Below are 57,140 nucleotides of genomic sequence, written 5' to 3'. Positions count from 1 at the left end.
CCTCCGTGGTCGGGACCACGACGACGCGAGCGGAGCGATGTGCGATGCAAAGCGGGTGTGAGCAGTGAAGATGAGGCATAGTAAGACGGGTGAAACGCCGCTCGGGCAAGGGGTCCGGTTGCAGCGGCGTCGCGGAGAGTGAGTTTTGCGGTGAGTGTCAGCGGCAAGGTTGTGCATTACGACCCGAATCGTGGTTTCGGTTTCCTGTCGCCGGAGGGCGGCGGCGACGATGTGTTCCTGCACATCAACGACATCCAGGGCATCGACGAGAGCCAGTTGCGTCCCGGTGCGAAGGTGGACTTCGACGTCGAAGCCACCGATCGCGGCTCCAAGGCGACCAATGTGAAGGTCACCGAGGAGGCGCCCGCCGGTGAGTCGCCTGCCGCCGAGCGCGCCCAGCGTCGCGACGACAACCGCGGTCGGTTCGGCGACCGCGACGACCGCCGCGGCCACGACCGTGGGGACCGGGGCGACCGCCGCGGCCGCTTCGGCGACCGGGACGACCGCCGGGACGATCGCCGCGACCGTCGTGATCGCGACGACCGTCCGCAGCGTAAGACCTACTCCGGTCCGCTGTTCAACGAGCTCACCGAGCTGCTGCTGGAGTCCTCCCCGGACCTCACCGCTCGTCAGATCAACGCCGTGCGCGGCAAGCTGATGGAACTGGCGGAGGCCCGCGGCTGGCCGACCAGCTGACGACAGGCGTCATATTCTTGGCGTCACGTTCCCGACTTCGGCCGTCGGCGGGTTTCTCCCGTCGGCGGCCGAACGTCACCTCTGCGCCGCTGCGGCGGCGGAACCGAGTAGAGATCTTCGATGACTTCCCCGTCTGAACCGCTCCTGGCCTCCTACGACGCCGACGACGTGGAGCGGATGGCTCCCGAGTCGCTCAAGCAGGTGGAGCGGGAGCGGCCGGCCGCCGATCATCGCAGCGCCTTCGCGCGGGACCGGGCGCGCGTGCTGCACAGTGCGGCGCTGCGGCGCCTGGCCGACAAGACACAGGTGGTGGGCCCGCGGGAGGGCGACACGCCCCGCACGCGATTGACGCATTCGCTCGAGGTGGGGCAGATCGGCCGCGGCATCGCCGCCGAACTCGGCTGCGATCCGGACCTCGTGGAGTTGGCAGGCCTCGCGCACGACATCGGCCATCCGCCGTACGGGCACAACGGCGAGAGGGCCCTCGACGAGGTGGCCGCCGAGTACGGCGGTTTCGAGGGCAACGCCCAGAACCTGCGCATCCTTACTCTGCTCGAACCCAAGATCCTCGGGCCCGACGGGGCGAGCGCCGGGCTCAACCTGACCCGGGCGTCGTTGGACGCCACCCTGAAGTACCCGTGGACCCGGGAGGTGCCCGGCACCAAGTTCGGCGCGTACCTCGAGGACGCGCCCGCACTCGCCTGGATTCGACGCGGCTCACCGGAGGGACGTCGCTCTCTGGAAGCGCAGGTGATGGACTGGTCCGACGACGTCGCCTATTCGGTGCACGATCTGGAGGACGGCATCGTCAGCGGCCGCATCGACTTGCGGCAGTTGGGGTCGGCCGACGACCAGACCGAGCTCGCCGAACTGGGCGTGCGCTACTTCGACGGGCTCGATCCGGACTCGTTGGTGGTTGCGGCGCAACGACTCTCGGAGATGGAGATCTTCCGCGCGCTCGGTTCCTACGACGGTTCCCTGGATTCGCTGGTCGCCATGAAGCGGTTGACCTCCGAATTGATCGGTCGGTTCGCCGCCGCGGTGATCACCGCGACCCGAAAGGTGCAGGGGCCCAAGCCGTTGCGGCGCTACGACGCCGACCTGGAGATCCCCGCCGACGTCGCGGCCGAGGTGGCGATGCTCAAGACCGTCGCCCTGCGCTTCATCTTCTCCGACCGCAGTCATCGGGCCAAGCAGGATCGGCAACGCGAACGCATTCACCGGGTGGCGACGCTGCTGCTGAACACCGCTCCCGGCGGCCTCGACCCGATCCTGGTGCCGCGGTGGTCGCAGGCCGACGACGACGCGCAGCGCATGCGCGTGGTGGTGGATCAGATCGCGTCGATGACCGAGGGGCGGCTGGAACGGCTCGACAAGGGGAGTGCCGAGGTGCAGGCGCACCTGGGGTGAGCCCCGGTCGCCCGCTCCGTGCTGCCGGTTCTGGGGCGCCCAGCCCGGTGTCAGTGGCCGAGGCGGCGCAGGAAGTCGTCGATGGTCCAGGCGGGCTCGGCCTGCGCGATGCCCGGCAGCGGGATCGCTTCGCTGACGTCGAAGCCGAAGTCGAGGGGCCCCTCGTCGCGGGACTCCGAGGACAGCCAGGTCACGCAGATCTCGGCCGCCAGGTGGGCGTCGTCGACGTAGATCGCACCGGCCGTGCAATCGCCCGCCGGGTCGTCCTCGAACCACCGGTTCGGCGTCGCGGCACTCGCGTCGTGGGAGATGTAGCTGTTGGCCTCCATCACCACCCGGGAGCGGCGGACGAGGAAGCGGCCGTGCTGCAGCACCACGATCTGTGCGCAGAGCGCTTCGAGCGGGTCGTCCTCGAAGTCGTCGGCGTCGAGGACGTCGTCGAGCAGCATGTCCTTGGGGCCGAAGTCGATGGTCACCCCGACCGGGATCTCCGGGAGGGATTCGGCCAGCCAGGAGACCATCGCGGCCCACGTGTCGCAGCCGACGAAGTCGTCTTCGCGTTCTTCGGTCATGGTCGGTGCACCTCCTTGGCGTCGCCCCGTTCTCGACACGGAGTCATCGGGTTCAGTGTAGTGCCGAAACCGCGGCGAGGCCTCTCGGCGGAACTCAGCCGTCGGCGGGCGGCACCGCGTTCGCCGCCGCCTGCTCGGTGAACGCCTCCGGCGGCACCACGTAGGTGATCGTGACGTCCCACGGGGCCAGTCCCCAGCGGTGCACCGCGTCGATGGCGAGGGTGCCGGCGCCGCGCAGCGTGTCGTCGCTGACCGGTGCGCTGATGGTCTGGCCCGCGGTCTCGTCGGTGGCCGGCCATACTTCGCTGCCGGCGGGCACCGGGGAGGTCTCCAGCACGATCTGGTCCACCGCACCGTCGTGGAAGGCGCCGATCAGGCAGTAGCGTCCGTCGGAATCGTCCCAGCCGCCCGGTTCGACGACGATCAGTTCGCCCCGGTCGAAGGCTCGTGCGGCCGCGTGGAAGACGGCGGCGCTCAAGTCCTCCCAGGGGTCGCCGAAGACCTCGCTGGGCGGCTCGGCCTGGAAGACTCGGCCGCCGACCTGGTAGCCCTTGTCCGAAGCCTCCAAGAAGTGACGCTCCTGCAGCACGACCGTGCCGTTCTCGTCGTCGAACAGGCACACCTCGCGGTACCGGCCCGGTCCGATCTGCGTGCGCGCCACCGAGCCGATGCCGACGGCATCGGAGAATCCGCCGACGTCCACCAGACGCCAGACGGTGGGCTTGTCGGTCCACACCTGGACGAGGCCGCCGACCGGCACTCCGAAGACGGCGGTGGTGAGGGTGGTGCCTTCGCTGAGGGGGAAGTCGTCGGGCATGCTGCTCTCCTCCTGGGGGTCGACTGTGCGATAGCGGCCTTGCATCCACTATGACCGACCGGGCCGTCGCGCGCGGGGTTCGGCGGCGGGTCAGTGACCGTGTGCGCGGCCGAGGATGAGATCGGCCAGTTCGGACGCGTTGTGTTCGGGAATCCAGTGCCCGCCGTCGGGCAGCACCCGCAGGTCGAAGTCGGCGATCGCGAAGTCCGCCGCCAGTTCGGCGCCGCGCCGGGACAGCGCCGTGTCGTGCGCGCCCCACACGTGGGTCACCGGCACCGCGACGCGGCGGGCCAGAGCCTGCGGGGTGTTCAGCAGCATGGCCCGGTACCAGTTCAACGCGCTCGTCAACGCGCCCGCGTCGATCACGTCGCGGTGGACGTCGGCGAGCTGCTCGTCGTCCATGCCGGTGCGCCGCAACAGGTCGTCGAAGAGCGCGGGGAAGCGGTCGATGAGGAACTCCGGCACGAAGGGCGGCTGGAAGGCCGCCATGTACCACGAGCGCAGCAGCTGATCGCTGTGCAGAAACGACTTCACGAAGGCACCCGGATGCGGTGCCGACACCGACGTGAGCGTGCGGACCAGGTCCGGACGGCTCGCGGCCAGACCCCACGCCACGGCCGCGCCCCAGTCGTGCCCGACGAGGTGGACGGGACCGTCGCCCAGCGCGTTGATCAGCTCGGCGACATCGTCGACCAACTCGGAGGCGCGATAGGCGGTGCGGCCGTCCGGTCGTGCGCCGGGCGAGTAGCCGCGCTGGTCGGGTGCGACGGTGCGATAACCGGCCGTGTTCAGCAGCGGGGTGACCTGGCGCCAGGAATGCGAGGTCTGCGGAAAGCCGTGTAGCAGAACGACTGTGCCGTGCCGCTTGATACCGGAATCGGTGACGTCGAACGTCAGACCGGACCGTGCATACTGTTCCATTCCGCCCCCTGGTGAACTTTCCTCGAACGCTACCCAACGCTTCTCGAGTCCGGCCAGAGACCAAGGTCATAGTGCGCTCATCGCGGGGTCGACGGCGGCAGCGGAACGTCGAGCTCGGAGATCTGCAACGGGTGGTCGATCTCGTCGCGCCACAGGCGGGCCCACACGTAGAACAGGACCGCGGCCGGAACCGGGAGGAGACCGGCCAGGACGAAGGTGGCGGTGACGCCGAGGACTCCGCTGATCGGGGCGACGACGGCCATCGACACCGGCATCAGGGCGGCGGAGACGAAGAAGTCGAGTCCGGAGATCCGGCCTAGGAGAGGCGTGGGAACGCGCCGCTGCAGCAGCGTGCCCCACAGCACCATCGGACCGTCGAGCAGGAGGCCCAGGCCGAAGCCGGCGACCACGAACCAGAAGGTGCTGTGCGTGACGCCCATGACCACCAGCGGCAGCGCGGCCACGGCCCACAAGCCGAAGATCAACGAGAGGTAGCGCCGAGGCATCGGCCGCGATGCGAGGACGAACGCGCCGAGCGCGGCCCCGGCGCCGAAGGCCGCGAGGACCATCGCGTGGTCGGCGGCGCCGCCCGCGACGCGCTCGCGCAATGCGAACGGGACCAGGACTTCCAGCGGCCCCATCACCATCAGCAGCAGGAACGAGAAGTAGAAGAGCGACGCCCACAGCCACGGCGTGCGCCACATGTACGCGAATCCCTCGCCGAGGTCGGCGACGATCGAGGCGATCGGGTGGGGTGCCGGGTGTTCGGACTGTGCAACGGCGTCCGAGTCGGTGACGTCGTCGACGATCGGTCCCATCGCGACGTAGCACGCGGCGGCGAGCACGCAGGCGAGGGCGCCCACGAGGATCGCGGTGCCCGGGGAGGCGGCGCCGACGATCACCCCGGCGATCAACGGTCCGGCGGCCTGCAGCAGGACCGGCCGCAGGAAGCCCTCGACGCCGTTGGCCGCCAGCAGTTGTGCGGCGTCGACGACGCGCGGCAGCAGCGCGGAGTACGCGGGGTAGTACATCCCGGTGGTGATGCCGACGAGCAGGGCGGCGACGACGAGGTGCGGCAGGGTCAGGAGGTGGAGCAGCGCGGCGATCCCCACCGACGCGAACGCCAGGAGTTTGACCGTCTCCAGCCCGATGATGATGCTGCGCTGGGAGGCCCGGTCGGCGAGCACGCCGCCGAGCAGCGTGGACGCCACCATGCCGACCGCAGCGATCCCGGAGGCCAGCGAGACCGCGCCCGGACCGCCGCCGAGGGCGATCACCTGCCAGATGAGGGCGATCAGCCATACGCCGTCGCCGAACAGCGCGAGTGCCAGACCCGCCACCAGCCAGCGATACTGGCGCAGCGCGAACGGCTGCAGCACGCGGGGCAGCCGGGTGGTCGGAGTGGTCACCGTCAAATGGTGCCGGGTGGTGCGCCCCAAGCGCGAGTTCTTTTTCGCCGGGACCGTCGGTTACTCGTCGTCGGCGATCAGTCGGCGCACGTCGTCGGCGGACAGTTTGCCGCTGAACTGCTCGCCGTCGTCGATGAGGGCGTCGAACAGGGCGCGCTTGCGGTCTTGCAGTTCGATCACCCGTTCCTCGATGGTCTCGGCCGAGACGAGGCGATACACCGTGACCGGGCGTTCCTGCCCGATGCGGTGGGCGCGGTCTACGGCCTGGGCTTCGGCGGCCGGGTTCCACCACGGGTCGGCGACGAAGCAGTAGTCCGCCGCGGTGAGGTTGAGGCCGAAGCCGCCGGCCTTGAGGCTGATCAGAAAGACCTTGGTCTCGCCGCCGGTGAACTTGTCGATCTCGGCCTGTCGCTTGCGGGCCGACATGGAGCCGTCGAGGTAGCTGAATGTGATCCCGACGTCGGTCAGCGCCTGAGCGATCAGTTGCAGGAAGCCGGTGAAACTGCTGAAGACCAGGGCGCTGTGGCCCTCGTCGAGCAGGATCGGCAGGTGCTCGGCCAGGTAGTCGATCTTGCTGGCGGACACGGTGCGGAACTCCTCGTTCACCAGCCCGGGGTGCAGGCTCAACTGCCGCATCCGGGTGAGCGCCTGCAGGATCTGGACGCGGTTGTCCTGCCAGTTCTCCAGGAGTCCGAGGATGCGCTGGCGCTCCCGGTTGAGGACGAGGTCGTAGAGCTTGCGGTGCTTCGGGCTCAACTGCAGGGTCAGCACCGAATCCTGCTTGGGTGGCAGGTCGGCGGCGACCTGATCTTTGGTGCGGCGCAACATGATCGGCTTCAGACGTCGCCGGAGGACATCGAGCCGATCGGGTGCGGTGCCTGATTCGATCGGACCGGCGAAGTGCTCCCGGAACTTCTGCGGGCTCGCGTACAGGCCCGGCATCACCACCGAGACCAGTGACCACAGCTCCATCACGTTGTTCTCCATCGGGGTGCCGGTGATGGCGAGCTTGAACGGCGGCGAGAGCTTACGGGCGGCCTGATGGGTCTTGGAGTTGTGGTTCTTGATGAACTGCGCCTCGTCGAAAACCGCTCCGTCCCAAGCGATCTCGGTGAAGGCGTCGCTGTCGATGCGCAGCAGGGTGTACGACGTGATCACCACGTTCGCGTCGCCGATCTGCTCGGCCAACGGTCGGCCGGCCCGCTTCTGCGTCGCGGTCACCGTCGCCACGCGCAGGCCGGGCGCGAAGCGGGTGGTCTCGGCGGCCCAGTTGCCGATCACGCTGGTCGGGGCGACGACGAGGAAACGTGCCTGCGGATTCTCGGCGACCGCGCGGGTCATGAGGGCGAGGGTCTGCACCGTCTTGCCCAGACCCATGTCGTCGGCGAGGATCCCGCCGATCCCGTTGTCCCACAGGAAGCTCAGCCAGTCGAGACCGTCGCGCTGGTAGCCGCGCAGCTCGGCGTCCAGGCCGTCGGGCACCGGGACCGGCTCCGGCGGCCGGGCGTTGGTCAGTCGGCGGAGCTGCTGGCGCCACTCCTCCAGGCGGGTGTCGAGGCTGCCCAGGCTGAGCAGCTCGTCCCACAGCGTCGCGTTGGGGTGACCGGTGGCGATGCGGGCGCCCTGGAGGTCGCCCATCGCGCGGGCCTCGTCGAGCAGTTCCTTGAGGCGCAGCAGTTCCGGCGTGTCCAGCCGGAAGTAGGCGCCGTCGGTGAGGACGAGCGTGTCGTCGTCGCGGGCCAGGGCATCGATCACCGTCGCCAGCGGCACGGGCTCACCGTCGATCAGCACATCGATCGACAAGTCGAGCCACTCGAAGGCGCCGGAGGCTCGGAAGCCCATCTCCACCGTGTCGGCCGGACGGAAGTCCCTTGTCGCACCGGTGATCTCGACCTCAATCAGGCCGGGAGCGGTGATCCGGGCGACGGTCTCGGCGCACAGCACCGCGGTGTCGGCGAGATTCAGACCCATCGGAATCAGCAGGTCCCCGAGCGCGGCCTGATCGGGGGTCACCCGCTCGGCACGGAGGCGACCGCGGGTGCGCGCGGTCAGCGCATCGTTCCAGCGGCCGAGGCTGCCGCAGAACAGCTCCAGGTCGGGGCGGGCTCGCTGCCACATCTGTGCTTCCGCGTCCACGTCGCGCAGGCCGACCGTGCGTTCGGGGATCGACGGGTCGAAGTCGCGGCGATAGCCGTCGACCAGATAGCCGGTCCGCCATCGGACGCGGGAACCGGACTCCTCCACCTCGATGAGCAGCAGCGGGAACGGTGCCGACACCTCCGGCGGCAGCAGGCCGCGCTCGGGCACCTCGACGCTGCGACGGGCGGTCAGCTCGGGGAGGGCGGCACTGAACTCGGCGAAATCGGCGGTGGGGATCTCCAGCACGCCGCCGGAGAGCAGTTCGGCTTCGCCCGTGGTGAGCTGTGGGAGGGCGCCGACGTACAGGGTGTGGTCGCGCAGCAGTGCCGCCCCGTTCTTCGGGAGGCCCACGACGGCGGACGGGAAACCGTCGAGGTGGTCGCCGGCCAGGGTGAGCGACGCGGTGAGCGCGGCACCGTCGCTGTGCGGCTGGACGCGGTAGGCGACGGCGAACTCGTCGGTCAGCACCACGTCGTCGGCCAGGCCCGTCACCACCACCGGCAGCCCGCTCTCGACGGCGCCGCGCAGCGCTGTCCACAGGGCCGCCGGGGCAGTCCCGAGCGCGACGGCGGCCGGGAGTCGGGTGACGCCGCGGGTGCGGCGGCTGCCGGGGGAGAAGAACGCGGACGCGATGGCGGCGAGCGCGCGGAAGTCGGCGTCGTCGTAGCCGTCCCCGTTGCCGTCGAGGACGATGGCCCACGGCAGGTGCGGCGTCCACGTGCCGTCGGGCTGCTGGACCACCGGGCGCAGGGCCACCTGCAGACCGAGCGCGTCGGCCACCGAGACATGGAACTGCAGCGCCACCGCCCGTCGCGGGGTCGGTTCGGCGGGTTCGGCGCTCACTTCCCGGAGCAGGGCGCGCCACGGCGAGGAGGATTCGTCCGTGTCGACGGCGGCCAGGATCAGCGCGGCGCAGTGTTTGCAGTCGGCGGCCACCGGGCAGGAGCAGACGCCGAACACGTCGACGATCTGCCCCTGCGCCGTGTGCAGCGTGACCGTGCTCTGGTAGCGGTTCGCGCCGGACCCCCGGCAGATGCCGCGCAGCACGGTGGGTGACGTCCACTCGATCGCGCTGATCCGATCCTGCTTGGCGTAGCCGCGGCCCCGGAGCACGTCGGGGATCGGCAGGTGGCTCAACGCCTGCTCTGCCTGGACCGCGGACCAACTTCGGGTAACCATCGTCGCCAGATTAGTGGTTGGCCGCCGACGACGGCGTCAGCCGGCCAGCGGCCGTGGGACTCCGGTGAGCGGTTGTATGTACGACGCGTAGCCGTAGCCGTGGTCCCACGGGTAGCGCCCGTCGACATCCGGCCAGATCAGTTGCACCGCACTGACATCGGGGCCGTACAACAGGCGGGTCACGGTGAGCTCGTCGGTGTGGACCGCGGGCAGGAGTGCCAGCCGGTAGGGCGGTCGGAGGACCCGGTCGAGGTAGGGCTGCGCCAATACGTCGGCGTCGGCCACAACCAGCTCGGCGACCCGGTTGACGATCGGGAGGGCCTGCTCGGGTTCCAGGCCGTAGATCAGAAGCTCGGGGCGGCCGTGTTCCACCATTCCGGTGGTGTAGGCCAGCGGCGGGCCGGTCTCGTCGCTGTAGACGCCGGTGACGGCCCAGCGGCCGGCCATGATCTGGGCGAGCGCCTGGCCCACGAGGTCGTCGGTGCCCTGGCAGCGCGGATCGTGTTCACACATGGTCACTCCTTCGTCGAACCGGCGGAACGGGCCGGGTATCGATCATCTGTTCGATACGTGGTTCACGATAGGGCGGGGGTGTGACAAGAACGGTCCGCCGCGCTGAGCGGGCCGGACGTCGCGGAACCGTCAGGTGGCGGAGCCCCGGTCGGAATGCTGGCTAGACTGGCCCGGTGGCAGGCAGAATCCCCGATCGCGACATCACGGCTATCCGTGAGCAGACGCGCATCGAGGACATCGTCGGAGATTACGTCGCGTTGCGGCGGGCCGGCGCCGACAGCATGAAGGGCCTGTGTCCCTTCCACGACGAGAAGACGCCGTCGTTCCATGTGCGACCCAACCACGGGCACTATCACTGCTTCGGCTGCGGCGAGGGCGGCGACGTCTACTCGTTTCTGCAGAAGCAGGAGCACATCAGCTTCGTCGAGGCGGTGGAGCAGCTGGCCGACCGGATCGGCTACCGCATCAACTACGAGGGCGGCGGCACCGCGATCGTGCGTGATCGGGGCACGCGTGCGCGCCTGGTGGCGGCCAACGCGGCCGCGCAGCGGTACTACGCCGAACAGCTGCGGACCCCGGACGCCCAGACCGCCCGGGACTTCCTCACCGACCGGGGCTTCGACCAGGCCGCCGCCGAGACGTTCGGCTGCGGCTATGCGCCGGCCGGTTGGGACACGATGACCAAAGTGCTTCTGACGCAGGGCTTCTCGTTCAACGAGTTGGAGGCTGCCGGGCTGTCGAAGCAGGGACGAAAGGGGCCGATCGACCGGTTTCATCGCCGCTTGCTCTGGCCCATCCGCAACCTCGCCGGAGACGTGATCGGCTTCGGCGCGCGCAAACTGTTCGACGACGACAATCTCGGCAAGTACATGAATACGCCCGAGACCATGCTCTACAAGAAGTCGCAGGTGCTGTTCGGGCTGGACCTGGCCAAGCGCGACATCGCCAAGGGACACCAGGTGGTGATCGTCGAGGGCTACACCGACGTGATGGCGATGCACATGGCCGGCGTGCCGACCGCCGTCGCGTCCTGTGGCACGGCGTTCGGCGAGGACCATCTGGCGCTGATCCGGCGCCTCATGATGGACGACTCGTACTTCCGCGGCGAGGTGATCTACACCTTCGACGGCGACGAGGCGGGCAAGGCCGCCGCGCTCAAGGCGTTCGAGGGCGAACAGTCCGTGTCCGGACAGACCTTCGTGGCCGTCGCCCCCGACGGCATGGACCCGTGCGATCTGCGGCAGAACTCCGGCGACGCCGCACTGCGCGACCTCATCGCGCAGCGGATCCCGATGTTCGAGTTCGCCATCAAGGCGTTGCTGGCCAACCACGACCTGGACACCGCGGAGGGGCGGGTGGCCGCGCTGCGCGACACCGTGCCGGTGGTCGCGCAGATCCGCGACGTGGCCTTGCGTGACGAGTACGCGCGCCAGCTCGCCGGATGGGTCGGTTGGGAAGACGTGGCCCAGGTGCTCGGCCGCGTACGACAGCAAGCCGGCCGCGGCCGGGGGAGACAGCAACCCGGCCGGGGACGACGGCCCGGCCGTTACGAGGCGCCGGAGGCGGCCTCCCCGCCGCCGACCGCGCGCCCGCTGGCGAACGATCCGCGGCTGTGGCCGCAACGCGAGGCGCTCAAGGCCGCCATCCAGTATCCGGCGCTCGCCGGGACGGTGTTTGACTCGCTCCCGCCGGAGTGCTTCAGCGAGCCGGCGTATGCCCTGGTGCGTCAGGCGATCTCGAATATCGGAGGCACCGCGAGCGGAATGAGCGGTGCGTCGTGGGTCGACGCGATCAGTCAGTCCGTCGACAATCCGGCGCTCACCCCGCTGGTCACCGAACTGGCCGTGGAGGACCTGCCGGTGGAGGAGGGGCAGCTCCCGCGTTACATCGCCAGCGTGCTGGCGCGGTCGCAGGAAGTGTGGGTCGGCGCGCAGATCGGCGACCTCAAGTCCAAGCTGCGCCGCATGTCTCCGGGCGGCGACCCGGACGGCTACAACGCGCTGTTCGGCGACCTCGTCGCGCTCGAGTCGTACCGGCGCAGCCTGCTGGAGCAGGCCGTCGACGCCGGCGTCGATAGTCTCTGACTCGGTGCTAACCGCGCAGCGCGTCGATGTCGAGGCCGGCCTCGCGCAGCAGCGCCTTGCGTAGTCCGGAGGCGGTGGCGTACCCGGCGACGGCGGCTGCCGCATCCACCGACGATCCGCCGCGTAGTCGTTCGGCGGCGATGTTCAACCGGGCCTGCACCCGCCAGCGGCGGAAGGGCAGGCCGGTCTCGGCGACGAAGATGCGTTGGGCCTGCCGTGCGCTGAGGCCGTGCGCCGCGGCCAGTTGGACGAGGGGCTGCTCGGTGGTGACGCAGCTGCGGGCGAGCGCACCGGCGGCCGGATGTCGCGGGGGTGTGAGCGGGAACAGGGGGAGGGCCACCGAGTTCAGCAGGGTGTCGAGGCGGCCGCGGAACATCGCGATCTGGTCCTCGGTGCAGGACCCGATCCCGAGCAGGGCGGTCATCAGTTGCGATAACTCGGTCATCGGCGGCAGTCGGTGCACCCCCGCGCGCGGCACGGTGTTCGGTGACAGCAGCGGTCCCAGGACGAGGCTGCCGGGCTCGTAGCGGGCGGCGTGCGGCACACCGGGGGCGAGCCAGACAGCTTCCCGCGCGCGCAGCGTCATCGGTCGGCTGTTCACCCGTAGGTGGGCGACGCCGATGGCCACATAGATCAGGTGGGGCAGCCGATGGGTGTGCTCGGAGTGGCCGAGGACGCGAATGGCGTGGGGCGGCTCGACCGCCGTCGAAGGGCGCTGTGCAGCCTCCATCGGCTCGCTCCTCATGTGCTAGGTGGATTCGTCCGGTTGGGCGCGCGGTCGTGTCCGGTTGGGAACCGCCCCGCCTCGCGACGGTTCTAAGCTTAGTCTTACCTAATTAATGCGGAGGTGCCGTGGTGCCTCCTGGAGGCTGTGCAAGCCCGAGAGTCGAAGTGAGGCAAGAGATGCCGATGTGGGCACGAAGAATCCTGGCGTTGCTGTCCGTGGCAGCCTTGGCGACGGGGATCGTCGCCTGTTCGTCCTCGGAAGCCGCCGAGGGCGGGGCGGTGACGGTCCAGACCGATCAGGGCGAGGTGCAGGTGCCGAGCGATCCCCAGCGGGTGGTGCTGCTGAACTATGCCCTCGCCGGCTACCTGTACGACATGGACGTGCCGGTAGTCGCGATGACTCCCGAGTACACGGCCGCACCCGGTGTGTTCGCGCCGGCGTGGGCCGAGGCCGCTCGCACCCAGGGCACGCAGTGGCTGCCGTGGGACGTCGACGGCTTCGACACCGAGGCCATCCTGGCTCAGGAGCCGGATCTGATCATCGCCGGAGGCCTGGGCTTTCCGCTGCGGCACGCCACCGAGGCCTACGGAGAGCTCTCGGCGATCGCTCCCACGGTGGTGGTCAGCGGCGATCTGACGCAGTGGCAGCAGCAGTTCGAGTTCCTCGCCGTCGACGTCTTCGACGAGCCTCAGGTGTACCGGGATGCGATCGCCGAGTACGACGCGCGCGTCGTGGCGGTCCGCGATGGCATCAGCGTGCCGCCCGGGGAAGTGCTTTCCTGACGTTGACCGCCGACGGCTCGGTGTACGTGCTGATCGAGGATCGGGGGCTTCCGAAGGAGTTCGCGGCGCTCGGCTTCCGACCCGCCCCATTGTTCGCCAGCGGACGTTTCGAGCCGTACACGCCCGGCGGCGACATGTACGCACTGTCCACCGAGCAGGTGGGCCAGGTGTTGACCATGGACACCCTGTTCGTCATCCCCTTCACCGAAGGCGCCCCGACAGTGGCTGATCTACGCGGCAAACCGATCTTCGCGCAGCTCCCGGCCTTCGCCGCGAACCAGGCCTACGACCTGCCGTACTGGGTGCAGCGCGGCGACTTCCACGAGGCCATCGAGATGCTGAACATCGTCGAGAAGACCTTCGGGCGGGGGTGAGCGGGGTGGCGAGCGGACGATTCACCGCGCTGCCCTTGGTGGTGCGCGAACTCGAGGTGCTGAGGGTGACCGAGCGGGGTCCGCGGATGCGTCGAGTCACCGTCGGCGGCCCGGAACTCGGCGCCTTCGATCGGGATGGCCTGGCGTTGCCCGCGTTCACCAGTCTGGCCTTCGACGACCACGTCAAGTTTGTGCTCGCGCCCGACGGCGACATCGCCGAAGCGCTCCCGCTGCAACGGGAGAACGGGATCGAGTGGCCCACCTCACAGGTGCGGGTCACCCGGGACTACACACCGGTGCAGGTGGATCCGGTGGCCGGTGAGGTGAGCTTCGACTTCGTGTTGCACAGCGGTGACGGTGCACGCGGCGACGGTTCCGCGGCGGGGCCGGCCGAGCGTTGGGCGGCCGCGGCGCGACCGGGCCACACGCTGTGGGCGGTGGGGCCGAAGTCGTCGACCATCGTGCCGGATGACGCCGAGTGGACGCTGCTCGTCGGCGACGAGACGGGGATCCCGGCCATCGAGAGGTTCCTGCTGGAGCGTCCGGTCGACGGACCGGTGACGGTGGTGCTGGCGGTTGCGGAGGCTGCTGCGACGCCGGAACTGCCGCTGGCACAAGCGGATTCGCTCGTCACCGTGGTGGCCGAGCCCGGTGACCCGCACGCCTTGGGCGAGGCTGTGTGCGCGCTGCCGCGACCCGTCGGCACCGGTTACGTGTGGGCCGGAGCGGAGAGTCGTGCGCTGCTGCCGGTACGCAAGCGGGTGACGCGGGACTGGGGGATCGCCAAGTCGCATGTGAATATCACCGGCTACTGGCACCGGACGGCCGGGGCCGCGGAGCACGCAGGCGGGGTGGACCAAGACCGTCATCGCGCGGCGGGGCGCCTCCTGCCCGTGCTGGCCGGCGTGGTGCACTCGCCGGTGTCGTGGTTCGCGGTGCGGATCGCGCTGCGCAGCGGGCTGCTGCGCCGCTTGGAATCCGGACCGATCCGGATGCGTGCGCTCGCCGAGCGGCTGGGGGTCGGTATCGAACAGCTCGGACCGCTCATCGAGCTGCTCGCCGCCGCGGACGTCGTCGGCCTCGAGGACGGCGCGGTGTCGCTCACCCCCGACGGGGAACTGCTCATCGACGACGAGCACGTGGCGGAGCTGTTCGACGGCGCCCGGGCCGACCAGGTGATGCTGTTGGCGGATCTGGAGCAGGCGCTGGGTGCGGACACGTCGAACTGGGCGCGGCACCGCGGTGCGAGCTTCTGGGCTCAGGCCGCCGAGGACCCGGCCGAGTATCGCGAGCTGATGGAGGCGGCTGGACGCCTGGCGTTTCTGGTTCCGGCGCTCAAGACGGTGCCCGCGGTGGCCGGTTCCGGCCCGGTGACGGTGGTGGGACCGGGGGCGGCGGTGTTGGCCACGGCGCTGGCCGGCGAGGGCCGCGCGATACGTATCGTGGAACCCCGTTCGGTGCTCCCCGCGCTCGCTGCGGACGTGGCGGCGTCCGAGGTGGAGATCACCGACGTCTGGGCCCGGGGCCGCGACACCGTGGTGCTCGGGGGCCTGGCGCTGGCGGCCCGCGACGACGCCGAGGCCTTCGCTTACCTCTCCGAACTCCGCCACACCGCGTCGACCGTGGTCCTGGCGGAGTCGACCGGGACCGACGCGCTGGGCCCGGACGCCCTCGAACAGGCGCTGCTGCGGGTGGCCGTGTGCGGTGCGCGACCGCGGACGCGGGACGATCTTCGTCGCCTCGCCGCCCGGGCCGGCTGGTCGGTCGACGAGGTGTGGCCGCTGGGCTGGGGCGTCGAGGCGATCTCCCTGACACACGCCCCTCGGTGACGCTGCGCCGGGTCGCCTGGTTCGTCGTGGCCTGCCTGATTTTGGTGGCGGTGACCGTGGTCAGCGTCGCGGTCGGATCGGCGCCGCTGCCGCTGGGCACCGTGTGGTCGGCGTTGACCGCACCGGACGGCTCGATCGATCACAACACGATCCTCCAGCTGCGTCTGCCGCGGACGGTGCTCGGGCTGCTGGTAGGTGCGGCGTTGGGCGTCGGCGGGGCGCTGATGCAGGCGCTCACCCGCAATCCGTTGGCCGACCCGGGACTGTTGGGGGTCAATGCCGGAGCGGCGCTGGCGGTGGCCGCGGGGGTCGCATTCTTCGGTGTGACACAGATCGGGCAGTATCTGCCACTCAGCCTGGCGGGCGCGGTGCTCGGTGCGATTCTGGTGGCGGCGATCGCCGCACGGGCGCCCGGCGGCGCCACCGGACTGCGGCTGACGCTGGTGGGTGTGGCCGTGACCGCGGTGTTCAACGGCATCGCGATGGGTTTGTCGCTGCTGAGCCCGCTCTATTTCGACAGAATGCGGTTCTGGGGTGTGGGCAGCATCGCCGACCGGCCGGAAGGCACCGTGGCCGCGGTCGCGCCGCTCATCGTCGTGGGTCTGGTGTTGTCGCTGCTGAGCGGTCGTGCACTGAACACCTTGGCACTGGGCGAGGAGATGGCAGTGGCGATGGGCACGCGCGTGGCCGCCACGCGCCTGACCGGGGTGCTGGGACTGGTCTTGATGTGCGGGGCCGCCACGGCCGCGGCTGGACCGATCGCTTTCATCGGTCTGATGATTCCGCATGCGGTGCGCTTGGCGGCGGGCGTCGATCAGCGGTGGGTGATGGCCTTCGCGGTGGTGCTGGGGCCGGCGCTGCTGCTGACTGCCGACATTCTCGGGCGCCTGGTGATCTGGCCCGACGAGCTCTCCGTGGGGGTGATGACGCCGTTGCTGGGTGCTCCGGTGCTGATCTGGCTGGTGCGTCGTGTGGGGTCCGACCGGTGAGCGCCCAGCGCGTCCTGGCGATGGGCGCGGTCAGCGTACGCTACCGGCCCCGCGCGGTGGCGATGAACCTGTTGGTCGGTGTCGGGGCGGCGGTTTGCGTGCTGCTGGCGCTGCTGTTGGGCGAGCACGGTCTGTCGCTCGGCGACGTGGTTCACGGGCTCGTCGGCACCGGCGGCAAGCGAGTGGAGCCGACCTTCGACCGGCGGATCCGCCGGGCGCTGGCAGCGGTGGTATTCGGGGCGTGCCTCGGGATCAGCGGCATGATCTTCCAGTCGTTGACGCGTAATCCGTTGGGCAGCCCGGATGTGATCGGGCTGAACTCGGGCGCTTACACCGGCGTGGTCGCGGTGCTGGTGTTCGGCACTCCCGGCTATGCCGCGCTGGTCCTCGGTGCCGTCGGCGGTTCGCTGGCGGCCGCCGCCGTGGTCTTCGCGCTCTCCTATCGCGGCGGCGTGGACGGATTTCGCTTGATCATCGTCGGCATCGCGGTAAGCGCGGTCCTGACGTCACTCAATCAATGGTTCTCGGTGAAGGCCGACCTCGACGATGCGATGCACGCGGCGATCTGGGGCGCGGGGTCGTTGAACACGGTCGGATGGGCGCCGCTGGTGTGGGCCGTCGCAGCCGCTGTGGTGCTGCTGCCGACGTTGCCGGTGGCGAGTTTCCGGATCCGCCAGCTGGAGTTGGGTGACGACGCCGCGACGGCGCTCGGCGTGCGGGTCGATCGCACCCGGGTGCTGTTGATCGTCGTCGGTGCGGGCTACACCGCCGTGGTCACCGCGATCGCCGGACCGATCGCCTTCGTGGCGCTGGCGGCGCCGCAGATCGCACGGCGGCTGCAGGGGCCCGGGGCCCCGCTCACCGTCGCCGGGTCCGCGCTGATGGGTGCGCTGTTGCTGAGCGGGGCGGATCTGGTGGCGCAGTACATGTTTGCCGATGTGCGGCTGCCGGTCGGGGCGGTGACCGTGGTCCTGGGCGGCCTCTACTTGATCTGGCTGCTGATGCGGGAGAACGCGCGTCGGTGAGCGTCCCGGTGGGGGACTATTCTTGGCAGGCCGCAGATGCCGACCTCGTCGACTCTGCGACAGTGGGGTCGGCGCGGACCGTGCGACCGGTGTGGAGATGGAGAGTGCGATGACGACGACGGAGACCGCCTCTGGGCAACGGTCGGCGATGCGGGAGTTGACGATTCGGGCGGTGGTGCTCGGTGGTCTGATCACGCTGGTCTTCACCGCCGCCAACGTCTACCTCGGTCTGAAGGTGGGACTGACGTTCGCCACCGCCATCCCGGCCGCCGTGATCTCGATGTCGATCCTGCGGTACTTCGCGAACCACTCGATCGTCGAGAACAACATCGTTCAGACCATCGCGTCGGCGGCCGGCACGCTCTCGGCCATCATCTTCGTGCTGCCCGGCCTGATCATGATCGGTTGGTGGACCGGCTTCCCGTACTGGGAGACCGTCGCCGTCTGCGCGATCGGCGGCCTGCTCGGTGTCATGTATTCGATTCCGCTGCGTCGAACATTGGTGACCGGCTCGGACCTGCCCTATCCGGAGGGCGTGGCCGCCGCCGAGGTGCTCAAGGTGGGCGACAGCGAGACGGGCGCCGAAGAGAATCGCGGCGGCATGCGGATGATTATCACCGGTTCGCTCGTCGCGGCCGGCTTCTCGCTGCTGGCGTCGTTGAAGGTCCTCAGCAACTCGGTGGCCGGTGCGTTCAAGGTCGGCAGCGGCGCCACCATGTACGGTGCGAGCCTGTCGATGGCGCTGATCGGTGTGGGCCACCTGGTCGGTGTGAGCGTCGGCGTGGCGATGCTGGTGGGCCTGGTGATCTCCTACGGGATCCTGCTGCCGCAGCAGTCGTGGAACAACCTGGGCGACGGCGACCTGCTCGCAGGCGTCAGTGCGCTGTTCTCGTCCGACGTGCGCTTCATCGGGGCCGGCGCCATCGCGGTGGCCGCGGTCTGGACCCTGCTGACGCTGGTGCTGCCGATCGCTCGGGGCATCACCGAATCGCTGCGGAGCGCGCGCAAGCGCAAGAGCGGCGTCGACGTCGACATCACCGAGCGCGATATCCCGTTCCAGTGGGTGGTGATCTCGGTCTTCGTGGCGATGATCCCGATCGCGTGGCTGCTGTGGGACTTCCTGCGCGGAACCCCGCTCGCGGGCAACAGTGCCGGGATGATCGCGGTGAGTGTGATCTTCGTGCTGCTCATCGGACTCGTGGTGGCCGCGGTGTGTGGCTACATGGCCGGTCTGATCGGATCGTCGAATAGCCCGATCTCCGGCGTCGGCATCGTCGTCGTGCTGCTGGCCGCACTCCTGCTGAAGCTGACCCACGGCTCCGAGGATGCGCTGGCGATGACCGCGTACACACTGTTCACCGCCGCCGTGGTGTTCGGCGTCGCGACCATCTCCAACGACAACCTGCAGGACCTCAAGACCGGCCAGCTGGTCGGTGCGACGCCGTGGAAGCAGCAGGTGGCCCTTATCATCGGCGTGTGCTTCGGCGCCGTGATCATCCCGCCGGTGCTGGGGCTGATGAACACCGCGTTCGGTTTCGCCGGTGCCCCCGGCGCCAAGGCCGACGCCCTGGCGGCCCCGCAGGCGGCGTTGATGTCGTCGTTGGCGGAGGGCATCTTCGGCGACGAACTGGACTGGGGTCTGCTCGGTCTCGGCGCGGTGATCGGTGCCGTGGTGATCGTGCTCGACGAGGTCCTCAAGCGCACCACCAAGAGCCTCCGCGTCCCGCCGCTCGCGGTCGGCATGGGCATGTACCTGCCGATGGCCGTGACGCTGATCATCCCGATCGGTGCGTTCATCGGCCGCGCCTACGACAAGTGGGCCGAACGCGACGTGACCGATGCGGCGCGCCGCAAGCGTCTCGGCGTCCTGATGGCGACCGGCCTGATCGTCGGTGAGAGCCTGTACGGCGTGATCTTCGCCGGCATCGTCGCCGCCAGCGGCAAGGACGAGCCGCTGCAGTTGCCGTTCATCCCGGACGGGTACGGCAACTGGGCACAGCTGGTCGGCGTGATCGTCTTCGCGGCGCTGGTGGTCTGGCTGTACCGGAAGACGCGCAGCGTCGCCTCCGCGCCGTACGATGGTCCGCCGGTCAAGTCGGTGCTCTGAAACAGGTACCCCGGACATGACTGACGGCCCGACCGGCAGTGCCGGTCAGGCTGTCAGCAGTAGGTCCAGGATCGCCTCGGCGCCCGATTCGTGGGCCGACGCGTCCTGATCCGGATCGGGCGGCGGAATGTCGGTCAGATCGACGATCCGCAGCGGCGACGGGCGGGGCCGTTCCAGCGGTCGCGTCGTCGGTTCGGCGAGGCCGTCGTCATCGGACTCATCGAGTCGGTTGTGCGCACCCGGAACCTGGTGGTGCGGGGCGAGTTTCTCCGGGTGGAAGACGGGATTGATCTGCCAGGGGCCCTCGCGCCCGGCCGGTCGCCAGCCGACGCGCCCGGCATCGGTGGCAGCGGCGCCTGCCGCCGACTGGGCGGGCAGCACGGTGTTCTCCCACTGGCCGCGGTGTCGGCCGCTCCATCGATTGTGGCGGCCGCAGGCGCCGCCCAGATGGTCGATGTCGGTGACGCCGCCCTCGGCCCAGTCGGGCATGTGGTGGATCTCGGTGCGGTGGAACGGGACCGTGCAGCCGGGGCCGGTGCAGCCTCGGTCCCGGCCGAACAGCGCCAGCCGCTGGGCCAGGGACGCGAAGCGATTGCCGCGCCCGAGGTAGAGCACCTGGGACGTGGCGCCGGCGAACACTTCCAGATACGGAACGGCGTGCGCGGCATACTCCACCAGATCGGTGACCGGCAGCCGGGTGCCGGTCGCGGTGAGTGCAACACCGGACTGTCGGGCCAAGTCCTCGTCGGACACGGTGATCACCACCTGCGACGGGATGCGCTCGGGGGCAGGCTGACCGGCCAGCGCCATCGCCCACCGGCAGAGGGCGCGCAGGGCGTCGTGCTGGCGTTGGCCGAAGAGGCGATCGTCGCGCGCCGCAGCGGCGGCGAGCCGGGTGGGATCCAGTCCGGGTTGGTCGGCGGCGCCGCTCGGGGAGTCGGGATCGTCGGGGTTGTTCATTCCGGGCGCGGCCCACTGCGTGAGGACTACCTCGAGGTCGGCGCGGAGGGCCGGGGTCAGCATGGCGCGGACCTTGCTCATCAGCTGCCGGTCCTGCGGCTGCAGCACGAACATCCGTTGGCGCTTGCGTTCTCGATCGTCGGTGAGGGCGCCGTCCGGATCGAGATAGGCCAGCAGTCGGTTGCCGACGGTGATGACGCCCTGCGGATCGAGGCGGCGGGCGGCCTCGGCCAGTGAGGCTTCGGCGCGGACACGGTCCTCGTGGCTCACCGAACTCGGGATGCGGTCCATCACTTGCTCGATCACGGTCACGTGTTCGCGGCCGATCTGGCCCGCGGCCAGTGCGGCGGCCGTCTCGACGAGGCGCGGCTGCAGGCGCTCGCCGGTCATCGAGGTGAAACGGCCGACCGCCTTGGCCGACGAGGAACGGCGCCGTGCTTCGCCGACTCCGAGGCGTAGGCCCTCGGCGTAGAGGTCGTACATGGACGTCGACCCGGCCACCCGGTAGGCGCTGCGGTCGGAGATCTCCACGTAGAGGGCGGTGTCGAAGATCTCGCCCTTGCGGCGGGTGCGCTCCCGAGCCTCGAGTAGGTCGATGAGGACGCCCTCGCGGTGGGCTGCCAAGGCGCTCTGCTGCAGGCGATTCTCTGCGGCTTCCTGGACGGCGAGGAGCTGATCGTCGTGCAAGTCGGCCAGCAGGGCGGCGGCGTCGAAGTTCGCGTCGTGCACGTCGATCACCTCCTTTTCGCAGGTCAAGACAGTTGTCGCTACTTTCACTCTCCACTGTACGCCGAAAAGTGAGTAAAGCAATAGATTTCTCACATATATGTTCGAAGCGAGGAGATGCATTCACCCCGTTGTTGCGAGAGTGGTAGGCAGGACCGGCGGTAGCGGAGGTGTGTCAGCCGAAGAACGGCGAGGCGAGCCAGGCCCATTCGATGCCGACCCAGCCGGCGAACAGGGCGAGTCCGCCGGTGACCCAGAGTGTGGCGAGCACGATTGCGCACGTGCCGATCGCAAGCAGGGCCTGTGCCAGGAGGTTGCCGTCGATGTACTTCCGGTAGACGTCGTTCAGCAGGCCCATGACTGTGTGCCGCAGTTTCGCGGCCCATTCGAGTTCCTGCGACAGGATCAGCAGACCGAGGAAGACGATGGCCCACCCCGGGCCGGGATAGGGGATGGTGACGGCACCGACGGCGGTGACGAGAACACCCACCGTGATCGTGACGTACCGAAGCAGATGTCCGAGCGGGTGGTTGTGTCGGATGTGCTGATAGCGGATGCCGAGGCGCTTGACGTAGCCCGGGGACGAGTCGCCGGCGTCGGGTGACTCGGGGACGTCGGTTGCGTCGCCATCGGGGCTCGGTTCGGCGGGCATGCGGGAGTCGCTTTCGTCAGGTGAAACGGACGGTAGCGCGCAACTGCGCGGCCAGGTTGGGGCCGACGTTCATCGGCCAACGATGCATGATGTACTCGGCCGCCTGGTCCACGGCGAGTTGGCGGGTCGAGTTGCCGATCCGCACCCAGAATTCGCGCGGGGCATTCTTGGACGGCGCGAGGTACACCGGACGCGGCGACGCTGTGACGCTGATCCGGCAGACCTCGCGGGGCCCGTCGGCGGTGGGGAGCGATTCGATGGCGATGTCGGCGCTCGCGGCGGCGTTCTGGCCGAGTCCGGCGGCCACCAGGTCGTTCATCCAGAGTTCGTAGCGGTCGGCGTCGGACGTGCGCAGGGTCTGGTAGTCCGCGTCGAGCCCGAGCGGATTTCCGGCGTCGTCGGCCCCGATGATCAGGGTGCCGCCGTCGGAATTCAGAAATGCCGCAAGGGTTTTGACGATCACCAACTCCATGCGGGGATCCTTCTCCCCGGTCTTGAGGTTGACGCGCGCGGTGGACTTGAACTCCACCCGGTCTGATTCTCCGGCGGCCAGCAGGTCCGGAATGCTCGTCGGTACCGGTCGTTGGAGTCGGGCGGCGAGGGCGCTGTAGAGGCCGATCGCGGCGATCGAGCCGATCAGGCACGCCAGGATGGGGATCGGCGAGACCAGGCGGGTGGCCGAGGTGCCAGCGCCGACGATCAGCAGTCCGACAGCGGACCCGATGATGGCGACGACAATTCCGGTGGACGAGCGCAGATCGGCTCGACTGCCGAGAAGCACCTGAGCCAACTTGCTCAGGACGAGTGCCGCCAGGAGCACCGCCAGCAAACTGAGGCCGATGATCCACAACGGCTCTTTGATCGTCGTCACTACCGCCAATCTACCGGGCCCGTTGACGGTCAGTGCAGGGCGATGGTTCCGCCGGCGGGGGTGTCGGTGGGTCTTCGCCGCCGCCGACACGGTGCACACCGACGCGGAGGAGCGCCGAGGCGGTCGACTAGGCTTCGGATCGGCCCGCTTGCGGGTCTCGGGGGCGATAGCTCAGTTGGTTAGAGCCGCGGACTCATAATCCGCTGGTCCCGGGTTCGAGCCCCGGTCGCCCCACCTTTACAGGTCTGGCCAGAGTGGGTCTTGCCAGCACCAGACCGCCGAGCGTTGTCACAGACTGTCACAACTCACCGGAAAGTCTGCCCGGCGACCTTGAGTGCGTCGCTCTGCGCGTGGACGTACGTCCGCAAGGTGAAAGCGAGGTCGTGATGGCCGAGCCATGCCGCGATGGCGACAGGGGGCACGCCCGAGCGTGCATCAAGCTGCCACAATTGTGGCGGGCGTCGTGGAGGCGGACATGCTCAATGGCCAGTTCGCTGAGGAGCTTGGCCCAGTGGGCGGTGACCCAGGTCGGAGCGTAGGGGTGGCCCGCCTCATCGCTCGCCACGTACTCGCCGCCCCCGTAGTACGGCCGGATCTGGCCCGTAGAGCTTGTCCAGTAGGTCTGCGGCCTTGGCATCCCATTCGGCAATATGTGCCTGGCTGGCAGCGCGGAACTCTGCCTCCTGCTCGTCGTTCCAGTCCTCGCCGTACCTGTCGATGAAGTCGTCGTAGATCGCGGCGCACGCTTGCTGGCGGTCGAACAGGAAGTCCTGAGTGAGCAGCCGCATGTTTCCGACCCTAGCGCGAGCGCGCCCGCGCGAGCTGGCCATCGCCGCTGAGGGCCGCGTCTACGTCGACGGTATGACGGCCGCGGTTCTGCTGCTGCGCGGGTGACTCGTGCTTACTCCGAGGTGTCGGCGGCCGCCGGATCTGGCACATAGAGCTTGTCCAGTAGGTCCGCGGCCTTGATCTTCCATTCGGCAACGCTCGCCTGCGCCGCGGCGCGGAACTCTGCCTCCTGCTCGTCGTTCCAGTCCTCGCCGTACCTGTCGATGAAGTCGTCGTAGATCGCCGAGTGCGCTTTCTGGCGCTCGAATAGGAAGTCCTCGGTCAGTACTCGCATGTTTCCGACCCTAGCGCGAGCGCGCCCGCGCGAGACAGCCATTGTCGAGGGCGATCCGGTGCACCAGCGCCCCCGCTCCAGTGAGGATTCGGGGGCGCTGGTGTGCGGGCGTCGTGTCACGTTGTCACGGGCTTGTCACATCTCGGGCTGTCTCTGGTTGTTCTCTGCTGCGCTGACCAGCGCCGATAGACCGCGACGGCCAACGGGAGACAGTGATTCTGGTACTCATAATCTGCTGGTCCCGGGTTCGAGCCCCGGTGGCCCCACCGTGCAGTCCGCCGTCGCTGTCGCATCCGGGTTGGTGCCGCGGCGCCTTGTCTTGTGTCCCCGGCCGTGGTGGGATGGCTTCCGACACGGGGTGCCGCACCTACTCCGACCCGGAATCCTGCGGCTGAGATGACACCCGTCGAACCTGATCCAGTTAGCACTGGCGAAGGGATGTCAGATCAGCCCTTCGCCGATCCTCGAAAAGGACATTCGGCATGACAACTGCACTTCGTGGTCTCGATGACCAGGTCGTCGTCGTGAGCGGCGGCGCACGCGGCCTCGGCGCCGCCATCTCGCGCGCCTTCCTCGGGCAGGGTGCCCGCGTGGCGATCAACTACCACTCCTCCGGCGCTGCGGCGCACGCACTGGCCGCTGAGTTCGGCCCTCGCGCAGTCGCGGTGGCCGGTGACGTGCGGGACCGGGCCCGGGTCGACGCGGTGATCGCTGCGGCGCAGGAGGCCTTCGGTGCTCCGGTCACCACCGTGGTGAACAATGCGCTGATCGACTTCGCCTTCAACGGAGACGCGCGGGCTCAGGCCGGCGAGATCGGCTACCGCGACTTGGCCGCACAGTTCGAGGGCTCCGTGCAGGGGCCGCTGAACCTCATTCAGGCGGCACTGCCCGGCATGGCCGAGGCCGGTTTCGGGCGAGTGATCAACATTGGTACCAACCTGTTCCAGCATCCGGTGGTCCCGTATCACGACTACACGGCCGCCAAGGCAGCGCTGCTGTCGCTGACCCGCACCTTCGCCGATGACCTCGGACCCCGCGGTATCACCGTGAACATGGTTTCCGGGGGACTGTTGCAGACCACCGACGCCTCCGCGGCGACGCCGCCGGAGGTGTTCGACGCCATCGCCGCGGCCACGCCGTTGGGCGCGGTGACCACGCCGGAGCAACTCGCCGACGCGGTGCTGTTCTTCGCGTCCCCGTGGGCCCGCGGGGTGACCGGACAGAACCTGATCGTCGACGGGGGACTGGTCAAGGGTTAGCGAGAGGCCTCGCGCGCCCTGGACGCTGCCCGCGTCGGCGCGCAGGATGGAGAGGTAAGCCATTCTCCAGGCGCCGACGTGGGAGGTCGCCATGCAGAAGATCGTTCCGAACATCTGGTGCGACGGGAACGCGGAAGAGGTGGCGGCGTTCTACGCGTCGGTCCTGCCGAACACCACCGGTCGCGTGCAGGCGCGCTATCCGAGCGACGGCCTACCGGAGTTTCAGCAGGAGATGGCCGGCAAGCCGCTCACCGTCGAGGTGCTGATCGGCGACTACCAGGTGGTCCTGATCAATGCCGGTCCGGAGTTTCCGCCCAACCCGTCGATCAGCCTGATGCTGAGCTTCGATCCAGCGCAGGATCCGGACGCCGTCGTCGTCCTCGATCGGGTGTGGGCCGGGCTGTCCGACGGCGGCGAGGTCCTCATGGAACTGGGAGAGTATCCCTTCAGTCCCCGCTACGGCTGGGTGCGTGACCGGTACGGCGTCGGGTGGCAGGTGTTCGAATCCCCGGACGGCTCGCCGCCGCGACCCTTCGTGATGCCGTTGCTGCTGTTCGGCGGTGCCGCCCAGAATCAGGCCGGCCCGGCGATAGCGCTGTACACCTGGCTGTTCGACGACGCCGAGGTCGGTGTTCGCGTGGACTATGAGAGCGCGGAGGGGCCGGTGTCGGCGGGTTCGGTGAGGTACGCCGACTTCACCCTCTCCGGAGAATGGCTGGCGGCGATGGATTCGGCGCTGCCGCACGACTTCTCGTTCACCTGCGGAGTCTCCCTCCAGGTGAATTGCGCCGACCAGGCCGAGATCGATCGCTATTGGGAGTCGCTGTCGGCGGTGCCGGAGGCCGAGCAGTGCGGCTGGTGCGCCGATCGGTTCGGGGTGAGCTGGCAGGTGGTGCCCGCCGACCTCGAATCGGCCATGGTCACTCCGGAGGCCTACACCGCGATGATGGGCATGAAGAAGATCGTGATAGCCGACTTCCCCGACTGATCGCTCAGCCGGGGAAGTCGATTCGGTGTGCATCGTCTGGTCAGACGCGGCTGGCTGGCGCGCCTTCCTCGGACTCCGGATCGGGCAGGCTGTCGAAGGCGCTGATCCCGGCGGAGTCGTCGACCCGCTCCAGAAGCTGTCCTTCGGCCAACGACTCGGCCGCGATCTCCTCGGCGACCGACGTCGCCAGCGGCTTCGGCTCGATGAAGAGCAGGGCGATCAGGGCGATCGCCGCCAGCGGAACCAGGAACAGGAAGATCGGCAGCAGGGCCTCGTTGTAGGCGTGGATGATCGGATCGCGCAGCTGATCGGGCAGGCTGTTCACGCCGGCCGGCGTGAGGTGCTTGCGGAAGTCGTCGCTGCTGGCCGCGCCGGCGGCACCGAGATCGGCGCCGCTGCTGGCGAGCTTGTCGGTGAGGATCCCGATCAGGCGCGAGGCGAAGATCGAACCGACCACAGCCGAACCGAGGGTGGCGCCCACCTGGCGGAAGTAGTTGGCCGCGGCCGTCGCCGTGCCGACGATCGCGCCGGGGAACGAGTTCTGCACGATCAGGGTCAGCAACTGCATGGCCAGACCGATGCCGACGCCCAAGACGGCGAGGTACGTGCACATCAGCCACGTCGGATTCTCGACCGTCAGCGTGGACAGCAGGCCCATGCCGATGCCGATCAGGATCGAACCGGCGATCGGGAACAGCTTGTACTTGCCGGTGCGGCTGACCACCTGGCCGGACGCCACCGAGGCGACCAGGAGGCCACCCATCATCGGGATCATCAACAGGCCGGCGACGGTGGCGCTGACGCCAGTGACCATCTGGATGTACGTCGGCATGTAGCCCAGTGCGCCGAACATCGCCACACCGATCATGAGGCCGGCGATGGTCGTCAGCACGAAGTTGCGATCAGAGAACAGCGCCATCGGGATCACCGGGTGCTCGGCGCGCATCTCGGCGAGGCAGAACAGTACGGCGAGAACGACGGTGGCGATGATCAGGCCGATGATCTGCGCTGACGCCCAGTCGTAGGTGGTGCCACCCCAGGTCACGACGAGCACCAGGGCGGTGGTCGCTGCAGCGATCAGGGCCATGCCGAGGTAGTCGAGCTTCGGACGCTCGGCAACGTCCTTCTTCGGTAGCTTCAGGAACACGGTGCATGCGGCGATGGCGAGAATGCCCAAGGGGATGTTCAGCCAGAACGCCCAGCGCCAGCCGGGACCTTCGGTGAGCCAGCCGCCCAGCAGCGGTCCGGCGACGGAGGACACGGCGAACACGGCACCCATCACGCCCATGTAGCGGCCGCGCTCGCGGGCCGGCACGACGTCGGCGATGGCAGCCTGCGACAGGATCATCAATCCGCCGCCGCCGATACCCTGCAGCACGCGCGCAGCGATGAGCACGTCGATGTTCTGGGCGAGGCCGCCGACGATGGAGCCGAGGATGAACAGCCCGATCGCGACCAGGAGGACCGGCTTGCGGCCCAGTAGGTCGCTGATGCGGCCGTACACCGGCATCACGACGGTGCTCGCGAGGATGTAACCGGTGATGACCCAGGTCATCTGGTCGACGCCGTCGAGTTCGCCGACGATGGTCGGCAGCGCCGTGGACAGCACGGTCTGGTTCAGCGATGCGAGGAGCATCGTGACCATCAGGCCGATGAAGAGGAACAGAATGCTGCGGTCGGGCGACTTCTCTTCGGTCGTCGCCGCAGCGGTGGGGGTTCGTGTCATGGAATGTCCTTCAACGCTTCGATGAAGGTCGAGATGGCCTTCTTGATCGCGGCGGGGTCTGGGTTTTCGAGAATGCCGGGGTTGTCGGCGTGGGCGAAGCGGAGAACGGCGCCGGCCAAGAGGAGCAGGGCACGGGCGCTGTCGGCGGTGTTCTCGGACCGGTTCTCCTCGGAGATCCGTTCGGTGAGCACGTTGACCAGCAGTTCCTGGGTGGCGTCGCGGTGCTCGCGCACGCGGTCGAACAGTTCGCTGTTGGCGGCGGCGATGGCGTGCACCTGGGGGCTCGCGGACGAGCCGAGGGAGGCCATGGTCGTCACCGTCAGTTCGAGTGCCTGTCGGAAGCGTTCCTTGCCCGGAGTGTCGCCGTCCGAGGGAGGCAACGCCGGATGCAGGAAGGCCTCGATGGCATGGGCCGGGATCTGCGGTTCGGACAGTCCGAGAACCGCGTCTTCCTTGCACGGGAAGTAGTTGAAGAACGTGCGTCGGGAGATCCCCGCGCGCTCGGCGATGTCGGTGACGGTGGCGGTGGCCAGACCGTCGCGCAGAGTCAGCTCCACCGCCGCCTCGTGGATGCGACGGAAGGTCTCCGCGCGCTTGCGATCGCGGACACCGACGGTGGCGACTTCGGCAGATTCTTGCACCAGTGCATTCTTGCACCAGTGCAAGTTTCTGTCAAACGGTGGTGCCGAACGGCACTGCCGCAGCGTGACGCAGCGGAGTGGGGAGTCGGGCAGGATGAACGGATGAAGTTCGACAAGTCTGCCCGCGTGCTCGACGTCTGCGTCGTTCATCAGCTGCTGCCCGACCCGGGAAAGGTCGGCGTCACGGCGATCGACAAGCGGCCGGTCGAGGGTCCCGTTTCCGTGGGCCCGTACGGGCTGTATGCCGACGTGCAAGCCGACCGCAAGTATCACGGTGGCCTGGACCAGGCGATTTACGCTTATGCGGCCGAGGATGCCGACTACTGGGAGAACGAGTTGGGGCGCCCGACGCCGGCCGGCTGGTACGGCGAGAATCTGCGGGTGGAGGGCGTCGACCTGACCGGTGCTGGCGTGGGGGAGCAGTGGCAGATCGGGGAGAAGCTCGTGGTGGAGGTGACCTCGCCGCGCATTCCGTGCCAGACCTTCGCTCGCCGCGTCGGTGGGGAGGAGGAGCGCGGCTGGGTGAGGCGGTTCATGCAGGCGGGTCGGCCGGGGCTCTATCTCCGCGTCGTAACCCGGGGCGCGGTGGAAGCCGGCGATCCGATCGTCGTCCTCTCGTCCCCGTCGTCATCGCCGACGATCGGCGACGTCTTCGCCCGGCGCAGCTAGCTCCCCGACTAGTTCGGTCGGTGGCCGCGAAGGGTCGCGGCCATCGACGACTGGCCCAAGCGCTCTGCGTTCTCCAGCGCGGTGCGACCTGCGGCGTCACGGATGTTCGGATCGGCGCCTGCCTCCAGCAGTGCGGTGACGGTATCCAGGTATCGCTGCGAACCGTCGCCGTAGACGACGGCCTCCTGCAATGCCGTCCAGCCCGGGGTGTTGACGTGATTCACGTCGACCCCGGCGTCGATCAGCATGCGGACCGTCGAGACCGATCCGTGCTCGGCTGCCGGGATCAGCGCGGTGCCGCCGAATCGATTCACGCTGGCCAGGTCGGCGCCGTGATCGAGGGTCATGCGCAGGATCTGGTCGTATCCCTCGGCGCCGGCGTACAGGTAGGCCGAATCCTGCAGGTCGTCCTTGCTGTTCACATCCGCGCCCGCCTCGATCAGTGCGCGCGCGGACTCGACGGCGCGGTTCTTGGTGGCGGTCACCAGCGGCGTTCGGCCCTGCGCGTCCCGGGCCTCGATCACCGCACCGCGCCGGATCAGGTCGCGCACTCGGGTGGCATCGTCGGCCGCCGCTGCGGCCTGCAAGTCGCCGCTGCGGTCCGGGTTCGTCGGGCGAGGCGTGGGGGAGAACTGTGAGGTCGACGGCGGACCGACCGCGCCCTGGGTCGGTGTGGCGGAGGCTCCGGACCCGACGTCGGCACCGCACGCGGTCAGCGCGAGGATCGCGACAGCGGTCGTGGCGACGAGGGCGGTCCGTTCGGTGATGGTGCGCACGGTGCGGCTCGTCAACTGCTCGCACGCAGCGAGAACGCCTTGGTGAGATGGGTCGGTCCCTCGTACGTCGCGATCTCGATGGCGACGGCACGGACCTTGGCGAGATGATCGAGGCCCTCTTTGGCGGAAAGGCTGGGTGTGAAGGTCATCAGCCGCGACCGACCCGGCCGCTGAGGGGCTCGTGCACCAGAATGCTGCCCATGTGGCGTGGGTCGGATGACGTCACAGATGGGCTCCTTTGCTCAGTGTCTCGTGGACACCGTAGGGGTGACCGCCGACAGCCTGGCGTATTCGCGACAAACGTAAAAGCAAAAGACCGCCTGCGTGCAGGCGGTCTTTTTGCTCCCCCAATTGGACTCGAACCAATAACCTGCCGATTAACAGTCGGCTGCTCTGCCAATTGAGCTATGGGGGATTGCTTGCCCGGGCTGAGGAGAACCTCTTTCCGAACCGAGAACAGACTTTATCCCATCGTTCGGATAGTCACAAAACGACTGGTCAGGGCTTCTTATGTGTCCAGATGTCGGTGGAGTTCAGATGCTCCAGCAGCCGTTGGGCGCCGTCGGCGAACTGCAGGCGGATCGCCGCCTCCGCCGCTTTGGGATCCCGGGCCCGATAGGCCTCGATCAGTCGACGGTGACTGTCCAGCGTCGCAGCGCCCCAGCCGGGGTCGGCCGCGTACATCTGGTACGGCGTGTAGCGCGTCGCCGAACGCAGGAACCAGGCCAACTTGCTGCTCGCGCTGATCCGGTTGTGCGCGCGGTGGAAGTCGAACTCGGTCTCCGCGACCGCCGTCGCATCGCCGGAGACGACGGCCTCGCGTAGTCGGTCGACGGCGGCGACGAGGACGTCGATGTCCTCGTCGCCGATCATGCCGGCGGTGCGTCGCGCGATCTTGGCCGCGGCTTCGCCCTGCAGCCAGAAGATGTCCTCGACGTCAGTGCGCGAGAGGTCGGCGACCACGTATCCGCGGTGCGGTGCGCTGTCGACCATCCCCTCGCCGCGCAGCATCAGCAGTGCTTCGCGCACGGGTGTGACACTGACGCCGAGTTCCACGGCGGTCTCGTCCATCCGGATCGGTGTGCCGGGCAGGAGCTCGGCCTTCATGATCTTGTGCCGCAGGATGGACGCGACCTCCTCGGACAGTTGCGGGCGTCGCCGCAGTCCGAGTGGCGTGGAATTAGAGGCCATAGGTCTTTCCGATGATGTCGCGCTGGATCTCGTTGGTGCCGCCGAAGACGGTGGAGATGATCGCGCCGCGCATCAGCCGCTCGGCGTCGAACTCCTTGGCGTAACCGTAGCCGCCCATCATCTGCATGCCGTCGATCGTCATCGCCTTGGACACCTCGGTGGCCTTGAGCTTCACCATCGAAGCCTCGCGCGGCATCATCTTGCCCGGGTTGGCGTCGGCGGCCTGCGCGACGGCGTAGACCAGTTCCTTGGTGGCGGCGATCTCGGTGGCGTGGTCGGCCATGCGGTGGCGCAGCGCCTGGAAGCTGCCGATCGGGCGACCGAACTGCTTGCGTTCCTTGATGAACGTGAGTGTGTCGTCGAACGACCGCTCGGCCAGGCCCAGCTGCATGGCGGCCAGGATCAGGCGCTCGGTGTTGAGGCCGGCCATCAGCTGGGTCCAGCCGTTTCCGACCGTGCCGACCACCGCGGCGTCCGGCACGAAGCAGTCGGTGAAGTACAGGTCGTTCACCTCGCGGCCGCCGAGGGTGTCGATCTGATTGATCTTCAGGCCGTCGGTACCGGCCGGGATGTGGAACTGCGTAAGGCCCTCGTGCTTGCCGCCGGAGCTGTCGGTGCGAGCGATCAGCAGGATCGACGTGGCGAAGTGGGCGTTGGAGCACCAGGTCTTCTGGCCGTTGATCTTCCAGCCGCCGTCGACCTTCTCCGCGCGGCAGGTGAGGGCGCCGACGTCGGATCCGGCTTCGGGCTCGGACATCGAGATCGACAGCGCGTCGCCGGCGACGACGCCCGCCAGTACCTCGCGCTTGAGAGCGTCGTCGGCGAACTTCTCGTACGCGGCGGCCGTGATCAGGGTGGGGCCGATGCCGCCGATCGGGGCCTGGCCGCGCACTGACTCCTCGAGGAAGATGCAGAGCTCGACGTTGCCCGCGCCGGCGCCGCCGAACTCCTCGGCCACGTTGATGCCGGCCCAACCGAGTTCGGCCATCTTGCCGTAGAGCTCCTGCGAATGGTTCTCGTCACCGTTGTTGGTCCACTTGTTGCGCTGTTCGCGGGTGCCGGTCTCGCGTTTGCAGAAGTCGGCGACGGACTTGGCGAAGTCGGACTGTTCCGGGGTGAAGACGACCATGGGAGCTCCTCGAGATGGGACGATGTTGTCGTACAACATATATTTAATATCTGACCCAGGCGCAAGGGTTCCGCGGATCCGAGTCCGATGGCCGATACATTGGGCGCCATGTCTTCGAGTTCTGATCCCGACGCCGTTCCCGTCGAGGCCGCTGCTGCGGACGCGTCGACCGACGCGGGGGAGCCGGCCGTGCGCCGGGCGAGCACGTTGACCGCAGCCGAACGCGAGGACCTCCTGGCCGAGAACCGCAGGACTCGTGAGGAGCTGGTCGCCGACCAGTCCCGGGTGCCGGGGAAGGTGGTCGCGCCGGACGGCGGTTCCGGCGGGCGCGCAGTGGTGATCGCCTTGTCGGCAGTGGTGGCGGCCCTGCTGATCGCGGTGGGCGTGCTGAGCTACTTCGTCGCGACCGCCGACGAGGGGGACGGTCCCGGCACGGACATCGGGACGCAGGCACTCACCGACGCGCGAGAGTACGCGGCGCTCGTGGTGACCTACGCGCCCGGCGAGTTCGCCGACTTGGATCGACGGATTCGGGAGATCTCCACGCCGGAGTTCGCCGACCGGTACATCGCGTCGTCCCAGGACGCACGACGCGGCACCGACGAGGCCAAGGCGGCGTCGGTCGGCACCGGTGTCGCGGCCGGTCTGGAGTCGATCGACGACGAGCAGGCCGTGGTGCTGGTGGCCTTGAATCAGAAGATCACCTCGCCGGACCTGCCGAGCGCGGGGGAGGACGGTCTCGCGTATCAGACACGTGTGCGCGTGAGCCTGCAGCGTGACGGTGACCGCTGGCTGCTCTCGGATCTCGTCACGCTCTGACGCCGCTAGGCGAGCGTCGTCTGCTGCAGTACCGCGAGGGCCACGGCGGTCGCGGTGGCGGCGTCGGTCGGATGCGTGTGGCAGGTCAGATCGGTGATGACGTCGAGCGCGGCGTGCACCAGGAAACGCGCCGCGTTGGGCGGGAGTTCGGGGCGGGCGGCGAGCAGCCAGGTGGACCACTCGTCGACGTTGATGCGCTGCTGGCGACGCAGCGCGGCGCGGTCTTCCCCGCCGAGGGCGCCGAAGCAGCGCCGGTAGGCGGTGACGATCGCCGGCTCGGCGACGCACAGTCGCGCGTACTGCTCGGCGAGCCGCACCACCGCCTCGTCGGGTCCGTCGCTCTGCGCGAGTCCGGCGGTGATGGCCGACGTGGTGCGCTCGGACGTGCGCTGCAGGGCGGCGACCAGGATTGCCTGTTTGGACGGGAAGTGGCGGTAGACGCCCGACGGCGGCAACCCCACGGCGGCGCCGATGTCGTCGATGGTGACGTCGTGGAAACCCCGCGCGGCGAACAACAGCACCGACTCGGTCAGGATGTTCTCCCGGCGGCCGGTGGGGAGCAGGCCCGCGGCCGGTGTCGGCGTCGACGGTGTGTCCGGTAGTTCGGCGTGTACCGCGGCCAGCGCCGCGTTCCGGATGAGGGGCCCGATCACCTTGCGCGGCAGCGTGGCTCGGTGGTTGGCGGGGCTCGAGGCGATGGCGTAGATCGCATCGGTCAGGGTGTCGGTCTGGTTCTTGGTCAGCTCTGGACGCATCCGCCCGATGAGGTCGCGCGTCCGACGGTGGGATGCGCGCCGTAGGTCGCGGGCGAACGCGCGATCCTCGTCGCTCAAGCTCTGCCACTCCCAGCGGTAGACGTCGCTGTGGCGTCGATGAGCCAGCACGCCGGTCAGGTACGCGTCGATCACCGCCGCCAACTCGGCGTCCGGCGCCTCCGGTTGGGTCGGTACCGCAGCCAGCGCCGCGTGCACCCGGGTGCTCATGTCCCGGGTCACCGCGCCGAGGAGATCGGCCTTGTTGGCGAAGTGGCGGTACAGCGCGGGCGCGGAGACTCCCGCGGCGTCGGCGATCTCGGCGAGCTTGGTGCCGTGAAAGCCGTGTTCGCTGAAGCTGATCGTCGCCGCGGCGACGATGTGCTCGCGGCGATCTGGCGGTCGGGCCCGGCCGGTGGGCGCGGGTGCCCGAGGTGGCGTCGGGGACATGGAAGGCCATGTTAGCCGAAGGCGCACGCTCAGATATACGTTCAGTGATCCAGAGTGAAAGACCTGGACAGCGACCCTATCGGCAAAAGTAAGTTAATCGCCATTCTCATGAGTTGGATCACAAGTGGTGTTATGGTGTGCGGCAACGACAAGTCCGGCGAGAAGGAAACGATGACGCAGTTCGAGTACGCGGACGGAATCTGGGGCGGGATCGACGAGGCGGGGGTGGCCCGGCTGGAGATCGACCGCCCGGAGGTGCTCAATGCGCTCGACGGCGCCGCATCCGGGCGGATCATCGCCCTGTGCGATGCATGGCGCGCCGATCCGCGAGTGCGGGCGGTGGTGATCTCCGGTCGCGGCGGTGCCTTCTGTGCCGGCGCTGATGTAGCGGGTATGGCCTCCGCTGCGTCCGCCAAGGGCGGTTTCGACGAGGCCGATTCGCTGGCCATCATCGAGAACGGTTCCCGTTTGGTGGGCGCCGTCCGCGCGCTGCCGATGCCGGTGATCGCGGCGATCGACGGTCCCGCGGTGGGGATCGGCGCCTCGCTCGCGGTGGCCGCCGATCTGATCTACGCGAGTGCGCGCAGCTACTTCCTGTTGACGTTCGTCCGGATCGGGCTCATGCCCGACGGTGCCGCCACCGCGACCTTCGCCGCTTCTCTCGGCCGTGCGCGGGCCAACTCGATGGCGCTGCTCGGCGAGAAGCTCTGTGCCACCGAAGCTTTCGAGGTCGGACTGATCAACGGCGTCATCGAGGAGGCGGAAGGTCTGGATGCCGTCGTGGCTCGGGTGACCGCCAAGCTGTGCGCGTCGTCGCCGGAAGCGCTGGCGCTGACCAAGGCCGCCCTCGACGCCGCGACGCTCCCGCAATACGACGGCGCCATCGATCGGGAGATCGCCGGCCAGACCCGACTGCTGCAATCCCCCCAGTTCCAAGCCGCGATCGCCGCCTTCGCCGCGGCCGGCCGCTGACGCACACAGCTGACCCGACCACTGTTCACACCCGACGACCCGATTCCCCGACCGTGCACCGCACATCCGATCAAGGAGACCCCGTGACCAACGCCCTCGGCATCGACCTGAACACCGAACCGACGCGTTCGCGCCGCAACCATTGGAACAACCAGTGCCGTCGCCACGCGCAGATGACGCCGGACAAACCCGCCCTCAAGTTCATGGGTGAGGTGACCACCTGGTCCGAGCTGGATGCGCGCACCCACCGTCTGGCGGCGGCCCTGCGTCGCCGCGGCGTGGGCTTCGGCGACCGCATCCTGGTCCTGATGCTCAACCGCTCGGAATACGTGGAGCTGGTCTTCGCTGCCAACCTGCTCGGCGCGATCCCGGTGCCGGTGAACATCCGGATGGCGCCGCCGGAGATCGGCTTCATCGTGCAGGACTCGGGTTCGACGATGATCGTCACCGAATCGCTCCTCGCGCCGCTGGCCGACGCAGTGGCCGGAATGACGGGCATCGAGAACGTGATCGTGGTCGGCGACACCGACAGCGAGGCGCACCTGCGCTACGAAGAGCTCGTGGCCGAGGACGGCTCGGACCTGCCGGAGCTGGACGTTCCGGAAGACACCGTCGCGCTGATCATGTACACCTCGGGCACCACCGGTAAGCCCAAGGGTGCCATGCTGACCCACCAGAATCTGCAGTCGCAGGGGGCGACGTTGCTGCAGGCCCTGGACACCAAGACCGACGACATCGGCTCCTGCGTGGCCCCGATGTTCCACATCGCCGGTCTGGGCGCGATGACCTCGCTGATCTACATGGGGGCGCAGAGCCTGATTCACCCGCTCGGCGCCTTCGACCCGAACGAGATGCTCGACATGCTCGAAGCCGAGGGCACCACCAGCATCTTCCTCGTGCCCGCGCAGTGGCAGGCCGTCTGTGCCGCGCAGCAGGCGCGGCCGCGCGACCTGAAGCTGCGCGTGATCTCGTGGGGCGCGGCCCCGGCGTCGGACTCGGTGCTGACCGCGATGAACGAGACCTTCCCGGACGCGATGAATGTCGCGGTCTTCGGTCAGACCGAGATGTCGCCGGTCACCTGTGTGCTCGACGGTAAGGATGCGCTGCGCAAGATCGGGTCCATCGGCAAGGTGGTGCCCGCGGTGACCGCGCGCATCGTCGATCCGCTCGGGGAGGACGTGGCGCCCGGTGAAGTCGGCGAGATCGTCTACCGCGGCCCCACCATGATGGTCGGCTACTGGCAGAACCCGGAGGGTACCGCCGAGGCCTTCCGTGACGGCTGGTTCCACTCCGGCGACCTGGTGCGCCAGGACGAGGAGGGCTTCCTCTACGTGGTGGACCGCGCGAAGGACATGATCATCTCCGGCGGCGAGAACATCTACTGCTCGGAGGTGGAGAACGTGCTGTTCAGTCACCCGAAGATTCTGGAGGCCGCGATCATCGGCCGTCCGCACGAGAAGTGGGGCGAGGTCCCGGTGGCCGTCGTCGTCCTGGCCGAGGGCGCCGACGAGCTGACGCTCGAGGAGCTCGAGCCCTATCTCAACGACAACTTGGCCCGCTTCAAGCACCCGAAGGACATCGTGGTGGTCGACGAACTGCCGCGCAATGCCGGCGGCAAGGTGGTCAAGCCGACGCTGCGCGCCGCCTATGGAGGCAAGGACGCCGGCCTGGTCCACTGACCACCCACCGGCCAGCCTGATCTAACGCTGCCGTCTGCGCCAGTCACTATGCGACTGGAGCAGACGGCAGCGTCGTCGGGGAGGGGTGTGATTCGCGGGTAACTGTAACGTGTTTCAATCTTGGCGTCGGGTGACTACTGTCACTGACAGAGTGCGGGGCCACCGCGCGTCATGTCCGAGCCGCCGGAGTCGGCGGTGTGCAAATCGAGTGAGGTTGGGAATTTTGAAGACTAAGGGTGCAATCCTCCGGGAGCTCAACACGCCGTGGAAGATCGAAGAGATCGAGATCGGTGATCCCAAGGCCCATGAGATCAAGATCCGGATGGAAGCGGCGGGCATGTGCCACTCCGACCATCACCTGATGACCGGCGGCATCCCGATGGCCGGCTTCCCGATCCTCGGCGGCCACGAAGGCGCCGGCGTGGTGGAGGAGATCGGCGAGGGCGTCACCGACTTCGAGGTCGGCGACCACGTGGTCCTGTCGTTCATCCCGTCGTGCGGCAAGTGCAAATCGTGCAAGGCCGGCGTCGCGAACCTGTGCGACTTCGGCGCCATGCTCCTGCAGGGTGAAGCAGTCTCCGACCACACCTTCCGCATCCACACCGCCGACGGCGAGCCGGTCTACCCGATGACCCTGCTGGGCACCTTCTCGCCGTACATGGTGGTGCACGAGGCGTCGGCCGTGAAGATCGACAAGGACATCCCGTTCGAGGTCGCCGCGCTGTGCGGCTGCGGCATCCCGACCGGCTACGGCAGCTCCACCCGCAGCGGCGACGTCCGCCCGGGCGAGGACGTCGCCATCATCGGTGTCGGCGGCGTCGGCACCGCGGCACTGCAGGGCGCCAAGATCGCCGGCGCCCGCAACATCTTCGCCATCGACCCGGTGGAGTGGAAGCGCGAGCAGGCCCTCAAGTTCGGTGCCACCCACGTCTTCGCGTCCATCGACGAGGCGATGAACGAGATCGGCAACGCCACCGAGTGGGGCATGTGCCAGAAGGTCATCGTCACCGTCGGCGAGGTCTTCGGCAAGGACGTCGACACCTGGCTGAGCATCACCGCCAAGAACGGCACCTGCGTGGTGACCGGCATGGGCAACATGATGGACAACTCGGTGACGCTGAACCTGTCGATGCTGACCCTGCTGCAGAAGAACCTGCAGGGCTCCATCTTCGGCGGCGCCAACCCGAAGCTGGACATCCCGAACCTGCTGTCGATGTACAAGATCGGCAAGCTGAACATCGCCGACATGATCACCCGTGAGTACCGCCTCGACCAGATCAACGAGGGCTACACGGACATGCTCGAGGGTCGCAACATCCGCGGCGTGATCCGGTACACCGACGAAGATCACTGATCGACGCCGCGCCCCGGCGCGGTGGCACCACCGAAATGTCGTGGGAGTGGAATCGTCCGCTCCCACGACATTTCGCTGTCCGGTGGTTCTGCTTGCACGAGAACGCATTACAGTGATCGCGATTGCACCGATCTGGAGGAACGATGGCCGAGAGTAAGAAGCCCCGCAGTAGCAAGTCGTCGAAGTCGCGCGCCGAGCGCGGCGCCGAGGTGGCCGAACAGAACACCACCTCCGGCGGCTCTTTCCACGCGTCGCCGGAGGCGAAGTCGACGGCGCTGAAGCTGCGCATCGTCGCGATGGTCCTGTGGATCGTGGCCATCGGGCTGGAGATCTTCACCATCGTCTGGGCGCTGCTGCCGGACAAGCCGGTCAACACCTGGCTGATCATCGGCCTCATCGTCGGGATCGCCGTGCTGACGCTGGGCGGATCGCTGCTCTGGAAGAAGGCCAACCGGTACGACCCGGCCTCGGAGAAGGACAAGGTCCGGTTCTTCGTGCAGAACCAGCTGGGCGTCATCATGACGATCCTGGCGTTCCTGCCGCTGATCGTGCTGATCTTCCTGGACAAGAACATGGACGGGAAGCAGAAGGGCATCCTCGGCACCGTCGCCATCGCCGTGGCCGTCCTGGTCGGCGTGTTCTCCTTCGACAAGGACGCTCCGTCGGTGGAGCAGTACAGCGTCGAGGCCAACGTGGTGAAGGAACTGACCGGCGCGGACAAGGTCTTCTGGACCAAGAACGGTTCGGCCTTCCATGTGTGCGCCGAGGTCCCGGACCTGAGCCGGTCCAAGGACATTCAGGACGGCACCGTGACCGCGGCCCATGAGGCCGGGATTCCGCGCCTGACCAAGAAGTGGGTCTCCGAGGCCACCAAGAACTGCGGCTACACCACCGCCGACGTGGACCGGGTCCTCGGCAACGTCGACGACGTGAGCCGCACCCTCGACGAGGGCCAGGTGATCGAGCAGTCCGGCGAGCTCGAAGTGGCGCCCGAGGTGATCGACGAGGAGCCGACCCCGGCCCCGAACGAGACCACGCCGAACGAGACGGCCCCGGCCACGACGACGCCGACCCCGCAGACTCCGGCGACCTCCACGCGCTAGACCTCCACCCGCTGGAGCTCCAGCCGCGAGACCCGTACCGGCGGCCGTGTGCCGCCGGTAGGGTGCGGGGCGTGGAAGCACTGCAGCAACTGGCCGACTGGCCGGTGGAGAACGTGTCCGCCGCGGTCCTGGCGCCCGGCCGCGCCCCGGCGACCTTCGGCGACGTCGATCGGGTGTACCCGCTGGCGTCGGTCACCAAACTCCTTGTGGCACAGGCGGTCCTGGTCGCGGTGGAGGAAGGGGCAGTCGAGCTCGACGACCCGGCCGGGCCGCCCGGCGCCACCGTGGCGCACCTGCTGGCGCACGCCTCGGGTCTGGCCTTCGACAGCCGCCACGTGACGGCGGCGCCCGGCACGCAGCGGATCTACTCGTCGGCCGGCTACGCGGTGCTCGCCGAGATCGTCGAACGCGAGACCGGGATCGCCTTCGCCGATTACCTGCGCGAAGCGGTCACCGAGCCGCTGGGCATGACGCGTACGGCGCTGCTCGGACCGGCCGGGCACGGCGCGTCGTCGACCGTGGCCGATCTCGCCGGGTTCGCCGCGGATCTGCTTGCCCCGCAACTCCTTTCGCCGCAGACCGCGGAAACCGCGCGATCGGTGCAGTTCCCCGGACTGGCGGGCTTCGTGCCGGGCTACGGCAAGTTCGCGCCCAACGACTGGGGCCTGGGCCCGGAGCTCAAGGGGGACAAGAATCCTCATTGGACGGCCCCCGATCACTCGCCGTCGACCTTCGGCCATTTCGGTCAGGCGGGGACGTTCCTCTGGGTGGATCCGGTGCGTGACGCCGCCGCGGTGGTGCTCACCGATCGGCCTTTCGGGGCGTGGGCGAAACCGTTGTGGGGCAACTTCAATCAGGGCATCCTGACTGAATTGCGGTAATCGCGAACAGCTAGAATATGGGTGTCGGAGGAAGAGCACCGGATCCGGTGCGGCCGCCGTCTCGACGCCTCGACCTGCGTCGAAACTTCAAAGAGGAGGCATTCCTTTGGCCCGCTATGAGTTCCCGACCACCGCCGAGCTACTCGAGATGGGTGCCCCCAAGGAGAACGCGGTCACGGTCTATCTGCCGGCCACCGCGGCCGACTACGACGTGGCGCGGACCACCGTGAAGAGCTCGATGGACGGTGCCATCCGCACGCTGCGCGAGCGCGGTGCCGATCATGCGATCGAAGAGGCCTTCCACGCGATCACCGAGGCGATCCTCGCCGACGACTGCTGGGACGTCCTGTCGCGGTCGCTGGCGGTCTTCGCCACCGCCGACGGTGCCGAGATCTTCGTGCTGCCGAACAACCTGGAGCACCAGGTGCAGGTCGGCAAGTACTGGGATCTCGGGCAGATCGTCCGCTCCGTGGCCAACCCGCAGCGCGCCTTCGCCGTGACCCTGTCGGCCAGCGAATGGCACGTGTGGTCCGCATCGGGGACCACCGAGGCCCACGAGCTCAAGGTGGACGAGAACATCGTCGATCCCCGTGCGCACGGCGACGACCGCACCCAGGCGCTGGAGGCGTACGCCAAGCGCGTGGCCGCCAAGGTGGAGTCGATGCTGACCAACGCCGACCCCAGCGGTGAGCGTCCGCTGTTCCTGTTCGCCACCGACCCGTTGGAGGGCATGTTCCGCGAGAACTTCACCGGCCGCCGCGAAGTGGTGCTGATCCCGGGCAATCCGGACGAGCTGCGCGCCGATCAGGTGGACGCGGCCATCCGCGCCGGCCTGACCGAGATCAACGCCCGACGCAGCACGGAGACGGTGGACACCATCGCCGACGGCACCAGCAAGGGCCTCGTGGCCCTGGACCTGGGCGACATCGCCCGGGCCGCGGTCGCGGGCGCCGTCGACACCCTGGTGTACGACTTCACGGTCGACACGCTGGGCCGTCTCGACAACGCGACCGGTGAGGTGACCTACCTCGACGACGGCTACGACTTGATGTCGCGGATCGCCGTGGTGGTGCTGCAGAACAGCGGCCGGGTGGTCCCGGTCCGCGCCGGCGAGGTGACCTCGGAGATCTGGAACGACGTCGCCGTCGCCCGCCTCCGCTACCCACTGTCGCGCTAGGCGAGAGGTGACGAAACCCTGTCCCGGACACGTTGTCCGGGACAGGGTTTCGTCGTTACGTGGTACTGGGGCCGGGACTTCCCGCTACTGCTGCCGGCGCTCCAGGTACGACAGTGCCTGCGCCTGGATCGCCTCGAAACGCGCGCCCATCTCGCGGGCGAGGGCTTCGGCGGCGCGCAGCGGTCGCACCATCACCATGAAGTCGACGATCTTGCCGTCGTCGTCGTAGGTGAGGAAGTCGCAGCCGGTGATCGCCAGGCCGTCGACCTTCGCCTCGAAGATCAGGGCGTGGCCGCCCTCGGGGTCGGCGATCTCGCGGACGTAGACGAAGTCCTCGAAGACCTCGGACACTGCGCGCAGGATCGCCGAGGTGATCGCCTTGCCCGGGTAGGGGGAGAAGGCCACGGGGCTGCGGAAGACGACGTTCTCGGCGAGCAGGGCGTCCACGGCGTCCATGTCCCGGGTTTCGATGGCGTGGCGGAAGGTCGACATGGCGGGTGTTCCTCATCGGGTGGGTTATCGTCTCGGGCGAGTGTCGGGTTCGAAAGGGGACGTGCCATGCGGGATCTGACCGCAGACGATCTGGGTTTGCTGCTGTCGCTGTTCGCGGTGCTCCTGCTGGCCTTCTCGGCCAACTTCCACTTCTCCCGCAAGGCGGTGCGTCGACACCGCCGCGCCGCGGTGGCCTTCGTGGTGATCAACTTCCTCGGGGAGATCTCCACGGTGATCGCCCTGTGCCTCACCTGGGTGGCGCTGTGGAGCCCCAAGGCCTGGGAACAGATCGACGACCTGCTGGTCTTTGTGCCCGGAAGTATCGCGGTGGGGTGCGCGGTGGTCCTCACCATCGAGTCGGTGTACGCCCGGGCCGCGCACATCGTCCGCGTGGAACGGGCGGACTCGGGTCAGCCGACGCGCTGACGCAACCAGGTGACCTCGGCGCCCACGCCGCCCATGCGGTAGGGCTCGAGGGCCTCGTCCCAGGCGGTGCCCAGGGCCGACTCGAGTTCGCCGGCCAGCCCGAAGCTGTCCGGCTGTGCGTCGAGCATGGCGCGCAGCTGCATCTCGCCGAGGATCACGTCGCCGTTGGCGCTGGTGGATCCACGCCACAGACCGAGGCCGGGCGCGTAGGCGAAGCGCTCGCCGTCGACACCCTCGCTCGGGTTCTCGGTGACCTCGAAGAGCAGCCCGGACCATTCGCGCAGGGCGTTGGTCAGGCGTGCGCCAGTGCCGACGGGGCCGACCCAGTCGACGGTCGCACGCATGCGGCCGTCCTCGGCGGCCTGGGCGGACCACTTGAGGTCCGCGCGGGCGTTCAGCGTCGACGACAGTGCCCACTCCACATGCGGGCACAGCGCGACGGGAGCGGCGTGGATGTACACCACACCGCTGGTCAGATCCGCAAACTGGTTCAGATTGCGCACGTTGTTTCACCTCCGGTTCGACGAGGAACGTCTTCCCCAACGCCTAGTCGGCCCGGATAGCACACTGTTGATACGAATTATGCCCTGAGTGGTACGTGTTGCGCCAGTGGTTGGACGAGATTACCGGCGTGTCGTGCGACGGGAGTGTCGCCGGCAGTGGTATCGAAGTGGCTGCTGTTGCATATGTGGCAGGTGGGACTTGCTGTCGGACTGCTCGATCAGAGCGGAATGTTCCGGTGGCGTCCGCGCCGAATGGGCGTCGCGGCGATCACCTCGGCCACCCGGCTGCGGGTGGAGGCCGGATCGATGATCTCGTCGACCACGCCGATCTCCTGGGCGCGCGCTACCCCGCCGGCGATCTGCTCGTGTTCGACGGCGAGACGATCGTGCAGCGCCTCCCGCTCGTGATCGGCCGCGGCGGCGAGGGTCTTCTTGTGCAGGATGCCGACGGCGGCCTTGGCGCCCATCACCGCGACCTCCGAGCCCGGCCAGGCGAAGACGGCGGTGGCGCCCAGCGCCCGCGCATTCATGGCGATGTACGCGCCGCCGTAGATCTTGCGGGTCACCAGAGTGACGCGGGGGACCGAGCAGTCGGCGAAGGCGTGCAGTAGTTTGGCGCCGCGTCGCACCACTCCGCCCCACTCCTGGTCGACGCCCGGCAGGTAGCCGGGGACGTCGGTGAGGACGATGAGGGGCACGCCGAAGGTGTCGCAGAGGCGGACGAACCGGGCGGCCTTCTCGGCGGCCTCGGAGTTCAGGCAGCCGCCCATCCGGATGGGGTTGTTCGCGATGACGCCGACGCTGCGTCCGGCCAGCCGGCCGAAGCCGACGGAGATGTTGGGCGCCCACTTGGCCTGCAGCTCCTCGTAGGTGCTGATGCGCGTGGTGCCCGCGGCGTCGAGTTGGGTGTCGAGCAGTCCCTCGATCACCGGGCGCACGTCGTAGGCGCGCCGATTCGATTCGGGGAGAAGGGCTTTGAGGTCGGTGTCGCCGGCCTCGGCGTGCGCGCGGTCGATGTGGCCGGGCTGGTCGAAGGTGGCCACCAGGCGCCGGGCGCGCCAGTAGGCGTCGGCCTCGGAGGCGGCGGTGATGTGGCTGACGCCGGACTTGCGGCCGTGCGTGTGGGGGCCGCCGAGCGACTCCATGTCGACGTCCTCGCCGGTGACGCTGCGGACCACGTCCGGGCCGGTGACGAAGACGCGGCCCTCGGGCGCCATGATCACCACGTCGGTGAGGGCCGGGCCGTAGGCGGCGCCGCCGGCCGCGAAGCCGACGACGACGGAGATCTGGGGGACCGCGCCGGACGCGCGGACCATGGCCTCGAAGACGAGGCCGACCGCATGGAGGGCTTCGACGCCCTCGGCCAATCGGGCGCCGCCGGAATGCCAGATGCCGACGACGGGGGCCGCTAGGTCGATAGCGGTGTCGATGGCGGCGACGAGGTTGGCGCAGCCGTCCACGCCCATCGCGCCGCCCATGACGGTGCCGTCGGTGCAGTAGGCCACGGTGGTCACACCGTCGACCTGACCGGTCGCCGCCTGCACCCCCGAACGATCTCGGGGGTGCAGGAGCACGACGGTGCCCTCGTCGAAGAACTGGGTCAGACGCAGCAACGGATCGCGGGGATCGGTCGCTTCCTCATGGCCGGGGGTGGGAGCCAGAGCAGTCATCGGGTTCTCCTGACGCGGGGCGGGAAGGTCAGTAGCGTCCGAACGCGAGCGCTACGTTGTGACCGCCGAATCCGAAGGAGTTGCTCAGGGCGTAGTCGATCTGCCCCTTGCGCGCCTCCCCGTGCACGACGTCGATGTCGCCGCACTCGGGATCCAGGTTCTCCAGATTCAGTGTCGGCGGGATGATGCCCTCTTCCACCGACTTGATGGTCAGGACCGCTTCCAGGGCGCCGACGGCGCCGATCGAGTGGCCCAGCGCCGACTTCGGCGCGTAGATCGCGGCGTGGTTGCCCACGGCCGCCTGAATGCCCAACGCTTCCGCGGTGTCGCCGATCGGGGTCGACGTCGCGTGCGCGTTGACGTGGGTGATATCCGACTTGGACAGGCCGGCGGTCTGCATCGCGCGAGCCATCGCTCGCGTGTTGCCCTGACCGCTCGGGTCGGGGGCGACCAAGTGGAAACCGTCGGACGTGATACCGGCGCCCATCACGCGAGCGTGAATGTGCGCACCGCGCGCCCGAGCATGATCTTCGCGCTCGATGATCAGCATGGCGGCGGCTTCACCGAAGACGAAGCCGTCGCGCGACGAGTCGAACGGACGCGAGGCGCCGGCCGGATCGTCGTTGCGGGTGCTCATGGCACGCATCATCGAGAACGCGGCGATCGGCACCGCGTCGATGTGTCCTTCGACGCCACCGGTGAGCACCATGTCGGCGTCACCCATGACGATGTGCCGCCACGCGTGAGCGATGGCTTCGGCACCGGACGAACACGCCGAGACCGGGGTGATCACACCGGCGCGGGCGCCGATGTTCAAACCGGCGACCGCAGCGGGGCCGTTCGGCATGGCCATCGAGACGGCCAGCGGCGACACCTTGCGGTAGTTGCCCGACGATTCGATCGCCTTGACGGCGTCGATCATCGCGTCGCCGCCGCCCTGGCCGGTGCCGATCACCACGGCGAGCCGTTCGGGATCGACCTCGGGGGTGCCGGCCTGCGCCCAGAGGCGCTTGCTCATGACGTGCGAGATGCGCTCGACGTACGCCATGCGGCGTGCTTCGACGCGGGTCACCTCTTCGGCGGGGTCCTCCAGCAGCCGACCGCCGATGCGGCAGGGCAGCTCGCCGTACTTGGTGACGAAGTCGTCGGTGAGCTCCCGAATGCCGGACTGGCCGGCCAAGAGTCCCTGCCAAGTGGAGTCGAGGTCGACGCCGAGCGAGGTGGTGGCGACCATCGAGGTCACGACCACACTGGGGAACTCTCCACCGCGGGTGGAAAAGTCACGCAGTTCGGTCATCAGTTGTCCTTGTCGGCCTCGATCTGCGCGGCGATCGCGGCGGCGGCCTCGGGGTTCTCAGCCTCGAGCTTCTGGATGTAGCCCACGGCGTCGCCCACGGTGCGCAGGTTGGCGAGATCCTCATCGGGGATCTTCACGCCGTACTTGTCCTCGGTCTGCACGGCGATCTCGACCATCGACAGCGAGTCGATGTCCAGGTCGTCGACGAAGGACTTCTCCATGGTCACTTCGGACGGCTCGATGCCGGTGACCTCTTCGATGATCTCGGCGATGCCGGCGACGAGTTGTTCCTGAGTTGCAGCCATGGGGTTCTCCTTTAATGCTTTTCGGGTATTTCGATGTTCCGGAGTGCGACGGTGCGCCGCATTGGACGAGCCGCGGGGGCGGCTCTCCGGGTTGGGTCGGGGGTGCCGACCGCTTATCCAAGTCCTGGGAGGTCCTCCAGATCGGCGGGGACCTTGACGGCGCGCGAGGGCACGCCCTTGAGTTCGCGCTTGGCGATGCCGACCAGCGTGCCGCCCGGGAGCAGCTCGACGATGGCGTCGGTGCCGGCCTCGCGCATGGCGGCGGTGCACAGGTCCCACCGCACCGGGCTGGTGACCTGGGTGACCAGCTTGGCCAGCGCGTCGGCGCCGGAGGTGACCGGTGCGCCGTCGGCGTTCGACAGCAGGGTCAGCGAGGGATCGCGCGGGGTGATGGTCGCGGCCGCAGCGGCGACGGCGTCCTGCGCGGGGGCCATGTAGGCGGTGTGGAAGGCGCCGGCCACCGCGAGCTTACGGATGCGGGCCTTCTCCGGGGCGTCCTCGATCAGCTTGTCGATGTTCTCGACGGCGCCGGCGGCGACGATCTGCCCGGTCGCGTTGCGGTTGGCGGGGATCAGGTCGTACTGCTGGAGCTTGGCGAGGACCTGCGCCTCGTCGCCGCCGAGCACGGCGGCCATGGTGGTGGGCTCCAGTGCGCAGGCCTTGGCCATCTCGGCGCCGCGCACGGCAGCCAGGCGGACGGCTTCGTCGTCGGTGATGACGCCGGCCATGGCCGCGGCGGCCAGTTCGCCGACCGAGTGGCCGGCCACGATGGTGTCCGCGGGCAAGTCGCCGTACTTCGCGCGCAGCAGTCCGTAGGACAGCAGGGCGGAGGCGACCACGAGGGGCTGGGTCACCGCGGTGTCGGTGATCTCCTCGGCGGTGGCCGAGGTGCCGAGGCGAACCAGGTCCAAGCCGATGGCGTCGGACCACGCGGTGACGCGGTCGGTGGTGCCGGGCACGGTCAACCATTCGGTGAACATGCCGGGAGTCTGAGAACCCTGTCCGGGCGCAAGCAACGAGAGCACGTGACTAGAGAACACCGTTTCGGGGTCGCTGCGCGGGGTTGATCAGTCCGAACCTTTGGGCCTGTTTTTGTAGGGTTCCTACAAACGGGGGATGCGTGACCCCCGCGGCTTGCCCTCATCGTTGTCGCTCCGAGATCCGTTACACAATCGTTGCAAGAGTGCTTCTGCCAGCGCCGATGTGGCCCACAAGCGGAGGCTGGTGGGTCTCAAGTGGTTTGGGATGACGTTTCGTCGTCGAAATGTGTCAATCGGCCGACGGTGCCTGCGACACGCAGGACGTAGGCGTCGCGGGGGTGACTTGGGTCACGACCGGTGGCGTCCGCGATCTTTTTGAGGCGATACCGGATCGTATTTGGATGAACGTACAAGGCGCGGGCCGCGGCTTCGATCGATCCTCCGGCGTCCAGAAAGGCGCCCAGAGTGGTCGACAAGGTGCCTGCGGCATCGGCGAGCGGGAGGACGAGCGTCTCGGTCATGGTGCGCATCGCGCTGCGGTCGCCGTTGAGCGCGCGTTCGGGCAGCAGATCGGAACTGTAGGTGGGGCGCGGTGCGCTCGGCCAACCGCGGATGGCCTCGATGCCCGCCGTCGCCTCGGTGGCGCTCGCCGGGGAGGCGGCCAGATTGGGCATCGTCGGTCCGATCACCACGGGGGCGTCGGCGAAATGCTCGAGCAGATCGGTGAGGAATCGGTCGGTGGGGTTGAGAGTGCCGCTGATGATGGTCACGAGGCGGCGGCCCTGCACCACCGACAGCGCGGCGCGGTCGTACTGCTTGGCAGTGTTGTGGATGGCCAGCGGTACCGAGACGTTCCGCTCCGGGGGCGGGGAGCCGACGATCACCGTGGCCGGCGCCGCCGAGTCCCAGTTGAGGGCGGCGGCTCGCGACATCAGCTGCGGCCCGGTGTCGCCGCGCATCACGTCGTCGACGACGAGGGCCTCCAGTCGGGAGTCCCAGGCACCGCGGGATTCGGCCGCGGCGGCGTAGATGGCCGCTGCGGCGAAGCCGATCTCGCGTCCGTAGCGCAGCACGGCTTCGGTGAGCGCCCGCAGCTGCGCGTCGTCGCGCGCCAGCAGGGGCAGCCACTTCTCGAAGAACTCCATGGCCACGCGGACCATCTCCACCGTCTGGAGCAGGGTGATGCGCCGCGCGAGATCCTGCGGCACCACCTGGAAGGCCTGCACGGTGAATTTGATGTTGCCTTCGGGATCCTGGATCCAGTCGACGAAGTTCACCACGGCGGTCTGCACCACCAGCTGCACGCTGGCCCGTTGCGACGCCTCGAGGTCGCCGAAATACGGCAGCTGGGTCGACATGGCAGTGACCGCCTCGTTGGAGAGGCGGCCACTGTACTGCTTCACGCGACGCAGCAGCGTGTCCGGGAGGGCGTCGTGCACGGACGGCCCGGTCGGCACGTGCTTCCCGAGGGCGCTCACGATGTCGTGTTCCGGATGTTCCGGGTTCTCCGGTCGGTCCGGTTCAGCGGTGGCAGGCACCCTTTCAGCCTAGTGGCTCACTGCGAGGTGCTAGGCGACTCCCGGATCGGCGGTGTTCGCGGGTGCGGCGTTCACGTCGGTGATCTGATACTTGACTGCGGCGTCGGCGGCCACCGAGCGGTCGATCTTGCCGTCCCGTGCGAGTCCGACCAGCACGGCCACCGCGATCGACGCGGCGTCGACGTTGAAGACCCGACGGGCCGCCGAGCGGGTGTCGGAGAAGCCGAAACCGTCGGTGCCGAGCGTCAGGTAGGTGCCCGGCACGTAGGCGCGGATCTGCTCCGGCACGCCCCGCATGTAGTCCGACGCGGCGATGAACGGTCCGGAGCTCTGCTCCAGGAGTCCGGTGACGAACGGCTGGCGAACGATGTTCTCGCGCAGTTCTTCGCGGTCGCACGCGATGCCGTCGCGGGCCATCTCGGTCCACGAGGTCACCGAGTACACGTCGGCGGCCACGTCCCAGTCGCGCGCCAGCATCTCCTGCGCCGCCAGCCCGTCGCTCATGGTGACGCCGGAGACCAGGATGGACGCGCGATGCTGCTTCGGCTCGGGTGCCGGGCGGTACAGGTAGCCGCCCTGGACCAGCGAGGCCACGTCGAGCTGCTCCGGCTGGGCCGGCTGGTGGATGGGCTCGTTGTAGACGGTGATGTAGTAGTACACCTGCTCCGGATCCGGGCCGTACATCCGCTCCAGGCCGGAGAAGACGATGTGCGCCAGCTCGTAGGCGAACGCCGGATCGTAGGAGACCACGCCCGGGTTGGTGGCGGCGAGCAGGTGCGAATGGCCGTCGGCGTGCTGCAGGCCCTCGCCGGTGAGGGTGGTGCGGCCCGCCGTGGCGCCGATGACGAAACCGTGCGTCATCTGGTCGGCGGCGGCCCAGAAGCTGTCGCCGGTGCGCTGGAAGCCGAACATCGAGTAGAAGATGTACAGCGGGATCATCGGTTCGCCGTGGGTGGCGTACGACGTGCCCACCGCCGTGAAGCTGGCGGTGGAGCCCGCTTCGCTGATGCCCTCGTGCAGGATCCGGCCGGCGGAGTCCTCCTTGTAGGCGAGCATGAGCTCGGCGTCGACCGACGTGTACAGCTGCCCGGACGGGTTGTAGATCTTCAGCGTCGGGAACCAGGAGTCCATGCCGAAGGTGCGGGCCTCGTCGGGGATGATCGGCACGATCCGCTTGCCGATCTCCTTGTCGCGCAACAGCTCTCGGAACACGCGCACCAGCGCCATGGTGGTGGCGACCTGCTGCTTGCCGGAGCCGTTGCTGACGGCCTTGAGGGCCGCGGAGGTGTCCGGGGTCAGCGGCTTGGGCGTGAACTCGCGGCTGGGCAGGAACCCGCCGAGCTCGGTGCGTCGGCGCAGCATGTACTCGACCTCGGGGGAGTTCATGCCCGGGTGATAGTACGGCGGCATCGTCGGGTCGGCTTCGAGTTCGGCGTCGGTGATCGGCACGTGCGTGGTGTCGCGGAACACCTTGAGGTCGTCGAGCGTCATCTTCTTCATCTGGTGGGTCGCGTTGCGGCCCTCGAAGTGCTCGCCGAGCGTGTAGCCCTTGATGGTGTGCGCGAGGATCACCGTCGGCTGACCCTTGTGCGACAGCGCCGCCTGGTAGGCCGCGTAGATCTTGCGGTAGTCGTGGCCGCCGCGCTTGAGGTTCCAGATGTCCTGGTCGGTCATGTTCGCGACCAGTTCCTTGGTGCGCGGATCGCGGCCGAAGAAGTGCTCGCGGATGAAGCCGCCGTCGTTGGCGCGATAGGTCTGGTAGTCGCCGTCGGGCGTCTTGTTCATCAGGTTGACCAGCGCGCCGTCCTGGTCGGCGTGCAGCAGCGCGTCCCACTCGCGGCCCCACACCACCTTGATGACGTTCCAGCCCGCGCCGCGGAAGAACGACTCCAGTTCCTGGATGATCTTGCCGTTGCCGCGCACCGGGCCGTCCAGCCGCTGCAGGTTGCAGTTCACCACGAACGTCAGGTTGTCGAGGTGGTTGATGGCCGCGATCTGCGCGAGACCGCGCGATTCGGGCTCGTCCATCTCGCCGTCGCCGAGGAACGCCCACACGTGCTGCTGGGAGGTGTCCTTGATACCGGTGTCGTGCAGGTAGCGGTTGAACCGGGCCTGGTAGATCGCGTTCATCGGCCCCAGCCCCATCGAGACGGTCGGGAACTGCCAGAACTCCGGCATCAGGCGGGGATGCGGGTACGACGGCAGGCCGCCGCCGAGGCCGGCGTGGCTGTGTTCCTGGCGGAAGCCGTCCATGCGGTCGGCGTCGATCCGCCCCTCGAGGAAGGCGCGGGCGTAGATGCCGGGGGAGGCGTGGCCCTGGATGAAGATCTGGTCGCCGCCGCCGGGATGGTCCAGACCACGGAAGAAGTAGTTGAAGCCGACCTCGTAGAGCGAGGCCGACGACGCGTAGGTGGAGATGTGGCCGCCGACGCCGATGCCGGGGCGCTGCGCGCGGTGCACCATGATGGCCGCGTTCCAGCGGATGTACGAGCGGAACCGGCGTTCCATGTCCTCGTCGCCGGGGAATTCGGGTTCGAGGTCGGTCGGGATGGTGTTGACGTAGTCGGTGGACGTGAGGGACGGCAGCTGCACGCGCTTGTCGTCGGCCCGCTCCAGCATGCGGAGCATCAGGTACCGCGCGCGCTCGGGGCCGGCGGCGTCGAGCATGGCGTCGAACGACTCCAGCCACTCATCGGTCTCGCCCGGATCGGAGTCGGCCAGGTAGCTCGCGACACCGTCGCGAATCACCTTGACTCGATTGGTGCTGGACGGCGGTCCTGCGTTCTCGTCGGCCTGATCAGTCACGTTGTCACCTTGTCTCGTTGCGCGCGGCCTCGCAGGGGGTCGGCGAGACCGGTGGTTGCGCGGTCGCGAAGGGTGGTGCGACCGCGCGCGGCGCTTTGTCGCGAAGCGTCCGCACGATCCATCGTGCACCATGTCACAGCCGATGGCAGTAGATGTGTCGAGTCACTCATGGCTCGTTGTTCGGACACGGTGTCCGGCGCGGAGTAGCGTGCCGCAGGGAGGCGGTCGACGCGGGGAGCAGTCGGCTCGTCGGTCGTGGGGAGGAGCGGGACATGCGTGGTGCGGTGCACACCGGTGTCTTCGTGGCTGTGCTCGCCTCGGTGGTCCTGGCCGGATGCAGCGCGGAGAAGGCGGCGCCGGGCGCGCCGTCGGTCAGCGTCACCACCGTCACCACCGAATCCCGCCAGAGCATCGACGCGGCCATCGGCGTCTGCCGCCAGACCATCACGTCGGCGGCGGTGATGGTCCGCGATTACAACGCCTTCGTCGCCCGGTTGAATCAGACGCACGACTACGGGCGGATCGACACCGAGGACCGGTATGCGCGCGACACGCTCGACACCGGTGCCGATCTGATCCGCACCGCATTGACCCCGGCGGTCCCCGACGACCTCGCCGCGAAGGTGCACGACTTCCTGACCGCGACCGAGCAACTGTCCGAGCAGATCGGCCAACGGCGCAAGCTGGCGCTGAACAAGGCGATGGACGATTGGGGCTCGCGACGCACCGAACTCATCGATGCGTGCGGTGAATTCCTGCCCACCGGCACCAACTGAATCGTCGTCGAAGCACGCGATTGCGGGTAAGGCCTGTTCGCCGTGGGGATCAACCCTCTAGGCTTAGCGTCGACAGTCGAACCATCGACTTCGGGGGGTGCTCGCGCAGGCGGGCCCGTCGAACTGGAAAGAGGAGGTCACAACCGGTGGTAGCCACCACAGAGGGCGGCAACGCCAGCAAGCTCGGATTCGTCAAGGGAATGGTGATTCAAGAGCTCGGCTGGGATGAGGACACCGACGACGATCTGCGGATCGCGATCGAGGATCTGATCGACGACGAGATGCTCGACGAAGACGCGGTCGACGTGATGGACGCGGTCCTGCTCTGGTGGCGTGACGGCGACGGCGACCTCGTCGACGCACTGGTTGACGCGATCGGCCCGCTGGCCGAAGGCGGCTTCATCTGGGTGGTCTCGCCCAAGACCGGTCAGGACGGCTACGTCGATCCGACCGAGATCGCCGAGGCGGCGCCCACCGCGGGCCTCAGCCAGACCAAGGTGATCAACCTCGGCGAATGGTCCGGTTCGCGCCTGGAATCGCGCGCACGCGGCAAGCGCTGATGGCCGTCCCGATTCCGGTCGGCGCCGTCGCGCCCGACTTTCTGCTCCGGGACCAGAACAATCAGGAAGTGGGCCTGGCCGCGCTGCGCGCGAAGGGGCCGGTGCTCCTGGTCTTCTTCCCGCTCGCCTTCACCGGAACCTGCGAAGGCGAACTCGGTTACCTCCGCGATCACCTGCCGGAGTTCGAGAAGCGCGGACTGAGCGTCGTCGGCCTCTCGGTGGGCCCGCCGCCCACCCACAAGGTGTGGTCGTCGGCGCAGGGCTTCCTGTTCCCGATCCTGGCCGACTTCTGGCCGCACGGCGCCGTCGCCGCCGAGTACGGCGTATTCGACGACACGCGCGGCATCCCCAACCGGGGGACGTTCGTGGTGGACGTCGACGGCACCGTCGCCTTCTCGGCGATGGTCGGACCCGGGGAAGCGCGCACCGAGGAGACCTGGGCCGCGGCCCTGGCCGTCCTCGAGCAGTAGCGACTACTTCTGCTGGTCGGCCGGCGGCTGGACGGCGTCGACCGAGCGCAGCAGGCAGCCGGACGGGGCGAGATCGTCCGCCGGGTACACGGTGGCCAGCGCGGTCGCGAGCATGGTGGCGCGGGCGGCGTTGCCCTCCGGCGTGAAGTGCACGCCGTCCTCGAACCAGCTGTCGTTCACTTCCCCGGCCAGGTCGTAGACCCGCAGGTTGGGGTAGCGCTTGCACGCGCGGATCAGCGCCTTGTTGAACCGCGCCATGGCCCGGTTGTTGTAGGCCGGGTTCTCATTGAGGCGGTTGGTGGAGATGGTCGGCCACAGCACCGGCTGACCCTTCAGGGGCTCCATCAGAAGATCGATGCGCATGTCGAGCGGTCCGGGACCGCCGACCTCCACGTTCGCGGTGTCGTTGATGCCCTTGGCCATCACCCAGCAGCCCTGCCAGCCGCGCTGGAGATCGGTCTGGATGGCTTCGAGGGCATTGGGCTCGCCGTTGAGGCGCTCGATGCTCGCGCGTCCGCCCGCGACGTCCGAGTGGTACTCCTTCGCACCGACCCGCTTGTACTGTGCCGCAAGCCGTTTCGTGGGATCCGGCTGCAGACCGACGTCCTCCATGCCGATCGACGTCGAATCGCCGACGTGGATCACCTCGGTGCAGCTGGTGCGCCGGAGGTCCGCGGGCAGGGTCGGGCCTATCGGCTCGGTGGTCGGCTTCCCCTCGTCGTCCGCCAGGTCGGTGTCGACGGCGGACGAGGAGAAGGCGCGCACCACCGCCATGTCCGGGTTCAGTAGGTTGGCGCCGATCATCAGCACGGCGGCGAGCGAGAGGATGCCGGTCACCGCACCCACCGATCGCCAGGCGCCGCGACGCGTGCGGGTGCGCCGGTGCGGATCGGGGATCACGACGACGAGGGGTTCCTCGGCGGTGGGTTCCTCGTCTGTGGGTTCCTCGTCTGCGGGTTCCTCGGCGGGTGCTTCGTCGGCGGGGCCTTCGTTGGTGTCGTCATCAGACTCGTCCGCGGAGTCCTCCGCCGCCTCGTCCGCGTCGAGCAGCGCCGCGGGAGTGCCGGCCGCGTCGTCGGTGTGGTCCATCACGACCATCGCGAGCGAGGGCTCGCGGACGGCGCGTTCGTCGTCGGTGCCCTCGTCGTCGGTGCTCTCGGTGTCGGGGTCCTCGGCGTCGTCGTCCGCGAGTACGGACGGGCCGCTCAGGATCGCGGTCAGGTCGACGGGTTCCTCGACGATGGTGCGAGCGGTCGATTCGGGCCGGGTCGCGGTCTGATCGTCGGGGTCGGGGTCGGGCGTCTCGTCGACGATCGCGCGGGGAGCGGGATCGGCGGCCGGCGGCGTCGCGGGGGCGTCGGGGTCGTGGTGCTTGCCGGTGAGCGCGCCGACGAAGCCGTAGCGCCGGATCGGATCCTCGACGTAGCGCCACGACAGGGTCGCCAGCACCACGGTGATGCCGATGACGAGCAGGGCGCTGAACCACGGCGCATCGGTGCGGACGGCGAGCGGGACGAACGCGACCACCGGCATGTGCCACAGGTACAGACCGTAGGAACGCTCGCCGATCCAGCGCAGCGGCGGCAGGGCGAGGAGGGTGGCCACCAGCGTCTGCGGGGCCACGGCGGCGGCGAGGACGGCCATCGTCGCCAGCGTCAGCACCAGCAGCCCCCAGGAGTAGAGGCTCATCGAGGTGTCGTTGGTGGCGACCACGAGGTAGATCACCGCGGCGAGACCGGCCAGCGCCGCGACGTCGAGCCAGCAGCGTTGGGTGTGGGTGACGCGGTGCTTGCGGGCCGGCCACCAGAAGGCCATCGCGGCACCGAGGAGCAGGCCGCCGGCACGGGTGTCGGTGCCCTCGTAGGCGCGGGTGTTGTCCAGGACGGGGGAGGCCAGGTCGTAGAGCAGATAGAACGAACCCAGTGCCAGGCCGACGGTCACCAGTGTGATGCCGATGCGTCGTGTGACGATCAAGTACAGCAGCGCCAGCACCAGCGGCCACACCACGTAGAACTGTTCTTCGATCGACAGCGACCACAGGTGGCTGAGCGGGCTGGGGCCGCCGAAGCGGTCGAAGTACGAGGTGCTGGAGGCGATCGTGTACCAGTTGTTCACGTAGAACAGTGCCGCCAAGGACTCCCAGAGGTATCCGGTGAGCTGGTCGGGCACCATGACGGCGGCGGTGACCAGGGTGGCGGCGAGAACCAGGACCACGGCGGGGACCAGGCGCCGGAACCGCCGGATCCAGAAGGTGCGCAGCCCCAGCCCGCCGGTCTTCTCATGGCTGGAGATCAACAGCGAGGTGATCAGGAAGCCCGAGAGGGTGAAGAACATGCCGACCCCGAGCAGCCCGCCGCCGAACCCCGGAACGTCGAGGTGATAGAGCACCACGAAGACCACCGCGAGCGCGCGGAGGCCGTCGAGGGCCGGCAGGTAGGACGCAGAGTTGTGTGTGGGGCGGGGCATGGGGGAGAGCGCGCATTCCTCGATGGTTGCCGACAGGTACCGTGCGGCCCCTCGACGAACGATTCACGGGCGAAGACTCATGCCGCAACGCACCACGATATCGCGGCGACCGCGCACCGCGTGTCCCCGGATCGGACTAATCACCACGATTGTTCGGCGTGTCGACAGTGAGTGTGCTCACATCGCGAACCGGCTTGTCCCGGTTCGGTCTTGTCCCCGGTCGGTTCTCCCTTCAGCGGGCGACGCCGCGCGGCGTGCCGGCGGCGGCGGGGAACGCGGTGGCGAGCGCCGTCGCGAACAGTCGGTTCCGTTGCGTGGTCCCGGACTGGTTGAAGTGGATGCCGTCGTCGGTGAACCAGCTCGGCTGCGCGTCGGCGGCGAAGTCGTAGACGCGGAGGTTCCGATGGCGGGTCGCGGCGCGGGCCAACGCGGCGTTGAAACGGTCCATGTTCGCCGCGTCGTAGCCGCGCACCGACGGGTTGCGGGTCGCGACGGTGGGCCAGAGGACCGACTGGCCGTCGACCGCCGCCATGATCGCGTCGATCCGCTCGTCGGCGGAGACCGTGCTGCCGACCCCCACGTTCGCGGCGTCGTTCACGCCCATGGCGATCACCCAGCAGCCCTGCGGGTTGCGGGTGCGCTCGGTGGTGACGGCGTCGAGCGCGTTGGGCTCGCCGTTGACGCGTTCGACGATGGACCGCCCGCCGGTGGCGTTCAGGACGGTGCGCGCGGCGCCGACGCGCTCGTACTGGGCGCTCAGACGGTCGGCGGCGTCGGGGAACTTCGCGGGGTCGTCGATGCCGACGGACGTGGAGTCGCCGATGTGGATCACCTGGCGGCAGGAGGTGCGACGGTCCCCGCTCGGCGGGAGCTGCGGGGCGGCGTCGGGGAGCAGCAGGGTGAACAGCGACGGCAGGTCGGCCGACAGGTTCGGCGTGCCCGGCAGCTCCTGCAGGATCTGGCCGGCGACGCCCATCAGCTCGCTCATCGGGTCGGCCTCGGCCGGGGCGGGGGCACAGGTCAGCGCGGTGGCGGCGACGGCGGTGCCGGCCACGGCGAGGGCAGCACGGCGAGCGAGTCGTCGTTTCAGATCAATAGTCACAGTGGTACTATTGCACCCCACTGGTAACACGCCTGGCAACCGGGAGCAGGTACCGGATCGATCACGAAACCGGCAGCGGGTTCCCGTCCGGCCCTTGTCCTGCCGGGCCGCACCTCGGTCAGATCATGTGCGTGGAGACTGAGCGACGATCCGCTCACCGAGCGCCGTGTCGCCCTCGATCTGCACGGCGGTCGCATCGGCGGTGGTGCGACCGCCGCCGATGAGACGGGCGTAGTCGGCCAGGTCCACGCGCAGGTCAACGTCCGCTGGCCGTCGAGC

Annotated in this window: 52 protein-coding genes, 2 tRNA genes and 1 riboswitch; of the genes, 24 read left to right on the top strand and 30 right to left on the bottom strand. The window is 68.6% G+C overall.

The features are described from left to right. Positions 1–150: 150 nt before the first annotated feature. Together MUG78_RS00270 and MUG78_RS00265 are read left to right on the top strand one after the other, a co-directional pair. Positions 151–696, top strand: a complete 546-nt coding sequence (locus tag MUG78_RS00270) for a cold-shock protein (protein ID WP_246991087.1) — start codon at positions 151–153, stop codon at positions 694–696. Between the two features lie 120 nt (positions 697–816). Next, on the top strand, positions 817–2,106 hold the full coding sequence (locus tag MUG78_RS00265) for a deoxyguanosinetriphosphate triphosphohydrolase (protein ID WP_246991084.1): 1,290 nt from the start codon (positions 817–819) through the stop codon (positions 2,104–2,106). A 50-nt stretch (positions 2,107–2,156) separates the two neighbouring features. Here the strand turns inward: MUG78_RS00265 and MUG78_RS00260 are convergent, their stop codons facing one another. The 6 genes from MUG78_RS00260 to MUG78_RS00235 form a co-directional block, all read right to left on the bottom strand. Further along, on the bottom strand, positions 2,157–2,678 hold the full coding sequence (locus tag MUG78_RS00260) for a hypothetical protein (RefSeq protein WP_246991082.1): 522 nt from the start codon (positions 2,676–2,678) through the stop codon (positions 2,157–2,159). A gap of 94 nt (positions 2,679–2,772) precedes the next feature. After that, the gene (locus MUG78_RS00255; RefSeq protein ID WP_246991079.1) at positions 2,773–3,495 is read right to left on the bottom strand and encodes a hypothetical protein; all 723 of its coding nucleotides are present in this window, start codon (positions 3,493–3,495) and stop codon (positions 2,773–2,775) included. Between the two features lie 90 nt (positions 3,496–3,585). Continuing rightward, the gene (locus tag MUG78_RS00250) at positions 3,586–4,416 is read right to left on the bottom strand and encodes an alpha/beta fold hydrolase (protein WP_246991077.1); all 831 of its coding nucleotides are present in this window, start codon (positions 4,414–4,416) and stop codon (positions 3,586–3,588) included. A gap of 77 nt (positions 4,417–4,493) precedes the next feature. After that, positions 4,494–5,831, bottom strand: a complete 1,338-nt coding sequence (locus tag MUG78_RS00245) for an MFS transporter (protein ID WP_372493274.1) — start codon at positions 5,829–5,831, stop codon at positions 4,494–4,496. A gap of 54 nt (positions 5,832–5,885) precedes the next feature. Next, positions 5,886–9,143: a DEAD/DEAH box helicase gene (locus MUG78_RS00240; RefSeq protein WP_246991073.1), complete on the bottom strand. Its 3,258-nt coding sequence runs from the start codon at positions 9,141–9,143 to the stop codon at positions 5,886–5,888. Positions 9,144–9,179: 36 nt separating this feature from the next. After that, entirely contained in the window at positions 9,180–9,656 is a 477-nt protein-coding gene (locus MUG78_RS00235; protein ID WP_246991070.1) for a DUF4262 domain-containing protein, read from the bottom strand. A gap of 173 nt (positions 9,657–9,829) precedes the next feature. Here MUG78_RS00235 and dnaG point away from each other — a divergent pair, with 173 nt between their 5' ends. Continuing rightward, positions 9,830–11,740 (top strand): DNA primase, encoded by a 1,911-nt coding sequence (dnaG, locus tag MUG78_RS00230; RefSeq protein WP_246991068.1) that lies wholly within the window; start codon positions 9,830–9,832, stop codon positions 11,738–11,740. A 7-nt stretch (positions 11,741–11,747) separates the two neighbouring features. On the opposite strand, the gene MUG78_RS00225 is transcribed toward dnaG, so the two are convergent. Beyond that, positions 11,748–12,470 (bottom strand): helix-turn-helix domain-containing protein, encoded by a 723-nt coding sequence (locus MUG78_RS00225; RefSeq protein ID WP_246991065.1) that lies wholly within the window; start codon positions 12,468–12,470, stop codon positions 11,748–11,750. 203 nt (positions 12,471–12,673) lie between these two features. Between MUG78_RS00225 and MUG78_RS00220 the strand changes: the two genes are divergently transcribed. The 6 genes from MUG78_RS00220 to MUG78_RS00195 all read left to right on the top strand — a co-directional run bounded on the left by MUG78_RS00220 (position 12,674) and on the right by MUG78_RS00195 (position 19,573). Further along, a complete protein-coding gene (locus tag MUG78_RS00220; RefSeq protein ID WP_246991062.1) occupies positions 12,674–13,249 on the top strand; it encodes an ABC transporter substrate-binding protein in 576 nt (191 codons plus the stop codon). A gap of 2 nt (positions 13,250–13,251) precedes the next feature. Next, on the top strand, positions 13,252–13,623 hold the full coding sequence (locus MUG78_RS00215; RefSeq protein ID WP_246991060.1) for a hypothetical protein: 372 nt from the start codon (positions 13,252–13,254) through the stop codon (positions 13,621–13,623). A gap of 5 nt (positions 13,624–13,628) precedes the next feature. Beyond that, the gene (locus MUG78_RS00210) at positions 13,629–15,452 is read left to right on the top strand and encodes a siderophore-interacting protein (RefSeq protein ID WP_246991058.1); all 1,824 of its coding nucleotides are present in this window, start codon (positions 13,629–13,631) and stop codon (positions 15,450–15,452) included. Beyond that, the gene (locus MUG78_RS00205) at positions 15,449–16,441 is read left to right on the top strand and encodes an iron chelate uptake ABC transporter family permease subunit (protein WP_246991055.1); all 993 of its coding nucleotides are present in this window, start codon (positions 15,449–15,451) and stop codon (positions 16,439–16,441) included. The genes MUG78_RS00210 and MUG78_RS00205 overlap by 4 nt, the downstream gene beginning before the upstream one ends. Next, complete coding sequence (locus MUG78_RS00200) at positions 16,438–17,466, top strand: FecCD family ABC transporter permease (protein ID WP_246991052.1); 1,029 nt, start codon at positions 16,438–16,440, stop codon at positions 17,464–17,466. Before MUG78_RS00205 ends, MUG78_RS00200 begins: the two co-directional genes overlap by 4 nt. Before the next feature lie 109 nt (positions 17,467–17,575). Then, positions 17,576–19,573 (top strand): OPT family oligopeptide transporter, encoded by a 1,998-nt coding sequence (locus MUG78_RS00195; RefSeq protein ID WP_246991050.1) that lies wholly within the window; start codon positions 17,576–17,578, stop codon positions 19,571–19,573. 45 nt (positions 19,574–19,618) lie between these two features. Here the strand turns inward: MUG78_RS00195 and MUG78_RS00190 are convergent, their stop codons facing one another. The 3 genes from MUG78_RS00190 to MUG78_RS00180 all read right to left on the bottom strand — a co-directional run bounded on the left by MUG78_RS00190 (position 19,619) and on the right by MUG78_RS00180 (position 22,782). Beyond that, positions 19,619–21,289 carry an HNH endonuclease signature motif containing protein gene (locus MUG78_RS00190; protein WP_246991049.1) on the bottom strand — a complete coding sequence of 557 codons (1,671 nt, stop codon included), beginning with the start codon at positions 21,287–21,289 and terminating at the stop codon, positions 19,619–19,621. 145 nt (positions 21,290–21,434) lie between these two features. Next, positions 21,435–21,911, bottom strand: a complete 477-nt coding sequence (locus MUG78_RS00185) for a PGPGW domain-containing protein (protein ID WP_246991047.1) — start codon at positions 21,909–21,911, stop codon at positions 21,435–21,437. A gap of 16 nt (positions 21,912–21,927) precedes the next feature. Then, complete coding sequence (locus MUG78_RS00180; RefSeq protein ID WP_246991046.1) at positions 21,928–22,782, bottom strand: AlbA family DNA-binding domain-containing protein; 855 nt, start codon at positions 22,780–22,782, stop codon at positions 21,928–21,930. Positions 22,783–22,942: 160 nt separating this feature from the next. Between MUG78_RS00180 and MUG78_RS00175 the strand changes: the two genes are divergently transcribed. Then, positions 22,943–23,016 (top strand) — tRNA-Ile (locus MUG78_RS00175). Positions 23,017–23,333: 317 nt separating this feature from the next. Here the strand turns inward: MUG78_RS00175 and MUG78_RS00170 are convergent. Continuing rightward, a complete protein-coding gene (locus MUG78_RS00170) occupies positions 23,334–23,570 on the bottom strand; it encodes a hypothetical protein (protein ID WP_246991044.1) in 237 nt (78 codons plus the stop codon). A 113-nt stretch (positions 23,571–23,683) separates the two neighbouring features. Further along, positions 23,684–23,905, bottom strand: a complete 222-nt coding sequence (locus MUG78_RS00165) for a hypothetical protein (protein ID WP_246991042.1) — start codon at positions 23,903–23,905, stop codon at positions 23,684–23,686. A 344-nt stretch (positions 23,906–24,249) separates the two neighbouring features. Continuing rightward, positions 24,250–24,361: riboswitch (TPP riboswitch) on the top strand. Between the two features lie 26 nt (positions 24,362–24,387). Between MUG78_RS00165 and MUG78_RS00160 the strand changes: the two genes are divergently transcribed. Further along, positions 24,388–25,164 carry a 3-oxoacyl-ACP reductase gene (locus MUG78_RS00160; RefSeq protein WP_246991041.1) on the top strand — a complete coding sequence of 259 codons (777 nt, stop codon included), beginning with the start codon at positions 24,388–24,390 and terminating at the stop codon, positions 25,162–25,164. Between the two features lie 91 nt (positions 25,165–25,255). Then, positions 25,256–26,152, top strand: coding sequence for a VOC family protein (locus tag MUG78_RS00155; RefSeq protein WP_246991040.1), 897 nt, complete (start codon positions 25,256–25,258; stop codon positions 26,150–26,152). A 40-nt stretch (positions 26,153–26,192) separates the two neighbouring features. Here MUG78_RS00155 and MUG78_RS00150 read toward each other — a convergent pair whose 3' ends face one another. Together MUG78_RS00150 and MUG78_RS00145 are read right to left on the bottom strand one after the other, a co-directional pair. Continuing rightward, entirely contained in the window at positions 26,193–27,878 is a 1,686-nt protein-coding gene (locus MUG78_RS00150; RefSeq protein ID WP_246991039.1) for an MDR family MFS transporter, read from the bottom strand. Continuing rightward, a complete protein-coding gene (locus MUG78_RS00145) occupies positions 27,875–28,519 on the bottom strand; it encodes a TetR/AcrR family transcriptional regulator (RefSeq protein ID WP_246991037.1) in 645 nt (214 codons plus the stop codon). The genes MUG78_RS00150 and MUG78_RS00145 overlap by 4 nt, the downstream gene beginning before the upstream one ends. Positions 28,520–28,621: 102 nt before the next feature. Between MUG78_RS00145 and MUG78_RS00140 the strand changes: the two genes are divergently transcribed. Beyond that, positions 28,622–29,188 (top strand): MOSC domain-containing protein, encoded by a 567-nt coding sequence (locus MUG78_RS00140; protein ID WP_246991035.1) that lies wholly within the window; start codon positions 28,622–28,624, stop codon positions 29,186–29,188. Positions 29,189–29,196: 8 nt separating this feature from the next. Here MUG78_RS00140 and MUG78_RS00135 read toward each other — a convergent pair whose 3' ends face one another. The 5 genes from MUG78_RS00135 to MUG78_RS00115 form a co-directional block, all read right to left on the bottom strand. Continuing rightward, positions 29,197–29,964 (bottom strand): ankyrin repeat domain-containing protein, encoded by a 768-nt coding sequence (locus MUG78_RS00135; RefSeq protein WP_246991033.1) that lies wholly within the window; start codon positions 29,962–29,964, stop codon positions 29,197–29,199. An 11-nt stretch (positions 29,965–29,975) separates the two neighbouring features. Continuing rightward, positions 29,976–30,113: a hypothetical protein gene (locus MUG78_RS00130; protein ID WP_246991031.1), complete on the bottom strand. Its 138-nt coding sequence runs from the start codon at positions 30,111–30,113 to the stop codon at positions 29,976–29,978. A 193-nt stretch (positions 30,114–30,306) separates the two neighbouring features. After that, positions 30,307–30,379 (bottom strand) — tRNA-Asn (locus tag MUG78_RS00125). A gap of 83 nt (positions 30,380–30,462) precedes the next feature. Next, complete coding sequence (locus tag MUG78_RS00120; RefSeq protein WP_246991029.1) at positions 30,463–31,155, bottom strand: GntR family transcriptional regulator; 693 nt, start codon at positions 31,153–31,155, stop codon at positions 30,463–30,465. Then, a complete protein-coding gene (locus MUG78_RS00115) occupies positions 31,145–32,284 on the bottom strand; it encodes an acyl-CoA dehydrogenase family protein (RefSeq protein ID WP_246991026.1) in 1,140 nt (379 codons plus the stop codon). The genes MUG78_RS00120 and MUG78_RS00115 overlap by 11 nt, the downstream gene beginning before the upstream one ends. Positions 32,285–32,392: 108 nt before the next feature. Here MUG78_RS00115 and MUG78_RS00110 point away from each other — a divergent pair, with 108 nt between their 5' ends. After that, positions 32,393–33,103 carry an Rv1363c family protein gene (locus tag MUG78_RS00110; protein WP_246991024.1) on the top strand — a complete coding sequence of 237 codons (711 nt, stop codon included), beginning with the start codon at positions 32,393–32,395 and terminating at the stop codon, positions 33,101–33,103. A 5-nt stretch (positions 33,104–33,108) separates the two neighbouring features. On the opposite strand, the gene MUG78_RS00105 is transcribed toward MUG78_RS00110, so the two are convergent. Next, positions 33,109–34,305, bottom strand: coding sequence for a TetR/AcrR family transcriptional regulator (locus MUG78_RS00105; protein WP_246991022.1), 1,197 nt, complete (start codon positions 34,303–34,305; stop codon positions 33,109–33,111). A 171-nt stretch (positions 34,306–34,476) separates the two neighbouring features. On the opposite strand from MUG78_RS00105, the gene MUG78_RS00100 reads away from it, so the two are divergent. The 6 genes from MUG78_RS00100 (at position 34,477) to MUG78_RS00075 (ending at position 41,471) form a co-directional block, all read left to right on the top strand. After that, complete coding sequence (locus tag MUG78_RS00100; protein ID WP_246996707.1) at positions 34,477–35,277, top strand: enoyl-CoA hydratase-related protein; 801 nt, start codon at positions 34,477–34,479, stop codon at positions 35,275–35,277. Between the two features lie 83 nt (positions 35,278–35,360). Next, positions 35,361–36,956 (top strand): fatty-acid--CoA ligase FadD5, encoded by a 1,596-nt coding sequence (fadD5, locus tag MUG78_RS00095; protein ID WP_246991020.1) that lies wholly within the window; start codon positions 35,361–35,363, stop codon positions 36,954–36,956. Between the two features lie 223 nt (positions 36,957–37,179). Beyond that, entirely contained in the window at positions 37,180–38,310 is a 1,131-nt protein-coding gene (locus MUG78_RS00090; RefSeq protein ID WP_246991018.1) for an NDMA-dependent alcohol dehydrogenase, read from the top strand. A 143-nt stretch (positions 38,311–38,453) separates the two neighbouring features. Next, on the top strand, positions 38,454–39,413 hold the full coding sequence (locus MUG78_RS00085; RefSeq protein ID WP_246991016.1) for a hypothetical protein: 960 nt from the start codon (positions 38,454–38,456) through the stop codon (positions 39,411–39,413). Positions 39,414–39,484: 71 nt separating this feature from the next. Beyond that, the gene (locus tag MUG78_RS00080) at positions 39,485–40,294 is read left to right on the top strand and encodes a serine hydrolase domain-containing protein (protein WP_246991013.1); all 810 of its coding nucleotides are present in this window, start codon (positions 39,485–39,487) and stop codon (positions 40,292–40,294) included. 106 nt (positions 40,295–40,400) lie between these two features. After that, on the top strand, positions 40,401–41,471 hold the full coding sequence (locus MUG78_RS00075; protein WP_246991011.1) for a baeRF3 domain-containing protein: 1,071 nt from the start codon (positions 40,401–40,403) through the stop codon (positions 41,469–41,471). Between the two features lie 84 nt (positions 41,472–41,555). On the opposite strand, the gene MUG78_RS00070 is transcribed toward MUG78_RS00075, so the two are convergent. Then, positions 41,556–41,963 (bottom strand): nuclear transport factor 2 family protein, encoded by a 408-nt coding sequence (locus tag MUG78_RS00070; protein ID WP_246991008.1) that lies wholly within the window; start codon positions 41,961–41,963, stop codon positions 41,556–41,558. 66 nt (positions 41,964–42,029) lie between these two features. On the opposite strand from MUG78_RS00070, the gene MUG78_RS00065 reads away from it, so the two are divergent. Continuing rightward, complete coding sequence (locus tag MUG78_RS00065; protein WP_246991005.1) at positions 42,030–42,389, top strand: hypothetical protein; 360 nt, start codon at positions 42,030–42,032, stop codon at positions 42,387–42,389. Here the strand turns inward: MUG78_RS00065 and MUG78_RS00060 are convergent. The 7 genes from MUG78_RS00060 to aceE all read right to left on the bottom strand — a co-directional run bounded on the left by MUG78_RS00060 (position 42,374) and on the right by aceE (position 51,487). Beyond that, positions 42,374–42,892, bottom strand: coding sequence for a DUF3145 domain-containing protein (locus tag MUG78_RS00060; protein WP_246991003.1), 519 nt, complete (start codon positions 42,890–42,892; stop codon positions 42,374–42,376). The genes MUG78_RS00065 and MUG78_RS00060 overlap by 16 nt on opposite strands. Positions 42,893–43,110: 218 nt before the next feature. After that, complete coding sequence (locus MUG78_RS00055; protein WP_246991001.1) at positions 43,111–44,562, bottom strand: acyl-CoA carboxylase subunit beta; 1,452 nt, start codon at positions 44,560–44,562, stop codon at positions 43,111–43,113. A 28-nt stretch (positions 44,563–44,590) separates the two neighbouring features. Continuing rightward, positions 44,591–45,859, bottom strand: a complete 1,269-nt coding sequence (locus MUG78_RS00050) for a KasA/KasB family beta-ketoacyl-ACP synthase (protein WP_246990998.1) — start codon at positions 45,857–45,859, stop codon at positions 44,591–44,593. Continuing rightward, positions 45,859–46,164 (bottom strand): meromycolate extension acyl carrier protein AcpM, encoded by a 306-nt coding sequence (gene acpM, locus MUG78_RS00045; protein ID WP_246990996.1) that lies wholly within the window; start codon positions 46,162–46,164, stop codon positions 45,859–45,861. The genes MUG78_RS00050 and acpM overlap by 1 nt, the downstream gene beginning before the upstream one ends. Positions 46,165–46,277: 113 nt before the next feature. Further along, positions 46,278–47,189 (bottom strand): ACP S-malonyltransferase, encoded by a 912-nt coding sequence (locus MUG78_RS00040; protein WP_246990993.1) that lies wholly within the window; start codon positions 47,187–47,189, stop codon positions 46,278–46,280. A gap of 206 nt (positions 47,190–47,395) precedes the next feature. Continuing rightward, positions 47,396–48,625, bottom strand: a complete 1,230-nt coding sequence (locus MUG78_RS00035; RefSeq protein ID WP_246996705.1) for a PucR family transcriptional regulator — start codon at positions 48,623–48,625, stop codon at positions 47,396–47,398. An 87-nt stretch (positions 48,626–48,712) separates the two neighbouring features. Then, on the bottom strand, positions 48,713–51,487 hold the full coding sequence (gene aceE / locus MUG78_RS00030) for a pyruvate dehydrogenase (acetyl-transferring), homodimeric type (protein ID WP_246990990.1): 2,775 nt from the start codon (positions 51,485–51,487) through the stop codon (positions 48,713–48,715). Positions 51,488–51,759: 272 nt separating this feature from the next. On the opposite strand from aceE, the gene MUG78_RS00025 reads away from it, so the two are divergent. From MUG78_RS00025 to MUG78_RS00015, 3 genes are all read left to right on the top strand, one after another. Further along, positions 51,760–52,263 carry an Rv2240c family protein gene (locus MUG78_RS00025; RefSeq protein ID WP_246990988.1) on the top strand — a complete coding sequence of 168 codons (504 nt, stop codon included), beginning with the start codon at positions 51,760–51,762 and terminating at the stop codon, positions 52,261–52,263. A 146-nt stretch (positions 52,264–52,409) separates the two neighbouring features. Continuing rightward, positions 52,410–52,823 (top strand): DUF3052 domain-containing protein, encoded by a 414-nt coding sequence (locus MUG78_RS00020; protein WP_246990987.1) that lies wholly within the window; start codon positions 52,410–52,412, stop codon positions 52,821–52,823. Next, positions 52,823–53,293 (top strand): peroxiredoxin, encoded by a 471-nt coding sequence (locus MUG78_RS00015; RefSeq protein WP_246990984.1) that lies wholly within the window; start codon positions 52,823–52,825, stop codon positions 53,291–53,293. The genes MUG78_RS00020 and MUG78_RS00015 overlap by 1 nt, the downstream gene beginning before the upstream one ends. 3 nt (positions 53,294–53,296) lie before the next feature. Here MUG78_RS00015 and MUG78_RS00010 read toward each other — a convergent pair whose 3' ends face one another. Together MUG78_RS00010 and MUG78_RS00005 are read right to left on the bottom strand one after the other, a co-directional pair. Beyond that, positions 53,297–55,759 carry an acyltransferase family protein gene (locus MUG78_RS00010; RefSeq protein ID WP_246990981.1) on the bottom strand — a complete coding sequence of 821 codons (2,463 nt, stop codon included), beginning with the start codon at positions 55,757–55,759 and terminating at the stop codon, positions 53,297–53,299. Between the two features lie 232 nt (positions 55,760–55,991). Continuing rightward, complete coding sequence (locus tag MUG78_RS00005) at positions 55,992–56,861, bottom strand: SGNH/GDSL hydrolase family protein (RefSeq protein WP_246990979.1); 870 nt, start codon at positions 56,859–56,861, stop codon at positions 55,992–55,994. Between the last annotated feature and the right edge of the window lie 279 nt (positions 56,862–57,140).

It is taken from the genome of Gordonia alkaliphila (assembly GCF_023017165.1).
In the GTDB taxonomy this organism is placed as follows: Bacteria; Actinomycetota; Actinomycetes; order Mycobacteriales; family Mycobacteriaceae; genus Gordonia; species Gordonia alkaliphila.
This window is presented reverse-complemented; position numbering and strand designations above follow the sequence as displayed.

What these genes read in the sequence shown, in the direction of transcription:
- MUG78_RS00265 (WP_246991084.1), top strand. Translation starts at nt 817, where the DNA reads ATGACTTCCCCGTCTGAACCGCTCCTGGCCTCCTACGACGCCGACGAC.
- MUG78_RS00260 (WP_246991082.1), bottom strand. Translation starts at nt 2,678, where the DNA reads ATGACCGAAGAACGCGAAGACGACTTCGTCGGCTGCGACACGTGGGCC.
- MUG78_RS00255 (WP_246991079.1), bottom strand. Translation starts at nt 3,495, where the DNA reads ATGCCCGACGACTTCCCCCTCAGCGAAGGCACCACCCTCACCACCGCC.
- MUG78_RS00250 (WP_246991077.1), bottom strand. Translation starts at nt 4,416, where the DNA reads ATGGAACAGTATGCACGGTCCGGTCTGACGTTCGACGTCACCGATTCC.
- MUG78_RS00240 (WP_246991073.1), bottom strand. Translation starts at nt 9,143, where the DNA reads ATGGTTACCCGAAGTTGGTCCGCGGTCCAGGCAGAGCAGGCGTTGAGC.
- MUG78_RS00235 (WP_246991070.1), bottom strand. Translation starts at nt 9,656, where the DNA reads ATGTGTGAACACGATCCGCGCTGCCAGGGCACCGACGACCTCGTGGGC.
- MUG78_RS00225 (WP_246991065.1), bottom strand. Translation starts at nt 12,470, where the DNA reads ATGGAGGCTGCACAGCGCCCTTCGACGGCGGTCGAGCCGCCCCACGCC.
- MUG78_RS00195 (WP_246991050.1), top strand. Translation starts at nt 17,576, where the DNA reads ATGACGACGACGGAGACCGCCTCTGGGCAACGGTCGGCGATGCGGGAG.
- MUG78_RS00185 (WP_246991047.1), bottom strand. Translation starts at nt 21,911, where the DNA reads ATGCCCGCCGAACCGAGCCCCGATGGCGACGCAACCGACGTCCCCGAG.
- MUG78_RS00170 (WP_246991044.1), bottom strand. Translation starts at nt 23,570, where the DNA reads ATGCGGCTGCTCACTCAGGACTTCCTGTTCGACCGCCAGCAAGCGTGC.
- MUG78_RS00165 (WP_246991042.1), bottom strand. Translation starts at nt 23,905, where the DNA reads ATGCGAGTACTGACCGAGGACTTCCTATTCGAGCGCCAGAAAGCGCAC.
- MUG78_RS00160 (WP_246991041.1), top strand. Translation starts at nt 24,388, where the DNA reads ATGACAACTGCACTTCGTGGTCTCGATGACCAGGTCGTCGTCGTGAGC.
- MUG78_RS00155 (WP_246991040.1), top strand. Translation starts at nt 25,256, where the DNA reads ATGCAGAAGATCGTTCCGAACATCTGGTGCGACGGGAACGCGGAAGAG.
- MUG78_RS00150 (WP_246991039.1), bottom strand. Translation starts at nt 27,878, where the DNA reads ATGACACGAACCCCCACCGCTGCGGCGACGACCGAAGAGAAGTCGCCC.
- MUG78_RS00140 (WP_246991035.1), top strand. Translation starts at nt 28,622, where the DNA reads ATGAAGTTCGACAAGTCTGCCCGCGTGCTCGACGTCTGCGTCGTTCAT.
- MUG78_RS00130 (WP_246991031.1), bottom strand. Translation starts at nt 30,113, where the DNA reads ATGACCTTCACACCCAGCCTTTCCGCCAAAGAGGGCCTCGATCATCTC.
- MUG78_RS00120 (WP_246991029.1), bottom strand. Translation starts at nt 31,155, where the DNA reads ATGGCCTCTAATTCCACGCCACTCGGACTGCGGCGACGCCCGCAACTG.
- MUG78_RS00115 (WP_246991026.1), bottom strand. Translation starts at nt 32,284, where the DNA reads ATGGTCGTCTTCACCCCGGAACAGTCCGACTTCGCCAAGTCCGTCGCC.
- MUG78_RS00110 (WP_246991024.1), top strand. Translation starts at nt 32,393, where the DNA reads ATGTCTTCGAGTTCTGATCCCGACGCCGTTCCCGTCGAGGCCGCTGCT.
- MUG78_RS00105 (WP_246991022.1), bottom strand. Translation starts at nt 34,305, where the DNA reads ATGTCCCCGACGCCACCTCGGGCACCCGCGCCCACCGGCCGGGCCCGA.
- MUG78_RS00100 (WP_246996707.1), top strand. Translation starts at nt 34,477, where the DNA reads ATGACGCAGTTCGAGTACGCGGACGGAATCTGGGGCGGGATCGACGAG.
- MUG78_RS00085 (WP_246991016.1), top strand. Translation starts at nt 38,454, where the DNA reads ATGGCCGAGAGTAAGAAGCCCCGCAGTAGCAAGTCGTCGAAGTCGCGC.
- MUG78_RS00070 (WP_246991008.1), bottom strand. Translation starts at nt 41,963, where the DNA reads ATGTCGACCTTCCGCCACGCCATCGAAACCCGGGACATGGACGCCGTG.
- MUG78_RS00065 (WP_246991005.1), top strand. Translation starts at nt 42,030, where the DNA reads ATGCGGGATCTGACCGCAGACGATCTGGGTTTGCTGCTGTCGCTGTTC.
- MUG78_RS00055 (WP_246991001.1), bottom strand. Translation starts at nt 44,562, where the DNA reads ATGACTGCTCTGGCTCCCACCCCCGGCCATGAGGAAGCGACCGATCCC.
- MUG78_RS00050 (WP_246990998.1), bottom strand. Translation starts at nt 45,859, where the DNA reads ATGACCGAACTGCGTGACTTTTCCACCCGCGGTGGAGAGTTCCCCAGT.
- acpM (WP_246990996.1), bottom strand. Translation starts at nt 46,164, where the DNA reads ATGGCTGCAACTCAGGAACAACTCGTCGCCGGCATCGCCGAGATCATC.
- MUG78_RS00025 (WP_246990988.1), top strand. Translation starts at nt 51,760, where the DNA reads ATGCGTGGTGCGGTGCACACCGGTGTCTTCGTGGCTGTGCTCGCCTCG.
- MUG78_RS00015 (WP_246990984.1), top strand. Translation starts at nt 52,823, where the DNA reads ATGGCCGTCCCGATTCCGGTCGGCGCCGTCGCGCCCGACTTTCTGCTC.
- MUG78_RS00010 (WP_246990981.1), bottom strand. Translation starts at nt 55,759, where the DNA reads ATGCCCCGCCCCACACACAACTCTGCGTCCTACCTGCCGGCCCTCGAC.